Below are 56,438 nucleotides of genomic sequence, written 5' to 3' on the forward strand. Positions count from 1 at the left end.
GAAATGACCGCCCGGCGGCAGATCGAAATCACCGCCGCCGAATTTCTTGACGGCCTGTGTCATGAATTCCTGAAAGGCCGGCCCGCAGAGCGTGCCGCCATAGCCGCGCCCGCCCATCATCGGGCGGGGATTATCGTAGCCGATGTAGCACCCCGCCACGATGTTGGAGGTGAAGCCGACGAACCAGGCGTCGCGCGCATCATTGGTCGTGCCGGTCTTGCCGGCGGTCGGCACCGGCAGGTTGACCACGCCCGAAGCCGTCCCGCGCTGCACCACACCCTGCATCATCGAGGTCAGCTGATAGGCGGTGATGGCGTTCATCACCCGTTGTCGGTTGCTGACGATGATCGGGCTTTCCCCGCGCGGCAGGTTGCCATCGTAGCAATCCGCGCAGATCCGGTCGTCGTGGCGATAGACGGTGCGGCCATTGCGATCCTGCACCCGGTCGACCAGCGTCGGTTCGACCCTTTCGCCGCCATTGGCGAACATCGCATAGGCCGAGACCATCTTGAACAACGTCGTTTCCTCGGAACCGAGCGCATTGGCGAGATAGGGCCCCATGTCGTCATAGACCCCGAAGCGTTCGGCATATTCCGCAACCACGTCCATGCCGACCTCACGCGCCAGGCGGATGGTCATCAGGTTCCGGGATTGTTCGATCCCGGTCCGCAGGGGCGTCGGTCCGTAATATTTGTTGGAAGAGTTCTTGGGTCGCCAGACACCATCCGGTGTGTCGATCTCGATCGGGGCATCGACGACGATGGTGGCGGGGGTATAGCCGCTGTCGAGGGCCGAGGCATAGACGAAGGGCTTGAAGGACGACCCCGGCTGGCGCTGTGCCTGCGTGGCGCGGTTGAAGACCGAATGCTGGTAGGAAAAACCGCCCTGCATGGCGATCACGCGGCCGTTGTTGACGTCCATCGCCATGAAGGCGCCTTCGACTTCGGGTACCTGGCGGACCGACCAGTTCAGGAAGGCCCCGTCGCTGTCGCCGGTCACTTCGCGCACCAGTATCACGTCGCCCTTGGTGAAATTGTCGTGAAAATCGCCCCGCAGCCACTGGATATCGGCGCGCGGCACGCTGTTGCCGCGGACGTCGTCACTGGTCACGCCTTCGATCCCGAGGGTCAGACTTTGATCCGCGACGCCAAGCACGACCGCCGGCACCCATTTGTGTTCAAGGGTGATGTCGCGCGGCACGGGCGCGCTTCGCAGGGCCTCGCGCCAGGCGGTTTCGTCATCGAGGGTTTCGGCCGGCAGGGTCACGCCGGTACCACGCCAGCTGCCGAGGTTGCGGTCGAACCATTCCAGGCGGTGGCGCAGAGCTGTCGCGGCAAGCGCCTGCATTTCGGGGTCGATGGTCGCCCGGATCGCATAGCCACCGGTAAAGAATTCCTCCTCGCCGAAATCATGCGACAGCTGTCGGCGGATCTCGTCGGTGAAATAGTCGCGCGGCGGCAGGGTCTGGCGGAAGGCAGGGAAATCGCCACCCTGCACCGACCGGATCGGCTCGGCAAAGGCAACGTTGTATTCGTCGTCGCTCAAGTAACCGTTCTGGTGCATTTCCTGCAGGACGTAATTGCGCCGCTCGAGCAAGCGGTCGTATTCGCGCACCGGATGGTAATCGGACGGCGCCTTGGGCATCGAAGCCAGGATCGCGGCCTCGGCGGCGTCGATCTGATCCAGCGGCTTGTTGAAATAAGTCTGGGCGGCGGCGGCGACACCATAGGAGTTTTGCCCAAGGAAGATCTCGTTCAGGTAAATCTCGAGGATCTTGTCCTTGGACATGGAATCGACCAGGCGCGAGGCCAGGATGACTTCCTTCACCTTGCGCTCGATCTTGCGGTCGCCGGACAGGAACATGTTCTTGGCGACCTGTTGCGGGATCGTCGAAGCGCCGCGCAGGGTCTGCCCCCGCGTCCGGACCGCCTCGACCACGGCCGCGCCGATGCCGCGCACGTCATAGCCGGCGTGGGTGTAGAAATTCTTGTCCTCGGCCGAGATGAAGGCGTGTTTCACCAGTTCCGGGATTTCATCCGCAGGGGCGTAGAGCCGGCGTTCGCGGGCGAATTCGTCGATGATCCGCCCTTCGGAGGAATAGATCCGGCTGATCATCTCGGGGCGATAGCTTTGCAGCGCATCGTGGCTGGGCAGGTCCTGACCGTAGATCCAGAAGATCGCGCCGATGGACAGGGCAATGACCGCCAGCGCGAGGGTCAGGAAGGTGAAGATACCGCCGAAGATGGCTAGAACGAATCTGATCACGGATGAGGGGCCTCTCTCGTTGAGCGGAACATATAGAGTGCCTGTGCGGAGCGGTCAAAACACAAGCGGGTTGGATCCAACCGATCCGCTGCAATCGGCCTAACGCCGCCGCAGCCCTGCCAGAACGCGGTCCTGAGACTGCCAGGTCAGCACAGCATCGCGGACCGCAGCGGCCATCCGGGCGCGAAAGGCCGGATCGGTCAGGTTGCGCCGATCGCGCGGACTGGACAGAAAGCCGGTCTCGATGAGCACACTGGGAATATCGGGGGCCTTCAGCACCGAATAGCCCGCTGCGCGACGGGGCCGCGTATTCAGCGGCAATCCTTGGCTGCGCATCTGGCCGACGATGGCATCGGCCAGCGCCTCGCTGCGCGGCTGCGTCTCCATCCGGGCAAGGTCCATCAGCACGTCGGCCACCACATCGTCACTATGGCTGAGGTCGATGCCCGACAGCAGGTCGCCGCGCCGGTGCCGCTCTGCCAGCTTGCGCGACGCTTCGTCCGAAGCGCTCGGCGACAGGGTGTGGACCGTGGCGCCCCAGGCGCGCCCCTCGGCCAGCGCGTCCGCGTGAAGCGAGATGAACAGGTCGGCGCCCTGGGCATGGGCCATCTCGACACGGGTTTCGAGGGGAATGAACTGATCACCATTGCGGGTCAGAAGCACGTCAAAGCCTGCCCCCATCAAGGCTGTACGCACCTCGGTGGCGAAGGTCATCATGAGGTGGGATTCCGTTACCCCGTCATATTCGGCCCCCGGATCCAGCCCGCCGTGGCCCGGATCCAGAAGGACGCGCAAGTGCGCTCCGGCTTCGGGGGCCGGCAGGGTCAGCGCAGGACGCAACCGCGCCCAGTCCGGGTCAGGCCCTGCCCCGGTCCCGGCGTCGAAGGCACTGGCGTCGCTCGCCACGAAACGGGCAAGCAGCCGCCCCTTGCCGCCATCGGTCGTCATCCCTGCGCGGTCCAGCACCATGGGCGCGCCAAGTTCCAGAACCATGCGGGACCACCCCGGCTGTACCGGCCCCATCTGCACCGCCGTGACGGATTTGGATTGCAGCAACCGCTTGCCCGGCGTGAGAGGCAGATCGGCTCCGCCAAAATCGAAGATGATCCGCATCGGATCGTTCAGGCTAAAGATGCGATAGGGCACCGGGACGGTCAGGCGCAGATCGACCTCCAGAGCACCGCGCCGGTCACGAATGCGGCTTTGCCCGGCCTCCAGCGTCGCTTGCGCCAAGGCCCCCGGTCCGACCGCCCCCTGCCCCGACAGCAGCGCAACCGCCAGCATCCCGGCCCGCAGGATCATCCCCAGACTTTTCACGACCCGCCCACCTCTGCCTCGCGCCGCCCCGGTTTCGCCCGAAGCTTCCTTGGGCCGATCATACCAGCTTTGCCGGCACAATCGAGAGGCCCCGCCAATCACAGCTTTGTCCTTTGGGATATTGCTGGTAAATTCCTGATAATTCGTCAGCGAAAAGGCCCTGCCATGACCGAAAACCCCCGCCGCATCGTCTCCTCCCGCCACCTTGCCGAGGGCGAAGGCTGGGAAGCCTCCGAATTCGAATACGGTCTGATCATCGCCTACAACGCCTTCACCCGCTGGATGCAGCGCTGCATGGCTGCGGCAGGGATGCCGGAACTTTCGGCGCTCGAGATCCTGGTGCTGCACAACACCAACAGCCGTGACCGGGAAAAGCGTCTGTCCGACATCGCATTTCTGCTGAACATCGAGGACACGCACCTGGTGAACTACGCCCTGCGCAAACTGCTGAAACTGCAGCTTCTGGAAAGTGAAAAGCGCGGCAAGGAAGTCTTCTATCGCACTTCGACCGAAGGGCGTGATCTGTGCCAGACCTACCGCCGCATCCGCGAGCAATGTCTGTTGGGCGCCATGCCCACCGCTTCGGCCGACGGTGAGGAATTGCGCCGGATCGCCGCCTCCCTGCGCGCACTGTCAGGCCAGTACGATCAGGCAAGTCGGGCGGCGGCCTCTCTCTGAATCGGGGCTTCGCCCCCGCCGCTGCGCGGCTCCCCCAGAGTATTTCGGGCCAGATGATAAAGAGCGTCCCGAGGCTCTTTCATCTGGCTGAAAATACTCCGGGGGGCGCCATGAGCCGCGCCAGCGGATCGTGGCGTGGGGGCAGAGCCCCCTCAATTCCCCATCGCCTCCGGTAGCATAGTCACGATACCGGGGAACAGGGTAATCAAGACGACGCCGAGCAACAGAAGCCCGAAGAACGGCAGCGCGGCCTTGGCGACTTGCAGGATATCAGTTCCCGTCAGGCCCTGGATGACGAACAGGTTGAAACCGACCGGCGGGGTGATCTGGCTCATTTCCACGACCAGAACCAGGTATATGCCGAACCAGAGCGGATCGATCCCCACGGCTTCGACCATTGGCAGGATGATCGAGGTTGTCAGCACGACCACCGAAATTCCGTCCAGGAAACACCCCAGGACAATGAAAAACAGTGTCAGTACCGCCAACAGCGCCACCGGCGACAGGCCCATGGTCCCGATCCAGGACGCAAGGTTGCGCGGGATGCCGGTGAAGCCCATGGAGATGGCAAGAAAGGCCGCGCCCAACAGGATGAAGGCGATCATCGCCGAGGTTTTCGTCGCCGACATCAGCGCCGCGAAGAAGTCCTTCCAGTGAAAGCCGCCCGAGGCAAAGGCAAGGATCGTGGCCAGAAGCACCCCGACCGCCGCCGCATCCGTAGGCGAGGCGACCCCGGTATAGATTGATCCGATCACCCCGAGGATCAGCACCAACACCGGCAACAGGCGACGCGAGGCGCGCAATTTTTCCCGAAGGGTATAGCTTTGGCCGTCGTCTGGGATGTCAGCCGGGGACAGCAGCGCCCGCAACCCGACGTAGCCCGCGAAAAGCCCCACCAGCATCAGCCCCGGCAGGATGCCCGCGACGAAGAGGCGAGCGATGCTTTGTTCGGTGGCAACACCGTAGACGATCAGGATGATCGAGGGCGGGATCAGCAAACCAAGCGTCGCGGACCCTGCCAGAGTGCCGAGGATCAGTTGCTGCGGGTAACCCCGCGCTGTCAGTTCCGGCACCGACATCCGTCCAATCGTGGCCGCTGTCGCCGCAGAAGAGCCCGAGACCGCCGCGAAGATCGCGCACCCCAGCACGTTCACATGCAGCAACCGTCCCGGTACCCGGCCAAGCCATGGCGCGAGGCCGGAAAACATGTCCCCCGCCAGGCGGGACCGCAACAGGATCTCTCCCATCAGGATGAACAGCGGCAAGGCGGCCAGCGACCAGCTGTGGGAATGCCCCCATAGGGTCGTCGCCAGCACCAACCCCTGCGGCGCATTGGCAAAGCAGACCAGCGCCACCAGCGACAGAGCGATCAGCGCCATGGCGACCCAGAGACCAGCGGCCAGAAGCGCCAGCAGCACCACCAGCAGAATCGAGAAGATCAGTGGATCGGACATCAGGCTTCATCCCCGTCGACGATCACCGGGCGCCCCGCCGCAAGGCTCTCCACCAGGGTCTGGGCCAGCGCCAGCGTCAGCAGCACCAGCCCCGCATCCATGGCCAGCTGCGGGATCCACAGCGGCACCGCCACGATGCCGGTGGACATGTCGCCGTAGCGGAGGCTTTCCTGCGTCAGGCTGATCACGAAATAACTGGCGTAGGCGGCGATGCCGGTGGCGATCATCAGCACCGCGATCTCGAACGCCCAGGCCAGCCGTTGCGGCAGGCGTGAAATCACAAGGTTCACCCGGATATGTGCGCCCTGGCGCAGCGCATAGGGCAGCGCCAGAAAGCTAGCCGTTGCCAGGAAGAACCCCGAGAAATCCGCATAGGACGGGATGGTGAAGGACAGGCCCGGCCCGCCAAGCCGCGCCAGGATGTTCAGGCCCACCTGGGCCGAAACCAGCAGGCAGATGGCCAGGATGGCCCCGGCGGCGCAGATGCCGCCCGCCAGGTAGAGGGTATCGAGACAGCGCCGGATCATCCTGGCCCCTTTCACGGATCAGGGCCCTGCGGCAATTGCCGCAGGGCCGATGGTGGTCAATCGGCGGAATAGCTGTCCAGGATTGCCTTGCCTTCATCCGAAGCCGAGGCGCTCCAGTCTTCCATCATCGTGGCGCCAAAGCCCTTGAGGCCCTCCATCAACTCGGGCGTCGGGGTGACGATGGCCATGTCGTGCTCGGCCATGACGGCTTTCTTCTCATCCGCTTCGGCAGCGGACATGTCCCAGCCGCGGGTCTCGGCAGCGGCGGCGGCCTCCATCACGGCGGCCTGCACGTCTTCGGGCAGCGCGTCGAACATGCGCTTGTTCACCACGACGATGTTCTTGGGCAGCCAGCCATCGACGGCCGTGTAGGTATTGACGTAATCCCAGGCCGAGGAATTGGCCCCGGTCGAAGGCGAGGTCATCATCGCCTCCACCTGACCGGTGGAAAAGGCCTGAGCGATATCGGGGGCTTCGACCTGCACCGGCGCGGCCTTGGCGAGGGTGGCCAGTTGTTCCAGCGCGGCGTTATAGGCCCGGAAACGCAGCCCCGACAGATCGTCGACAGTCGCGATTTCGCCGTTGGTATAAAGACCCTGCGCCGGCCATGGGACCGAGAACAGCGGCATCAGGTCCTGTTCGGCCATCAACTCCGTGATGACGGGCTTCTGCGCCTCCCAAAGGGTCATTGCCTCCTCGTAGGAGGTCGCAAGGAAGGGCTGGCTGTCGATGCCGAAGGCCGCGTCTTCGTTGGACAGGCGCGACAGAAGGAATTCCCCGATCGGCACCTGGCGCGACCGCACGGCGTTCTTGATTTCCGCATGCGGGAACAGAGAGCCCGCGGAATGCACCTCGATCTCGAGCGCGCCGTCCGTGGCGGTGGCGACGTCCGATGCGAATTCTCGGATGTTCACTGTGTGAAAGGTCGTATCGCCATAGGGAACCGGCATGTTCCAGGTCTCGGCAAGGGCGGGCGCAGCCAGGGTCATCCCGGCGGCAAGGGCGGCAGCATAGCGGATCATCTGAACCTCCTGTTGAAGTTTGGTGGCAGTGCTGAAAGGGCGGGCTCTTGTTCGGCCCACTCCCGTGGATCAACACCATTATGTTGACAATTTGTCGACGTTTTGCCACTCAGGTCAAGGAAAACCTGTCACCGTGAATGAAAGAGAGCAAAAATTGCGCCATCCGCAGGCAGATCGCTTTCCGGAGCTTTGCCCCTTCGGGATGGACGGCTTTCTTGTGCGCTTCGCCCTTGGTTTCAGCGAACAGGCCAACCGCGCGGCGCGCGATTTCGGCGCCGAGGCGGCGCGCCTGCCGGGCGTCTGCGAGGTGGTTCCAGCGCTGGCCTCGGTTCAGATTCGCCTGGATCTGGCGCAGGTCGACCGGGCACAGGGCGCCGCGGCGCTGCGCGGCCTGATCCGGGAACGCGACTGGCTGGACCGAGCCGAAGTGCGCGCGCAACGTTGCTGGCATCTGCCGATCAGCTTTGACGGGGACGACGCGCCGGGCCTTGCGCAGGCCGCTGCGAAAACGGGCCTTGGCGAAGCGGCGGCTGTCGCGCAGATCCTCGACGCCCGGCCCCGCATCCTTGCCATCGGGTTCGCCCCGGGCCAACCCTATCTGGGCCTGCTTCCCCGACCTTGGGATTTCCCCCGGCGGGACTCGCTGGCCGATGTGCCCGCCGGGGCACTGACAGTCGCCATCCGCCAGTTGGTGCTGTTCGCCAACCCCTCGCCGACAGGGTGGTTGCAGATCGCCCGCACCGCCTTTCGCCCGTTTCAGCCTGAAGCGGACGACCCCATGCCCCTGCGCCCAGGCGACATGATACGGTTTCACCGCATCTCGGCCGCCGAACGCCTGACGCTGGCCGAGTCCGGTGACATGGGCGGTGCCCGGCTGGAGTATCTGACATGAGCGGGCAGTTTTGCATCGACATCGCCGGACCCGGCCTGACGATACAGGATTGCGGCAGGCCGGGGCTGGCTGCGCAGGGTTTGTCGCGCGGCGGCGCGCTTGATCGGCTGGCGCTGTTCGAAGCAGCCGCGCTGCTGCGCAGTCCGGTTCCATTGGCAGCCCTCGAGATGCCCGGCCTCGGGGGCAGTTTCCGGGTCACCGAACCGACGATGATCGCCCTGACCGGTGCCCTCATGCGGGCCAGCCTGAATGGGCGTCCACTGACCTGGAACGCCGCCCACCCCATCGCGCCCGGCGATCAGTTGAAGATCGGCCCGGTCGAGGCGGGCACGACCGGCTACCTGACCCCGGCGGGCGGTTTTGCCACGCAGCAGATGCTGGGCAGCCGCGCCACCCATCTGGCCGTCAGGATCGGCGGTCTGCTTGGGAATGGGACGGAATTGCCGCTGGCCGCCGATCCCACACCGGGCCGCTCTGCCCGCCTGATCCGGACCGAAGACCGCCTGTCCGGCGGCGTCATTCGGGTGATTGAAGGCCCGCAGACCGATCTGTTCTCGGCCCAACAACGCGATGCCTTTGCGAGCGCAAGTTTCGCGCGCGGCCCGCGCAGCAACCGGCAGGCGATGCAATTGACCACCGATGCGGCGCCCGACTGGTTTCTTGGTGCCGGCGATCTGGCGTCCGAACCCATTCAGGCCGGGGACCTTCAGATCACCGGCGATGGCACCCCCTACCTGCTGCTGGCGGAATGCCAGACCATCGGCGGCTATCCCCGCATCGGGTCGGTCCACCCGGCGGACATGGGGCGCATGGTGCAGGCCGGACAGGACGCCTCGCTGCGCTTTCGTTTCATCGACTGGGACAGCGCCGAAGCCGCACTGCACCCCAAAGACAGCCTGATCGACACCTTGCTGCCGCGTGTGTCACCCTTGCTTCGCGACCCGCGAGACATCCCCGACCTGCTGGCCTACCAGTTGATCAGCGGTGTGACGGCAGGCGACGATCTGGACAGATAGGGCCCTGACCGCAAGGCCTTCCGTGACCGCCAAAGCGCGCCACATTTGCACGCTTCGCCCCCGCAGCCTCCCACCCCGAAGCAGGCAAAGGTCCGTCGATTTGTCAGGACCGCCCTGAGAGCAGCGGGAACCGCCCCCTGCCGGCGCGCGTTTGATCTGCAACCACGACCAGGCCCCATCCGGGGCTGGCAGACAACGAAAGGAGGCCTTCAATGCTGCTTTGGGCTCTTGTTTTCCTCGTTGTCGCGCTTATCGCCGGAGTATTCGGCTTTGCCGGGATCGCGGCGGCATCGGCGGGGATCGCTCAGGTCCTCTTTGTCCTCTTCGCAGGGCTGGCCGTCGCCGCATTCCTGATACACCACATGAAGCATCGCCGCCGCCGGCGCGACCGCGGCAGCACCCGAACGAAACGATCCACATGACGAAAAGGCCCCGCCTGGATTGGGCGGGGCCTTTGCATGGCGTGATCCCGTATGGTGCCGAAACAAGTGAGCGGGCCACAGGGTGACAGGATAATGGGTCGGCGGTCGGCATGTCCGGGTCGCGGCAATCAGATGCTCGGCAACGGGACGGGCGCGGTCGCGCCACGACGGCGCAGCGCCCGCACCCGGGTTCAGCTTTTCAGTGTCTCGGTCGAGGCAAAGAACATCGCCTGACTGACCGCGGAACGCACCTGGTCTTCGCGGTAAGGCTTGGAGATCAGGAAGGCCGGCTCGGGACGGTCCCCGGTCAACAGACGCTCGGGGAAGGCGGTGATGAAGATCACCGGCATTTCGCCGAACTCCTTCAGAAGTTCGTTCACCGCGTCGATACCGCTGGAATTGTCGGCCAGTTGGATGTCGGCAAGGATCAGATCAGGCTGTTCTGCCCGGCCCAGCTTGACGGCCTCGGTGTGCGTGCGCGCAACACCGGTGATGCGGTGGCCCATCTCGGCGACCAGCGCCTCGAGGTCCATGGCGATGATCGCCTCGTCTTCGATGATCAGGACCCGGCCGGACACCGCGTCTTCCATTTCCTGACGCGCGGTGGCCAGAAGTGTTTCGATCTCGCCGGTATCCGTCCCCATGATCGCGGCGACCTCGGTCGTGTTGAAATCTTCGATCGAGTGCAACAAAAGCGCCTCGCGGGTGTTGGGACTGAGACGCGCCATGTATTCCTGAGCGCGCGCCTCGTGACCCGAAGCCTCGATGGCGACCGGAGCCCCGGAACTGGCCCAGATCGTATGGAAGACCTTGAACAATGCCGCCTTGTCGCCAACCTTGCCATCAAAGACCGTCCGGTCCTGAAGGATGGCCTCGAGAGTCGCAGCCGCATAGGCATCGCCCGAGCTTTGCGAGCCCGTCAGGGCGCGTGCATATCTGCGCAGATATGGGAGGTGGGCCCCGATGAGGGCCGATAGATCCGTGGTGCCGGTAGAGACTGACATTTTATCCCCTGATTTTCGTTTTTCTCGGAACCTAACGCTGCGGGCTTGCGTTAGGTTCCGCTAGCAGCAAGAATTTCTCCGGAGTTTGAAAGGGAATATTAAATTGGGTCACTCGAAATCACAAACGAGCGGCGGGATCGATGAAAATCTGAAGAAGGTCTTCCAGTCAACTCTCGAGGAAGACATCCCGGATCGGTTCAAGAACCTGCTGGAGCAGCTTCGGACGCAGGAGTCCGACACCTCTGGGCAGGAGGAACGCAAATGAGCACGTCTCCCCGGGACGAACTGGTTGATCACCTGCCGGCGCTGCGCGCCTTCGCATTGGGTCTGACACGGAACGGCGCCACCGCCGACGATCTTGTTCAGGATGCCATCGTCAAGGCATGGACCAATATCGACAAGTTTCAGCCAGGCACGAACCTGCGCGCCTGGCTCTTCACGATCCTGCGGAACACATACTACAGCAGCCTGCGCAAGACGCGCCGGGAAGTCGCTGACAGCGACGGCATCTTCGCCGCCTCATTGTCCGAAAAGCCGGCCCATGACGGCCGCCTTCAGATGGCCGACTTCCGCCGTGCCTTCGACAAGCTGCCCGATGAGCAACGCGAAGCCCTGGTGCTGGTCGGGGCCCTTGGTGCCTCCTACGAAGAAGCCGCCGCGACCTGTGGTGTCGCTGTCGGCACCATCAAGAGCCGCGCCAACCGTGGCCGCGCGAAACTTGCCGAACTTCTGCATCTGAACGAGAACGAAGCGATGGAACTGACCGACCCCGCCACCATGGCCGTCGTGACGTCCAAACCGCTGACGGCCCGCTGACGGCGACCCATTTGAATGCCCCAAACCGCTGAAACGCCCTGGAGACGGAGCCTGAGTTTCAGGATCTCCGGAATCCTTTCACTTGCCCTTGTCCCCATCGGCTTTGTTGCCATCTATCAGACCAGCCAGGTCAGCACCCAGGCAGAGGAAGTGACCCGTCTGTCGCTTCTGGCCCTGACCCAGCAGGGTGTCGAAAAGGAACGCAGCATCCTGCAGCAGGCCTATGGCGCCGCTGCGGGCCTGGCGCATTCCGTCCAGGTGAACGGGCACGAACAGCCCTATTGCCGCCAGATGATGCAGGACTATGCGGCCGACAAGCCCGAGATCAGCCTGGCGGCCTTCATCCCCGTCGACGGCCAGGTGCAATGCGCCTCGACCGGAGTCGGCTCGGATATCTCGGACCGGCCCAACCACCTGCAGATCATCGAGGACAAGAGCCCATCCGTGCTGGTCAGCCGGCAGGGGTCGATCAGCGATACCTCGGTCCTGATCGTATCGCATCCGGTCTTCGAGGATGGCGTCTATACCGGCTACGTGGTCATTTCCGTGCCCCATTCGGTGCTGGATCTGGACAAGCTGCCGAAGGTGGATGCCGCCCCCGATCAGCTGATCACCTTCAACAGCGATGGCGAATTGCTGACCTCTTCCGTCGGCCCCGCCGATGCCGAAGGCGTGCTGCCTATCCGCGCCACCCTGGAAGATATTTCGCGGATGGCGCCGGTGGTGTTTTCCGGGCAAAGCCGGCTTGGCAATGACCGGCTGTATGTCGTCGTGCCGATCGTGAACCAGGAGGTCTTTGCGCTTGGCGTCTGGCCCTCGGTGTCCAACATGACCGAAGCGGTCAAGGCCCCGGTGATCCTGTTCCCGGTGCTGATGTGGATCGCCTCTGTCGTGGTCGGCTTCATCGCCATCGACCGCATGGCGGGCCGCCATATCCGCCAGCTCGGCCGGCGCATGCGCCGCTTTGAACGGGTCCGCACATTCGAGGACGACCGTTCCATGTCGCGCGCCTCGGACGAGTTGACCAACATGGAAGAGGATTTCATCCTCATGGCCGAAACCATCCTGCATGACCAGGCAGAGCTGGAAAACGCCGTGCGCCAACGCAACGTGCTGCTGAAGGAAGTCCACCACCGTGTGAAGAACAACCTTCAGCTCATCTCCTCGATCATGAACATGAACATCCGCAAGGCCCATTCGCCGGAAACCAAGGCGATTCTGGCGCGGTTGCAGGACCGCGTGCTGGCGATGGCGGCGATCCACCGCAATCTGCATCAGGTCGAACAGCAAGGGCAGGTCAATGTCGGCAATCTGGTGCGCGAAGTCGCGAATCAGACCCTGCAGGCCAGTGCCTCGGGCGGGAACCGGATCCGGGTGAAGATCGACGTGGAGGACGTGATCCTCTATCCCGATCAGGCGGTGCCGCTGTCGCTTCTGGCCTCGGAATTGATGGCCAATGCGGCGAAATACACCGGCAACGATTCCGGCGAACCCTGGCTTACGCTGACGCTTGTGCAGGAAGGTGGGCGCGCGCGGCTGACGATGGTCAATTCCAAGGGCTCTCATGTACGTCCCGAATACGAGGACGACAGCACCGGGTTGGGCAGCCAGCTGATCCGCGCCTTCGCCACCCAGCTTGGCTCTACCGTCGAGATGACCGAGACCGAGACCGAATACCGCGCCTCGGTCGACTTCGAGGTTCTGACCTTCCAGCCGGAACCGCTGGACTACTGACACGGATCACGGGGCGACGGCAGGTGCCGCGCCCCGTGGGAACGGAGACGCCCGATCATGGACAGGACATCGCCGAACGCCCGCCCGCCCCGCCTGCCGCAGAGGCGCGACAATGACGGAAACACCCGCCTTCTGGGTGTCGAGGTCGAATTCGGCGGTCTGACCGAAGACGAGGCGGCGGCGCTGCTGGCGGACCTTTTCGATGCCGAGATCGAGCGCGATGGCACCGACCTGACCGTGTCGGACACGCCCTTCGGACGCTGCAAGATCTACATCGATACCGCCTACCGCAAACAGGTCGACAGCGATTTCGGCCGCGCCGCGCTGGACCTCGCGCGCAACCTCGTGCCGGTGGAACTAGTCACCTCGCCCTTTGACCCTGCGGACCTCGCGCGGTTGGATGCGCTGCTGGTCACCTTCGAGGACAACGGCGCCTTCGGCACGAACCGCGGCATCCTGCTGGGCTACGGCGTCCATCTGAATGTCCAGATCGCCAGCCCCGAGGTCGGGCACCTGTGGTCGGTGCTGACCGCCTTTGCGCTGACCGAACCGCTGATCCGGCGCGCCTATCCGATCGACATCTCGCGCCGTCTGCTGCCCTTCGTCGACCGCTACCCTCGCAGCCTGCGCGACGCGCTGGCCAAGGGGCCGCCCGCCGACACGCGCCAACTGACCAAGATCTACCTCGACCATGCGGCTTCGAGGAACCATGCGCTGGACATGCTGCCGATCCTTGCCCATCTCGATCCCCAGCTGATCCGTCGCCAGTTCGGCGACGGCAGCGCGATATCGGCCCGGCCGGCGTGGCATTTCCGGATGCCCGATTGCAGGATCGAGGACCCGAGCTGGAGCCTCGGCGCAGAATGGGCGAACTGGGTGGCCATCGAAGCGCTTGCAGAAGATCGTGCCACCCTGGACCGCCTCTGCGCGGCCTGGATCGACCACCGCCGCGACCTGACCTCGACCGGGACGGACTGGGCCGAAACCGTTTCCGGCGTGCTGCGCGCCAGCGATCACGCGCGGCTGGCAGGCGGCTGGCGGCGCTGGAGCTCGTGACCTTGGCGCGCAGCGAATCCCGGCGTGGCCGCCCGGTCATCGGCGTCACCGTTTCGCGCCATTCCGGCTGGCGGATCTACCCCTTGTTCTGGCTCAACCTGCGGCTGGCAGGCGCGCGCACCCTTCGCTGGGACACCCGCGCCGAGGTCGATCTGGATGCCGTCGACGGCCTTGTCATCGGCGGCGGAGACGACATTGCCCCGGCGCTTTACGGGACCGAAATCGTGACCCGCGTGACCCTGGACCCGGACCGGGACCAGCTTGAGAAATCCCTGATCGAACAGGCGCTTGATCGGGGAATGCCGGTGCTGGGCGTCTGTCGCGGGGCGCAAATGCTGAACGTGGTCTCGGGCGGGACGCTGCATCAGGACGCCTTTGACGTCTACGAGTCGCGCAAGTACCGCACGATCCTGCCGCGCCGCCGGATTGCGGTTGACGAAGGCACCCATCTGGCACGTATCGCCGGCATGTCGCCCATGCGGGTCAATGCGCTGCACAGTCAGGCCGTGGACCGGCTGGGCGACGGCCTGCGCGTCGCCGCCCGCGACGAGGCCGGCATGGTCCAGGCGGTCGAACGGATCGAGGATCCCTTTGCGCTTGGCGTGCAATGGCACCCCGAACACATCCCCTATGCCCGCCGCCAGCGCCGCCTGTTTCGCGCCCTCGCCTCGGCCGCCCGCGCCCGTGCAGAGGGTCGCGGCCAGGGCCATGAGGTCACCGAAGAGATGGCGGCAGAAACCTTTTTCTAATTTTTTTCGCCGGTGCGGAACTTTTCCGCCGGACCCGCCGTTACTGATATGACCGGTGCAACTGTCCCCATAGTCCCGCACCGGACAAACGGTTCCTGCCTCTCCCTGTCGGCGAACCTTGTGCGTCGGAAAAGTATCCCCCTTTTCCGACGCACCTACCCCTTTCCATGACGCCCTGCCATTGCCTGATCCGCAGGCACTTTCCCCGTTCGCCCCTCTGCGACGTTGGCCTTTCCGCTCTGCGCCCGGTTGACCCGGCCTTGCCCTGCCGGGCAAATGGGCGGCGCATACCGCACCCGCCGCCCAGAAAGACCGCCATGCCAATAACTTCCACCCCGCCGCAGGATCCCACCATCCCCCCGGAGCATCTTGCCCAGTGGCTGCCCGTCGCCTCGGCCGGCGACCTGGCCCTGCGGCATGTCTTTCACGGTCAGCTCTGGGGGCAGGAGCTGGCGCTTTGGCGGGCCGATGACGGCACGGTCAACGTCTGGGAAAACCGTTGTCTGCATCGGGGGGTGCGCCTGTCGGTCGGGTTGAACGAAGGGCGCGAATTGCGCTGCATCTACCACGGCTGGCGCTATGCCAACCGCACGGCGGGCTGCACCTATATCCCCGCCCATCCCGCCGATGCCCCGGCGCGCACGATCTGCAACCGCACCTACGAGGCGCGCGAAGCCCATGGGCTTATCTGGTCCGCGGTGGCTCCGCAGCCCGGCACGGTGTGGCCGGATCTGCCCGCCGACCTGACCGCCCTGCGCCCCCTGCCCGTCACCGCCCCGCTGGACCTGTGCCGGGAATTCGCCGCCGACCTCGCCGAAGATCCCACGCCCCTGTCGCCCTTCTGTCTGCGCTTTGGGTCCCGGGCACTCTGGCTGTTCCTGCAACCCTCGGACGCGGGCAAGACCATCCTGCGCGGTCTGATCCCCGGCCCTGTGGGGCGCGATGTCCTGCGTTATTGGAGCCACCGTTTCGAAACCCTGCGCCGGCGGATCGAGGCACAGGCGGCCCACCAGCCTGCCCCCGCCCCCTATGCACCGGTCTATGCGCCGGTCGATCCCGAACTGGCCGCCATGCCCGCGCGCAGCCGTCAGGGGCCAAAGACAGAATTGCGCGCGCGCATCGCCGAACACCGGCAAACCGCCGAAGGGATCTGCGCCCTGCGACTGGAACCCCTGGAGCCGCGCATCCCCCTGCCGACGCCGCAGCCCGGCGCCCATATCGACATTGCCCTGCCCAACGGGCTGACCCGGCAATATTCGCTGACCAACGGGCCGGGAGAGACCGGGTTCTACGAGATCGGCGTGAAACTGGAACCGGCATCGCGCGGTGGCTCTGCGGCGGTGCATGGCGACCTGCGGCAGGGCGATACGGTTGCCCTTTCGGCGCCGCGCAACAATTTTCCCCTGCGCCGGGATGCGGTGCAGACGATCCTGCTGGCCGGGGGCATCGGGATCACGCCGATGCTGGCCATGGCGCAGGCCCTTGCGGCGCAGGGACTGGACTATTGCTTGCATGCCTTTGCCCGCTCGGCCGCCCATCTGCCATTTGCTGAACGCCGCGACAGGCTTGGCGATGCCTTCCAGCCGCATCTGGGACTTGATCCGCAGGCAGTGGCCGCCCAACTGGAACAGATCCTCGCCGCGCCCGGCTTTGCCCGGCATGTCTATGTCTGCGGCCCCGGCGCGATGCTGGATGCCGCCCGCCGGATCGCCGCCGATCGGGGCTGGCCCGAGGCCAATGTCCACTTCGAATATTTCAGCAATACCAAAACCTTGGACGACAGCAGCCGTTTCGAGATCGCGCTGGCCCGCTCGGCCATGACATTGCAGGTGCCGGCGGGGACAAGCATCCTCGAGGTGCTGCGTGCCAATGGCGTCGACATGCCATCCTCCTGCGAACAGGGCGCCTGTGGGACCTGCCTTGCCGGGGTGCTGGACGGGGCGCCGGATCATCAGGATGTCTACCTGTCGCAGGCCGAAAAGGCCGCGGGCGACCGGATCATGACCTGCGTGTCGCGCGCCCGCTCCGGGCGGCTGGTTCTGGACCTGTGAGGCCGAAGATGAAGCTTTATTCCTACGAACTTTCGGCCGAATGCTACAAGGTGCGCTTCTTTCTCAGCGTGCTGGGGCTGACCTGCGACGTGATCGGCGTCGACGAATATCCCGGGCAGGAGCAGCAGGGCGAGGCCTTCCGCGCCATCGCGCCGCTGGGGCGGCTGCCCGTTCTGGCGACCGGGGACGGGGTGATCGAGGACGCGCAGGCGATCCTGACCTATCTGGCCCTGCGCCATGACCCGACGGGGATATGGTACCCCGTGGACGATCCGCTGCGGGTGGCCCTGTGCGGTCAATGGATGGGTTTTGGAGCGGCGCTGGATGCAAGCGCGGGACAGGCCCGCCGCGCCCTTGGCATGTTCGCGCCCCTTGATGTCGCCGCCGCGCAGGGTGCCGCGCGCGGCTTGTTGCGCCAGTTGGACGAACACCTGTGGTTCGCCGAACAGGACGGGGAGGCCTGGCTGGTGCCGGGGGAGGCGCCCAGCATTGCGGATCTTGCCTGTTTCCCCGCCATTGCCCTGGCCGAGGAAGGCGGCGTGATGCTGACCGACTACCCGGCGCTGCGGCGCTGGCTGGACCGGGTCAAGCGTATCCCCGGTTTCATCACCATGTCCGGTATCTTCGGCACCAGCCCGGCGCCCGAGGGTTAAAGCCCCTGCAGGTCGCAGAACGCGGGCCCCCGAAGGCGCCCGCGTCCGATTTGCGTCTGGGAATGTGCTAGCCGTGCCCCCTCCAGGGCACCATGACCCGCTCGGCAAAGCGCATCAGGATGTCGATGCCGAAACCGATAAGGCCGATCAGCACGATGCCCATGAGCACCGTGTCGGTCTGCTGGAATTTCGAGGCGGCAATGATCATCATGCCCGCGCCCTTCTGCGCCGCGACCAGTTCGGCCGCGACGACCGTGCCCCAGCAGACGCCCATGGCGACCCGCGCGCCGGTAAAGACCTCGGGCAGGGAATTGGGCAGGATCACGTAGCGCAGGATCTGGCGCCGGTTCGCCCCCAGCGAATAGGCCGCATGCACCTTGGCCAGGTTCACGCCCGACACGCCGGCCCGCGCCGCGATGGTCATGACCCAGAGCGCGGCGAGGAACAGCAGGACGATCTTGCCGGTTTCCCAGATACCGAACCAGATGATCACCAGCGGGATCAGGGCCAGCGGCGGCACCGGGCGCATGAATTCGACGATTGGGTCGAACCAGCCGCGCACCCAGCCCGACAGCCCCATGGCATAGCCAAGCGGTATGCCCACCAGCGAGCCAAGGAGGAAGCCCGCGAAGACCCGCCAGATCGACCAGCCGAGGTGCGACAGCAGCGGCGTGTTCTGGAAGCCGTTCTGCAGGATGTCCACGAACCGGGTTACCACCGCTTCGGGTGGGGGCATCCAGATCGGCTCCATCTGCAGGCCCTTCGCGGGCTGGAAGTTCAGCGATCCGCGATTGGTCATCGTCACCGCGCCATCGGGCACCTTTACGGTATCGCCGGGCTGGATCGGCTGGCCTTCCACGGCCGTGATCACCGCATCTTCGCCGTCGTTGCGCTGCGCCGAGATCAGGACCGACCGCCAGGCCGCCGTCACCGCGCTGTCGTTCTGCACGAAGCCGGTGGCAGGTGCGACCTGCGGGTCCTCGGCCTTGGCCCCGGCTTCGGTCACCAGCACGCTGACCTGCCCCTGCCCGGTCTCGCCGCCCGGACTTTCAGCCGTATAGCTGAATTCTGTTTCCCCCATGAAGGGGCCGGGCACATGGATCGGCACCCATTTCGACCCCGTGAAAGCCCCCCAGATCAGGAAGATCACCAGAACCGAGATGACCGAGGCCGCCCGGTCGGGGCGCACCGCCGCCTCATCCCCGAAGGTCACCGTCTTGAGCGATGTGAAATCCGCCGAAGGTGTCATCATCCGGCGGATCGCCCCGACGACATAGGCCGCCAGGGCCACCAGAACGACATAGCTGCCAAGCAGGACGAGGCTGGTCATGTTTCCGCTCCGCCCATGATTTCCTCTTCCATTTCCCAGATCATCGACAGGATCTCGTCACGTGTTTCGGCAAATCCGGCGCTTTTCTTGACCTCGCGCAGGTCTGCACCCACGGCCCGTTCGGCAAAGGGCAGCCGGTATTCCTTGTGAATGCGGCCCGGTCGCGGTGCCATGACCAGCAGGCGTTCACCCAGCAACAGGGCCTCTTCGACGGAATGGGTGATCAGGATCACGGTCTTGCCCGTGTCCTTCCACAGCTTCAGTATCAGCCCCTGCATCTTTTCCCGCGTCAGCGCATCCAGCGCGCCGAGCGGTTCATCCATCAGGATCAGCTCCGGTTCATTGGCAAGGCAGCGCGCCAGCGCGACCCGCTGCTGCATCCCGCCCGAAAGCTCATAGACCGCCTTTTCCTTGAAATCGCGCAGGCCCACGGTGTTGAGCAGGTTTTCCACGATGGTATTGCGCTCGACCTCGGGCATCCCCTTCATGCGGGGGCCGAATTCGACGTTGCGCCGGACGTTCATCCATTCGAACAGCGCGCCCTTCTGGAAGACCATGCCGCGTTCCGGACCGGGCCCCGAGATCGCCTTGCCGTTCATCAGCACTTGCCCCGAGGTCGGCGCCAGAAAGCCGGCGAGGATGTTCAGCAGCGTGGACTTGCCGCAGCCCGAAGGGCCGAGCACGGAAAGGATCTCTCCCTTCTCGAGGGAGAGCGAGACATCCTGCAGCGCCTGGACGTGTTTGCCGTTCGCAAGATCGAACCGCATCGAAAGATTGTCTATCTGAAGCCCATCCATGGCGGCCTGCCCCTTCGTTCAGTCTGTCTCGTGATGCCGAACGCCCCTGTCGGGGCAGTGCACCGTCGAACGCCCCGACAGGGGCGATGCATCGTCCAACGCCCCCCTGGGGGCGATGCACCGTCGGGACGCCCTTTGGGGGCGATGCAACCGGCACCGCCCCGCCCTGTCGTCGCGGCCGGGCCTTAGCCCTGCACATCATCCGCGATGGCCGCGAGCGGGCCGGTGTTGACCGAACCTTCGTAGCTGTCGAGCGCGGCGTCGATGCTGCCGGAGGTGGCAAAGACATCCGCCACGCCCTTCATGAACGTCGCCGCGTTGGCGCCCAGCCACTTGTCGGACAGTTGTTCTTCGACCGTGGGGAAGGTGAAGGTCTCGATGGCCGCTGTGGTGGCCGCCAGATCCATGCCCGATTCCCTGGCGATGGCCGCCAGCATCTCGTCTCCGCCCTCACCCGAGGCCCATTTGGCATTGGCATCCGCCGTGACCTTCAGGAAGGCCGACACCAGGTCCTCGTTCTCGGCGATGAAATCGGTCGGGGCCGAGGTCACGTCGAAGACCAGGATACCGAGATCTTCCTTCTCGGCGCCGGTCAGCAGAACGTTGCCGTGCTCCTTCATCCGGCTCAGACCGCCGCCATAGCCGCAGGCGAAATCGACCGCGCCCTGGGCCAGGGCCGCCGCGCCATCGACCGGCGCCATGTCGACGATCTTGAGACTGTTGAGCGGCACGCCGAAGTGATCCATCTGGCGCAGGAAGCCGTAATGCGCCGAGGTGCCGATGGGCACGGCGACGGTCTTGCCTTCCAGGTCGGCGGCGGTGGTCTTGTCGATCTCGAGCGCGGTGGCGACGACGCAATTGTCGTTCTCGGAATAGCTGACAGCCACGTCGATCACCTGCAGCGCCTGCCCGGCAGAGGCGGCGACGACGAAGGGCGGGACACCCTGGCTGACGGACATCTGCACATCGCCCGAAGCCATGGCCGCCGACATCGCCGTGCCGGTTTCAAAGCTGACCCAGGTGACGGTTTCGCCAAGCGCCTCGTCGTAGAGACCGTCGGCCTTGGCCGCGAGGAAGGGCATCGGCCATTCCAGGAAGTAGCCGACGGTGATATCGGCCTGCGCGCCCTGGGCACCAAGCAGCATCGCGGTCCCGGCCAGCAGCGGGGTAAGGGATCTTTTCATGTCACTCTCCTAGTTGGATCTTGTTGGAACGGCCCCGGCTCTTGCGGCCGGGATCTGGTCTCTTCGTCTTGTTTCCGGGCAATTTCCTGGCTGTCGCCGCCTGTGGGGCACGCGACCGGGCTGAAGCAGGCAAACTGCCGTCTCTATGGAAAAGCTAAGATCAGCCAAACGATCCTGACAACTCACCCGGTATTCTGGACCTATCCGTCGTGATCTTCTGGCCCTAAACCTGCCGCGCCTTTAGGCAGAGCGGCTCCGCCCGGCCGTTTGCCCGCCCGCCCAAGGGCGCAGGCCGGCTTCCACGCCTGCACCCGGTCGCCCCGGAGGCGACGATGGGATAAGACCAGTCCTGACGACGCATGGAGCCACAGGACCCCGAAATGGCGATACCGGCCGAAACCTTCTTCCTGTCCGGTGAACAGGAAACCACCCTGCAACAGCAGATCCAGCAGATCGTATCGGAGGCGATCCTGTCGGGGCGGTGTCTGGCGGGGGAAAAGATGCCCTCCACCCGGCATCTGGCCGAACATCTGGGCGTGGCGCGGATCACGGTGACCAACGCCTATACGGAGCTGGTGGCCAGCGAATACCTGACCTCGCGGGGGCGATCGGGCTTCTTCGTGGCCGAGACCGCGCCGCAAAGGCCGATCCTGGCGATCACCGAACGTCGCAGCAGCGCCCAGATCGACTGGGCCCGCAAGATCAGCCAGAAGGTGTCGGATGCGCTGCCCATCGTGCGGCCCGCGAACTGGCGTGACTACAAGTTTCCCTTCATCTACGGGCAAAGCGATGCGCGGCTCTTTGATCACCGAAACTGGCGGGCCTGCGCGCTGAAAGCGGTGGGGCGCAAGGATTTCGACACGCTGGCCACCGATCACTATGAACGCGACGACCCGATGCTGTTGGAATTCATCCTGCGCCAGATCCTGCCCCGGCGCGGCATCACTGCGCGACCCGAAGAGATACTGATCACAATGGGCGCGCAGAATGCCCTGTGGATGACTGCCCAGCTGCTGCTGACCCAGCGCCGCAAAGCGGTGATGGAGAACCCCTGCTACCCCGGCCTGCGCCATATCCTGCGCCAGTCGCGCTGCACGCTGGACCTGGTCGATGTCGATCAGGACGGCCTGCCCCCCGAAAGAATCCCGCAGGATGCCGACGTGGTCTATACCACCCCGTCGCACCATTGCCCGTCCAATGCCACCATGCCGCTGGCCCGCCGCCGCGCCCTGCTTGACCGGGCCGAGCGGGACGATTTCATCATCGTCGAGGACGACTACGAATTCGAGATGTCCTTCCTGAAATCCCCGTCCCCGGCACTGAAGTCGCTGGATCGCTCGGGGTCGGTCGTCTACATGGGCTCGTTTTCCAAATCGATCTTTCCCGGTCTGCGCCTTGGCTTCATCGTCGCACCGGAACCTTTCATATCAGAGGCCCGCGCCCTGCGGTCCATGGTGCTGCGCCACCCGCCCAGCCATATGCAGCGCACCACGGCCTATTTCCTGTCGCTGGGGCATTTCGATGCGCAGATCACCCGGATGGCGCGCAGCTATCGCGCCCGGCGCGCACTGATGGAACAAAGCCTGCGTCAGCACGGGCTGACCCCGGCCGCGCCTGAAACCTTTGGCGGGTCGTCCTTCTGGATGAAGGCGCCCGATCTGGTGGATACCTCGAAACTGGCGATGGACCTGCGCCAGCACAGCGTGCTGATCGAACCGGGCGAGGCGTTCTTCGCCGCCGGCGACGAAAGCCGCAGCTACTACCGGCTGGCCTATTCCTCCATCGCCTCGGCGCGGATCGAGGAAGGCGTGGCGCTGATCGCCCGCGTCATGGAAGACCACCTTGGCGCCCCCCTGCCCGACCGCGAATGACCGGCCTGCCATTTTCGCCATTGACCCCGGACCGCACCGCCGCCACACTTGGCCCACGTCAGGGGAATCCCGCCCAGGGGATTGAGAGGCTGACAGGTGGTGCCCCGCGCACCTCCGGTGAAGCGACCCTTTGAACCTGACCCAGTTGATGCTGGCGTAGGAAGACCGAAGGGCATTTCCGCATCCCGGATCAGGGGCGGTCCTTTCGGGCCGCAGGGCCCGTTGCGTCGCAGGCGCAGGGGTCCATGGCCCCTTTCTGCTACCCGTTTCACTTGGGTCTTTTCGCAAGGAGAGACCGAAATGAACAAACCTGTCCCCACGATCACCACCGGGCCCCTGCCCGCCTCGCAGAAGATCCATGTCCATGGGCCGACCCACGACATCCGCGTCCCCCTGCGCGAGATTTCCGTGACCGGCGAGGCGCCGCTGCGCGTCTACGACAGCTCCGGCCCCTATACCGATCCGCGTATCGGCATCGACATTGCCATGGGCCTGCCGGATGTCCGGGGCGGCTGGTTACAGAGCCGGGGCGAGGTCGAGGCCTACGAAGGCCGGACCATCACCGCCGCCGACAACGGCTTTGCCGAAGGCGACCGGCTGACCCCAGCCTTTCCGCGCCAACCCGTGCCGATGCGGGCCACCGGGGATCGCGCCGTGACCCAATTGGCCTATGCCCGCGCCGGGATCATCACGCCCGAAATGGAATTCGTCGCCATCCGCGAAAACGAAGGCCGCCTGTCCGGCGAAGCGCAGGACGGCGATCCGATGGGCGCAGATCTGCCCGATCTGGTGACCCCGGAATTCGTGCGCCGCGAGATCGCCGAGGGCCGCGCCATCATTCCCGCCAACATCAACCACCGTGAACTGGAGCCGATGATCATCGGGCGCAACTTCAAGGTGAAGATCAACGCCAATATCGGCAACTCCGCCGTGACCTCCTCGATGGAGGAAGAGGTGGAAAAGATGGTCTGGGCGATCCGCTGGGGCGCCGACACGGTGATGGACCTGTCGACGGGGCGCAATATCCACAATATCCGCGACTGGATCATCCGCAACGCGCCGGTGCCCATCGGCACGGTGCCGCTGTATCAGGCGCTGGAAAAGGTCAATGGCATCGCCGAGGACCTGACCTGGGAGGTCTATCGCGACACGCTGATCGAACAGGCCGAACAGGGGGTGGATTACTTTACCATCCACGCCGGGGTGCGCCTGCACATGATCCCGATGACCGTGAAACGCGTCACCGGCATCGTGTCGCGCGGCGGCTCGATCATGGCCAAGTGGTGCCTTCATCATCACCGCGAAAGCTTTCTCTACGAACATTTCGAGGAGATCTGCGAAATCTGCCGCCGCTACGATGTGTCCTTCAGCCTCGGCGACGGTCTGCGCCCCGGCTCGATTGCCGATGCCAATGACGAGGCGCAGTTTGCCGAGCTCGAGACACTGGGCGAGCTGACCAAGATCGCCTGGGCCCGCGATTGCCAGGTCATGATCGAAGGGCCGGGCCATGTGCCCATGCACAAGATCAAGGCCAACATGGACAAGCAGCTGGAACATTGCCACGAGGCGCCGTTCTACACGCTTGGTCCGCTTACCACCGATATCGCGCCGGGCTATGACCATATCACCAGCGCCATCGGTGCGGCGATGATCGGTTGGTTCGGCACCGCGATGCTGTGCTATGTGACGCCCAAGGAACACCTTGGCCTGCCCGACCGCGATGACGTGAAGACCGGGGTCATCACCTACAAGCTGGCCGCCCATGCCGCCGACCTGGCCAAGGGGCACCCCGGTGCGCAGCTGCGTGACGATGCGCTTAGCCGCGCCCGGTTCGAGTTCCGCTGGGAGGATCAGTTCAACCTTGGCCTCGATCCCGATACCGCGCGCGAAATGCATGACGAGACCCTGCCGAAAGAGGCCCACAAGGTCGCGCATTTCTGTTCCATGTGCGGGCCAAAGTTCTGCTCCATGCGGATCTCCCACGACATCCGCGCCGCCGCCGAAAAGCAGGACGGCATGGCGCGCATGGCCGAGAAGTTTCGCGATGGCGGTGATCTTTACATGCCCGCCGAGGACGTACAGGAACCGGCGGAATGATCTCGGTTCTCGGGGCCGGGGTGGCGGGGCTATGTGCCGCCACCGCCCTGGCCGAGGCGGGGCTGGCGGTCGAGGTGATCGAACCGAAGGACGCGCCCCCTGCAGCGTCCCGCTTGGCTGGCGGGATGCTTGCGCCCTTCTGCGAAGGCGAAAGCGCGCCCGAGCAGATCGTTGTCCGGGGTCAGGAAGCGGTCGCCTGGTGGGCGGCGCGGGTGCCCGGCCTGCAAAGGCGCGGCACTCTGGTCATCGCCCCCCCCCGTGACCGGGCCGAGCTGGACCGTTTCGCCCGCGCCACGCGCGGCCATGCCACGGTGCAGCCCGGCGATCTGGAACCGGATCTGGCGGGCCGCTTTGCCACTGGCCTGTTCTTCGAAACCGAGGCGCATATGGACCCGGTGGGGGCGCTGGCGGCTCTGCGCCGCCGCCTGACCGGGCGCGACGTGCCCTTTCACGTCGAGGCCCCGCGTGGCCGGATCGTGGATTGTCGCGGCATCGCAGCGCGGGACCGCCTGCCCGACCTGCGCGCCCTGCGGGGCGAGATGCTGGAACTGCATGCCCCCGAGGTCACGCTGAGCCGCACGATCCGCCTGCTGCATCCGCGGTTTCCCTGCTACGTGGTGCCGCGTGGCGACCACCGCTTCATGGTGGGGGCGACGATGCTGGAAAGCGCGCGCGCCGGCCCTGTCACCGCCCGCGCGGTGATGGAGCTTCTGTCGGCCGCCTGGACCATCCACCCCGGTTTCGCCGAAGCCAGCCTGATCGCCACCGGCGCGGGCCTGCGCCCGGCCTTTCCCGACAATATCCCCGCCCTGCGCCGCGACGGCGACCGCGTCCATCTGAACGGCCTCTATCGTCACGGCTTTCTCATGGCGCCGGTGCTGGCCGGGGATCTCGTACACCTTCTGACAAGGGAGCTATCCCATGCGCATTGACCTCAACGGCGCCCCGGTCCTGACCGAGGCCGCCACGCTTGCCGCCCTTATCGACGAGAAGGGGCTGGAGGCCGCCGCCGTGGCCACCGCCCTCGACGGGGCCTTCGTACCGCGTGACCTGCGCGACAGCACGGCGCTGACGCCCGGCGCTCGGGTGGAAATCCTGTCTCCGATGCAGGGGGGCTAGGCGATGTTCTATGGTACGGAACTGCAAAACCGTCTGATGCTGGGCACGGCGCAATATCCGTCGCCCCGCATCCTGCGCGACGCCATCGCCGCCTCGGGGGCAGAGGTGATCACCGTCTCGCTGCGCCGCGAAGGTACGGAGGGCGCGGCTTTTCGTGACATCCTGCGCGACAGCGGCTGCCGCCTGCTGCCCAATACCGCCGGCTGCCATTCGGTGCGCGATGCGGTGACCACGGCGCAGATGGCGCGCGAGGTGTTCGACACCCCCTGGATCAAGCTGGAGGTGATCGGGCATGCCGACAGCCTGCAACCCGATCCCTTCGCGCTGGTCGAGGCCGCGCGCATCCTTTGCGCCGAGGGGTTCGAGGTCTTTCCCTATACGACCGAGGACCTGATCGTCGGGGAAAAACTGATCGAGGCCGGCTGCCGTGTGCTGATGCCCTGGGGCGCGCCCATCGGATCGGGACAGGGGCTGCGCAACCTCGACGGGCTGCGGGCCATGCGGGCCCATTTCGCAGACGTGCCCCTGGTCATCGACGCCGGAATCGGTGCCCCCTCGCAGGCCATGGCGGCGATGGAGGCGGGCTTTGACGCGGTGCTGCTGAACACCGCCGTTGCCCAGGCCACTGACCCCGTCGCCATGGCCCGCGCCTTTGGCCAGGCGGTCGGCGCAGGACGGGCGGCCCATGACGCGGGGCTGATGCCGAGGCGGGACATGGCCCGTGCCTCCACGCCGATCTTCGGCATGGCGGAGCTGATGTGATGCTTGATCCCTTCTACCTCATCACCGGCCATGTCGGGCGTCTGGAACTGCTGGTGCCCCATGGCGTCCGCCTTGTACAATTGCGCCTCAAGGATCAGCCGGATCGTGAAATCCGCCGCCAGATCGCCCGCGCCCGCGACATCTGTGCCGTGCATCGCACACAACTGGTGGTCAATGACCATTGGCAGGCTGCACTGGATCTGCGCTGCAATTTCGTCCACCTCGGGCAGGAGGACATGCAGACCGCCGATTTCACCGCCCTCGCCCGCGCCGGTATCCGCATCGGCCTGTCGACCCATGACGAGGCAGAGCTGGACCGCGCCCTGTCCCATGATCCGGCCTATGTCGCCCTTGGCCCGATCTACGAAACCCGGCTGAAAAAGATGAAATGGGCGCCTCAGGGACTGGACAAGCTGCGCCGCTGGAAGGGGCTTGCCGGAAAGACCCCGCTGGTGGGGATCGGCGGGCTGACCCCCGACCGGCTGCCCGCGCTGTTCGAGGCCGGGGCCGACAGTGCCGCCGTGGTGACGGACATCCAGATGGCGACGGACCCCGAGGCGCGCTGCCGCGAATGGATCGCCGCGACGCGAGTGATGGCATGACGCGATACGACCGCCAGATGCGTCTGCCGGAAATCGGCGCAGCAGGGCAGGCCCGGCTGGCGCGGGCGCGGGTCTGCGTCATCGGGGCCGGTGGGCTGGCGGCGACGCTGCTGCCGCTGCTGGCCGGCGCCGGGGTCGGGCAGATCCGGGTCATCGACCCCGACCGGGTCGAGGCGCATAACCTGCACCGCCAGACCCTGTTTCGCATGGCCGACATCGGCCGCCCCAAGGCGCTTGTCGCGGTCACGACGCTGGCCGACCTCAACCCCGATTGCCGGTTGACCCCGGTGGTCGCGGCGCTTGGGGCGCGCGCCGCACGGGACGAAGCCGCTTGGGCCGACGTGGTGCTGGACGCGGCTGACAATTTCGCCGTGACCTATGCGCTGTCGGACGCCTGCCTTGCCGGGAATACCCCGCTGATCGCCGCTTCGGTGCAGGGGCGCGCGGGTCATGTGGGCGGCTTTTGCGGCCCCGCGCCCAGCTATAGGGCGCTGTTCCCCGACCTGCCCGAGCGGCTGCAAAGCTGTGCCTCGGGCGGCGTGATGGGCCCGGCGGTGGCAAGCCTTGCCGCCTTGCAGGCGCAGATGTGCCTGTCGGTCCTGCTGGGTCATGCGCCATCGCCGCTCGGTCAGTTGCTGACGCTGGATCTGGCCGAATGGCGCCCGGGCGGCTTTCGCTTTGACGGCGCGCCCGAACCCGCGCCCATGCCCGCGATCCTGGACGCAGAGGACATCCGCCCCGAGGATCGCATCATCGAGTTGCGCAGCGCGCAGGAAAGCCCGGACCTGCCGCATCCCCGCGCCGAAAGACTGGACACGGCGGCGATTGGCACCCTTGCAGCGGCCCCCGGTGGGCGGCTGGTCTTTGCCTGTGCCACGGGGGTGCGGGCCTGGCGGGCGGCCCGGTCAGCGGCGGCGGATGGCGCGCAAACCGCGATCCTTCTGACCCCGCCAAAGGGCGTGTCATGAGCCCCGCCGTCCTGTTCATCGGCGGTATGGATTCCAGCGGAGGGGCCGGGCTGATGCGCGATTGCGCCACCGCGCAGGCCCTTGGCGCGACGGCCCGCAGCGCGGTGACGGCGGTGACGGCCCAAAGCGACCGGGCGGTCAGCGCCCTGCATCCGGTGCCGGAGGACATCGTCGCGGCCCAGATCGCCGCCGCCGCCGATACGGGCGCAGACCCCGTGGCAGCCATCAAGGTCGGCATGCTGGGCAGCGCCGGGATCACCCGCGCCGTGGCCAGGACCCTGGCCCGGCATCTGCCCGATGTCCCGCTGGTGCTGGACCCGGTGCTTTGCGCCTCGTCCGGGCGGGCGCTGATCGACGCCGAAGGGATCGCAGCCATGCTGCCTCTGCTGGTGCCCCGCGCGACCCTGCTGACCCCGAACCTGCCGGAACTGCGCGCCCTCTGCGCACCGCTTGGCCTGCCAGGCGAGACGGGCGAGGCCGAGATCTGCGCCGCGCTTCTGGACCTTGGCTGCGGCGCTGTCCTGGTGAAGGGCGGGCATGCCCCGCAGGGCCCGACAAGCGAGGACCGGCTTTATCAACGCGGATACGACCTGCATCGGCTCTCCTCGGCGCGGTACCCAGTGGCCTTGCGCGGCACGGGTTGCCAGCTTGCCAGCGCGGTGGCGGTGCACCTGGCCGGCGGACGGGCCCTGCCCGCAGCTGTCGCCAAGGCAAAGGAGATGCTGGACCAGCGGTTCAGGGCCGCCGCCACACGGGGGGACGGCGACCCCTGCGCGCCTCAGGTGGCAGTGCCTTCGAGGGCCGCAACCGCATCTTCGCCGGCCGGCTGATGCGCCGGGCAATCCGGATCCGTCACGGCGCGCCAGATGGCGCTGACGACATCCTCGGGGCGGGTCGGACTGACGGCGCCGGCCATGGCCCCAAAGGTCCTTTGCGCGAAGTCGGCATAGCTGTCGGGCACCAACCCCTGCATGAGCGGCCGCGCGTTTTCCGCGAACCGGGTCGACGAGCGCCCGGGCAGCACCAGCCTTACCGAGACCCCGAACTGGGCCATCTCGAGCGCCAGGCAATCGCTGTAGGCCGCGACAGCCGCCTTGCTGGCGGTATAGATTGCCAGCAAGGGCAGCGGTGTGATCGTCACGCTGGACGTCACGTTGACGATGGTGCCTGCCCCGGCCTCGCGGAACTGCGGCAGCAGGGCGCGGGTCAGAGCCATGGTGCCGAACGTATTGGTCTCGAAGATCTGGCGCATGGTCTCGGGCGGCGTTGCCTCGACCGCGCCCATCAGGCCGATGCCGGCGTTGTTCACCAGCGCGTCCACCTGCCCGACCCCATCGACAAGGCGGGCGATGCTGTCGGGATCGGTCACGTCCAGCGGCGGCACGGTCAGCCGGTCGGAGGCGGGCAGCAGATCCGCGCGCGGGCTGCGCATCGTGGCGATGACCCGCCAGTCCCGTTCAAGGAAATGTCGGGCAGTTTCAAGGCCGAACCCCGAGGAGCAGCCGGTAATCAAAACGGTCTTCATGGCAGTACCTTTCCTGTCCGCCCCGCGTCCGGCGCGGGGCTGCTGTTGCACTTGTCCGGATATGGACAGGACGGCGCGGACTTTCTATCATCAGAAATCCCGATAACATTACCAAAGGTCCAGACATGACCGATCCCCTGGCCGAGGTCGTCACCCTGCTGCAACCCCGCGCGCCCAGGGCCAAGGTCATGTCCGCCGCCGGGCCCTGGCGGGTGGAGCGTGACACCGGGGGAACGGTGTTCCATGCGCTGGTACTGGCCGGAAGCGCGCGCCTGGCCGTGGATGCACGCCCCCCGGTCATCCTGCGGGACGGAGATTTCGTCCTGGTACCCGCCGCCCGGCGGTTCATCATGGAAAGCCTCGATCCCGTCGCGCCACCGGGGGTCTTTACCCGGCCCGTGCTTCAGCCTGATGGCGGCATCCGCAGCGGCGATCAGGAGGGCCCGGCCAATGTGCAGATGCTGATCGGCCATTGCACCTTTGGCGCACCGGATGCCGCCTTGCTGGTTTCATTGCTGCCAGAGCTGATCCGGATCTCCGGTCAAGAGCGGCTGACCGCGCTGGTCAGGCTGGTCTCGGACGAATGCCGGGCAAGGCGTCCCGCCCGCGAGGTGATCCTCGAACGGCTGCTGGAAGTGTTGTTCATCGAGGCCCTGCGCAGTTCCGGCGGCACCCAGGCCTCGCCGGGGTTGTTGCGCGGGCTGGCTGATGACCGGATCGCCCCGGCTTTGCGCGCCCTGCATGAAGACCCCGCCCATGGCTGGACCGTGATCGACCTGGCCCGCAAGGCCGCACTGTCGCGGTCGGCCTTTTTTGCGCGCTTCACCGAGGGCGTCGGCATGCCGCCCATGGAATACCTGCTGTCCTGGCGGATGAGCCTGGCGCGCGACATGCTGCGCCGGGGCGCGGGCCCTATGGAAACGGTGGCAAGGCGCATCGGCTATGGGTCGGCCAGCGCCTTCAGCACCGCCTTCACCCGCCATGTCGGGACCCCGCCGGCCCGCTTTGCCCGCGTTGCCGGAGCGGCCGGGTCTGGCGGGGCGGACGGCGACGCCGACACGACCGGATGACCGCGGCGCCCCTGCCCCGCCTTTCGTCAAAGGTCGCGGGTCAGGCGCAGGGCGTCATAAATCGCCGCATGGGTATTGCGTGCCGCCACCGCATCCCCCAACCGAAACAGCCGGAACCGGCCTTCGGGGTTGGGGGCCAGTGCCTGATCGCCGCCGGTTGCCAGCGCCTCGTAATCCACAGCGCCAAGGTTGCGCGACAGGGGCTTCAGCGTGAAATACAGATCCTCTAGCGGCAAGGTCCCGTGGTTCACCACCACCTGATCGACCAGCCGTTCGCGGCTGAAATCGCCGTAATCCGAACCGAGCGTACAGCTAAGCTGATTGCCCTGCCGCCGCACCGATTTCAGCCGCCAGCTGACGGTGAACCGCGTGTCTCGGGCCTGCAGGCTGCGCATGTAGGGGACAAGGTTCATGGCCATGACCTCGGGGGCGAAGGACCGGTCGGGGGTGACGATCTCCACCCGCGCCCCACTGGCCGAGATCACATCGGCGGCCTGCAAACCGGCATTATCGCCCGCATCGTCATAGACCAGAACCTCGCGCCCCGGTCGCACATCCCCCGACAGGATGTCCCAGGTCGAGACGACAAGATCGTTGCCCGCGTCCAGCACCTCGGTATCGGGCAGGCCGCCGGTGGCGATCAGCACCTCGTCGGGGTCCGTGTCCAGCACATCCGCCGCCTCGGCATAGGTGTTGAAACGGAAGGTGACGCCGCGCTTTTCGCATTGCTCCATCCGCCAGGCGATGATCGAAGCCATTTCGCGGCGCCGTTCCTGCAGCGCGGTCAGGCGGATCTGGCCGCCGGGCTGGTCCGCGGCCTCGAAGACGGTAACCACATGGCCGCGCTCGGCGGCGACGCGGGCGGCCTCCATCCCGGCGGGGCCGGCGCCGATCACGGTGATGCGCTTGGGCTTCGGGGCCGGGGCGATCAGATGCGGCTGTTCCAGCTCGCGCCCGGTCGAGGGGTTGTGCAGGCAGAGCGCCATGCCCCCCTGATAGATCCGGTCGAGGCAGTAGTTGGCACCAACGCAGGGGCGGATGTCGTCTTCGCGCCCCTCGATCACCTTGCGCACCAGATGGGGGTCCGCGATATGGGCGCGGGTCATGCCCACCATGTCCAGCTTGCCGCTGGCGATGGCATGGCGCGCGGTCGCCACGTCCGGGATCTTGGCGGCGTGGAAGGTGGGGAATTGCGTCGCCGCGCGGATCTCTCCGGCGAAATCAAGGTGCGGCGCATTGCGCATTCCCTGGATCGGGATCACGTCGGTCAGCCCGGCATCGGTGTCGATATGCCCCTTCACCACGTTCAGGAAGTCGACCAGCCCGCTGTCCTTCAGCGCGTGCGAAATCGCCATCCCGTCGGCACGAGTCAGCCCGCCCGGAAGGTCCTCGTCCCCGGTATAGCGCACCCCGAGGATGAACTTTTCGCCACAGCGTTCGCGGATCGCGCCCAGCACGTCGAAGGTAAAGCGCAGACGGTTGGCGAGGTCGCCGCCATAGGGCCCGTCGAGGCTGTTGGTCAGGGGTGACCAGAACTGATCCATCAGGTGGCCATAGGCCTGGATCTCGACCCCATCCAGACCGGCGGCCTGCATGCGTTCGGCGGCCTGGGCGTAATCTTCAATGATCCGGGCGATGTCCCAGTCTTCCATCCGCTTGGGAAAGGCGCGGTGTGATGCCTCGCGTTCGTGGCTGGGCGAAACCACCGGCAGCCAGTCCGCCTTGTCCCAGCGGGTGCGGCGGCCAAGGTGGGTCAGCTGGATCATCACCGCGCAGCCTTCGTCGTGGCAGGCGTCGGTCAGCTTGCGCATATGACCAACGACCTCGTCCTTCCAGGCGAGGATGTTGTTGAACACCGGCGGGCTGTCCCGCGCGACCGATGCCGACCCTGCCGTCATCGTCAGCGCCACCCCGGCGCGGGCCCGTTCCACGTGATAGGCGCGATACCGGTCCTTGGGCATCCCGTCTTCGGGATAGGCCGGCTCGTGACTGGTGATCATGATGCGGTTTCTCAGCGTCAGGTGTTTCAGCTGATAGGGTTGCAGAAGCGGATCGTTGGACATGGCGGTGGCCCTTCCCTGTGGCTGCCCGGCTGAGGTCTGACGGGAGGATTCCAAGACTGTACAGACATGTCAAGAAAAAGGTCAGTGTCGTAACAGGCCGGGGCATATGCCTGAGGAACGTTGCAAGTCTATGGGAAGGTTTTGTTTTTCATGCCTTGCACCCAGGTTTCACGCCGCGACCATGCCTCCGCTTGGTGGGACCATTTCCGTCAAAACCGCCAAAACTGGACAGCGCTGCACATTTCATGGACAATCCACCCGAATGACCACAGCGCCGAAAGACCAGATGACCGAGGACACCCTTCCCGAACGTGGCTGGCGCGGCTCGCCGGATCTGTGGCTGGATGCGGCCCATGACCTGCTGATCGAAAAGGGCGTCGATGCGGTCAAGATCATGCCGCTGGCCCAGGCGCTCGGCCTGTCGCGTACCAGTTTCTACTGGTTCTTCAAGGACCGCCGTGCGCTGCTCGCCGCGCTGCTGGACCGCTGGGAGGGCGCCACCACCCACCACCTGGTCGCCGCCACGCAGGATTACGCCGCCACCGAAACCGAGGCGATGCTGAACGTCATCAGCACCTTCCTGTCCGACAACAGTTTCGACACCCGGCTGGAGCTTGCCGTGCGATCCTGGGCCCAACAGGACACTGTCGTTCTAGACCGGGTGCAGCAGGCCGATACCGCCCGGCTGACGGCGCTCGGCCAGCTTCTGACCCACTGGGGCCATGCCCCGGCGGATGCCGATATCCGCGCCCGCACGATCTATCTGGTGCAGATCGGCTATATCTCGATGCGGGTCGCCGAACCGATCGAGGACCGGCTTGCACGTTTTCCGAATTATGTCGAGATCTACACAGGCCAGCGTCCGCCGGAGGCCGAGATGCAGCGCTTCAAGGCGCGGATCGGCTATCGACCTTCGACGCCCTGACGCCCGGGCCTTCGATTCCGGGCCTTCAATCCCGGGCCTTCAATTCCGGGCCTTCAATTCCGGGCGATGCAGGGGGCAAAGAACAGGTCCCCCCGCCAGGCGCCCCGGATCGTGCGCAGGCAGACGACCCCCCAGACCACCGCCAGCAGACCGACCAGCAGGCTGCCCATCAGGTTGGCGGCCCCGCCGATCACGCTGACATCAAAGACCGCCCCCAGCTTGTAGGTCGCGACCGCATAGACCCCGATCGGAAAGGTATATCCCCACCAGCCCAGGTTGAACGGCAGGCCCTCGCGCAGGTAGCGCTGCGTGATCAGCGCCGCCATCAGGAACCACCACAGGCCATAGCCCCACATCAACAGCCCGCCGATGGCACCGATCCCGGCCGCCGTCGCGCCCAGATGGCCCAGGCCCTGCGCCTGCAGGATCGCCGGCGCGGCCTGTCCCAATGTCATCAGCCCAAGCGCCCCGGTCCCGATCGGCCCCAGCGCCAGCCAGCTTGTCGAGGCCATGGAGGCGTGGGGCAGCTTGTGGATGGCCAGCCGCAGCACCAGCACGACGATGACGCTCATCGCGATCGGCACCGACAGGGCCCAGAGCACATAGGACAGGCTGAGCACGATCATCTGCATGTCCGCCGTCGCCATATGCGGGGCCAGCATTCCGCCCGAGACCGCCGCCACCTCGGCCGCGACCATGGGCAGAAGCCAGACCGCCGTCATCTGCTCGACGCTGTGGCTTTGCCGGGTGAACATCATGTAGGGGATCGCGATCCCGCAAGCTGCCGCCATTCCCGCATCGATCCACCAAAGCGTCTGGGCGATGGTCACCGCCGTCTGGCCCAGATGCGCGGTGCCATAGATCAGAAAGCCGTTCAGGATCGTGGCCAGCCCCATGGGGATGCAGCCAAGAAACATCGAGACGACGGAATGGTCGAAGATCCGCCGCGCCTCGTCGAAGTAGACCAGCCAGCGCGCCGCATAGAGCAGGGCGAACAGCGTGAAAAGACAGATGTTGGCCATCCACAGCGCCGCGCCCAGGGCGTGAAAGGGCGTCGCCGAAAGGGCAATGGACAGGATGCCCGTTCCCATGGTGGCAGCGAACCAATTGGGGGTGAACTGGCGCACGACCTCTCTGGGGTGCTGCAACTGGTGGAAAGGGCGGCGCGGATGGGCGCTGGCTCGCATGTCCTGAAATGTCATGATCTATCTCCTTGCCGCAGGGATAGCTGGGCTTGATCAAACGCTCAAACGGATTAAAATGATCATATCAATCGGAATAGGCGAACAATGACTCTGGAACAGTTGCGCATCTTCATCGCCGTCGCCGAACGGGAACATGTGACCGAAGCCGCGCGCGCCCTGAACCTGACCCAGTCGGCCACCAGCGCGGCCATTGCGGCGCTGGAGGAACGCCACGACATCCGCCTGTTCGACCGGGTCGGACGCGGCATCGCCCTGACCGCCCTCGGGCGTGATTTCCTGCCCGAAGCGCGGGCGGTCCTGGCCCGCGCCGAGGACGCCGCCGCCTTCCTTGCGACCTCGACCGGGTTGCAGCGCGGGGCCTTGCGGCTGGTCGCCAGCCAGACGGTCGCGAACTATTGGCTGCCCCCGGTCATGCAGGGCTTTCACGCCGCCTACCCCGGCATTGACCTCAATCTGCGCATCCTCAACACCCATGACGCCGGAGAGGCCGTCGCCATGGGTGCCGCCGACCTTGGCTTTGTCGAGGACGAGGTCACCTCGCCCGCCTTCACCCTGCTGCCTGCGGCGGACGATCAGCTTGTCGTGGTTTCGGCCGCCCCGGTCGCGGATCTGGCGGCGGCCAACTGGGTGCTGCGCGAACCCGGCTCCGGCACGCGGGCGATCCTTGCGCAGGCGCTGAAGGCCGCCGGGATCACGCCACGGGTCTATATGGAGCTGCCCTCGAACGAAGCAGTCCGCGCGGCGGTCGAAGCGGGCAGCGGGGTTTCGGCCCTGTCGCGGGTTGTCGTGGAAACCTCGCTCGCGGCGGGGCGATTGGTGGAGATCGCCTTTCCCATCCCGCCACGGCGGTTTCACGCCCTGCGTCCTGCACAGCGCCATGTCAGCCGCGCGACACAGGCCTTTCTGGATCACGCGCTTGGGTAATCCGGGTGCGGCCCGAGGACATTTGGACGACGCAATCCCCTGCCAACCAGAGGTGCCGCCGCGCTGAAAGACCCGGCCCGAACAGGAATGACAAGAAAGGCCAGCAAACCGGGGCTTCCACATGACGTAACGTCCGATTAAAATCCCTGCAAGTTTGCACACAAGAGAGGCTTTCCCATGTCCCGACGTCTTGAACTGGTCGGAGGAGCCGCGCTTGCCGTGACCCTGGCCCTGCCCGCATTCGCCCAGGAGGCCCACGACGGCCCGCCCCCGATGTCCGAAGAAGACCAGGCCATCAGTGCCGCCCTTCAGACCCGCATGGGCGACACCAGTACCTTGATGGAAACCGTACCCATCCCCGAAAGCGCAGCCGAGTGCGGCGATACGCCGGGCTACGAGCGGATGCTCTGCCTGATCGACCTGCTGAAGGCCGATGTGTCTGACGAGAACCTGGAACGCCTGCAGCTTGGATATTCCCGCACCGAAGCGGAATACTGGAGCAACCTGCCCGCCGGGGCCTTCCCCAAGCGGCCCGGCGTCCTGCTGGGCGAGTTGAACACCAAGCAGCGCGGTCTGGTCAAGGCGATCATGATGGAAGCCACCAGCCATGAGGTCGACGAAGGTTTCGACGAGATGGTGCAGACGCTGAACGCGGATGATTACATCAACACCGTCAGCACCGACTACAAGGCCGGCTATTCGTCGTTCAACACCAAGTTCGCCTTCCTCGGAACGCCCGGCGACTCCGGTGTCTGGGAGCTTTACTACGGCGGACACCACATGGGTTTTGCCAATACCTATGTCGATGGCGTGCTGGCCGGGGCCACGCCGTCCTTCCGGGGTGTCGAACCCTTCCCCTATTTCGAGATGAATGGCCGGGTGAACCACCCACTGACCCAGGAACGCGATGCCTTCGCCACGCTGCTTAGCACGCTTTCGGACGATCAGCGCACCACCGCCACACTGGAAGGCACCTATCGCGACATCCTGGCCGGACCGCAGGCCGATGATGCCGTGCCCGACAGCGTGGAGGGGCTGGCGGTTTCCGAACTGGACAAGGACCAGCAGGCGCTGCTGCTGACCGCGATCAGGACCTATGTCGGGGACATCACGGAACCCGAGGCCTCGGCCTACATGGCGAAATACACCGCCGAACTGCCCGAGACCTATCTGGGCTATAGCGGCACTGAGCAGATAAGCGCCGAGGACGACTACGTCCGGGTGCATGGTCCCTCGCTCTGGATCGAGTTCTCGCTGCAGTCGAACAAATCGACCGAAAAGGTCGGCAACCATCCCCATTCGGTCTGGCGTGACCTGACCAACGATTACGGAGGTCAGACCGAATGACCTGGCGACTTTCGACACGCGCCGCCCTGCTCGCCCTGGCACTGCAGGTCGGTGCGGGCGGGGCCGCTTTGGCGCATCCCCTGCCCGGTAGCGAGCTTTTGTTGCAACAACAGACGGCGGACAGCCTGCACCTGACGATCCGCTTTCCGCTGGAAGACCTGCTTGTCGCCGCCCCCGACCTTGCGGCCCTTGAAAAGGTCGCGCCCGAAGCCCCCCTTTCGCAGGAAATGATCGATGGTTTGGCCGCATATCTTGGGCAGCACCTTTCGGTGACCGAAGGGGATGCCCCCCTGCCCCGGGCCCTGACCGGGGCGCATCTGCAAGCCACGCATCAGGATCACCTCGGGGATTTCACAGAGGTCGTCACCGAATGGGAATTTGCAAATGCCGGGACCGATCCGGCCTCGGTCGTCCTGCAATATGACGCGGTGATGCACGAGGTGCGCAATCACCGTGCCAATGTGCAGTGGCTGGCCGAGGGCGCAACGCCGCGTGTGATAGAAAACTTCGGTTTTCGGCGCGCCCGGCGCGGTATCCGGCTGACCCTGCAAGAGACCGGGCAGGACTGAGCGATACAAGCCGGGGTGCCCGACATGCCCCGCCTTTAGCCCGCCGGCGGGGCCGTCGAACGGCGCAGCCCCAACGCCACGCTGGTCGTGACGCGCTGCACCGGGACTGCCGGATCGGCCAGCCGCGCCGACAGCAGGTCGACCGCGATGCGCGCCAGCGCCGTGCGATCCGACAACATGCTGGACAGCGGCGGCGTGGAATAACTGCCGACCGCCAGCCCGTCGAAGCCCATGACCGACAGATCCTCTGGCACCGAAAGTCCCTGCGACTGCGCCGCCTGGATGACGCCGAGGGCCACCATGTCGTTCAGGCAGAAGACGGCCGTGGGGCGCGGCTTGCGGTCCTTCAGGACCTTGGCCACGATGGACCGGGCCGCGATCGAGATGTTTTCCGGCGCCCCGAGGTCGATCAGGTGGCGGTCGGGATGAAAGGCGATGCCTTCTTCTTCCAGCGCGTTGCGGAAGCCGTCGATCCGGCGCCGGATGGATTCGCGCCAGGGGTGGGTGACGTGGATGATTTCGCGGTGCCCCAGATCCAGCAGATGCCGGGTCGCCTGCCAGGCCCCGAAATGGTAATCCGGCGAGACGCTGCTCAGCCGCATGCTGCGGTCCATGCCGTTGACGATCACCGCCGGCACATTCCGCGCTACCACGGCGTCGATGATGTTGGGCTGGTCGACCCCGACCAGCAACGCCGGCCCGTCCAGCCCGTCCAGCGCGCCGGGGCGGGACATTTCCTCGACCCGGTGGAAGACCTGCAATTGCAGGTCCAGCCCGGCCCGCGCCGCCAGCAGGTTCATCCCCGACAGGATCTCGCCGTAAAAGGAATCGTGGGTGACATATTGTTCCAGCGTCAGAAGCGACACCGGCGCCAGCGCCCCGGCCCGCCCCGAACGACCGCGATAGCCGCTTTCCTCGATCACCTTCAGGACATGTTCCCGCGTGGCCGAACTGACGCCGGGGCGATTGTTCAGAACCTTCGACACGGCCGCGACCGACACCTGCGCACGGCGGGCGATGTCCTTCAGGGTAGGCTCTGATTTCATCTCGGCTGTCATGGCTCGGCCTCCGCCCCTCAGACGCGGTCAGGATCGCGCGACGACAAGAAAGTTTCGGCCTGCATACGAAACTTTGCCCGCCCTATCGAGAGGTATTCGCACACCCCGATGGCCGGACGCCGGGACGTCACCAGAAAAAGTCACGATGCCCCCGCGCGCGCATCAGGGCCTCCATGAAGTAGTAATCCCCATATGGCAGCATCGCATCCTCGCGCCCGGCCGGCACATGGGCCGCGCCATGGGCCAGCAGACCTTCGGCGCCCGGGGTTCGGGTCAGGTCGCAATGATCCAGAAGATCCTGCAACAACCGGTGCCCGAAGGCGCGCAGACGCGTGGCGTCTTCGCCCGTTGCGGCATCGGCCAGCAGCAGCACACCGGCGGCCGTCACGGCCACGGCGGAACTGTCGACCGGGTGGCCCGCATCGCGCGGCAAGGCGTAATCCCAGGGCGCCAGACCGGTCGGGCCGATCAGCGCCTCGGCCTTGCGCGCCAGGCGCAGGGCGGCGTCGAAGGCCGCAGGGTTGCCCGTCAGCCGGTGACAGTTTGCAAACCCGTGGATCAGCCACGCCTGCCCGCGCGCCCAGCAGGATGCATCGGCATGGCCCTGATGGGTTTCGCCCCGAAGGGGTTCGCCGCTGGCCGGGTCGAACAGGAAGCAATGGAAGGTCGTGTCGTCCTCGCGCACCAGATACTTGCGCGATGTTTCCTCGTGCAGATCGGCGACCTCGCGGAAATCCTCGACGCCGGTTTCCCGGTGCGCCCAATGCAGCAGGGCAAGGTTCTGGATCGTGTCGGCGATCATGCGGCCATTGGCGAAACGGGACCGCGTGCGATCCTCGGGGCCGGTCGGGTTCCAGGCCTGAATATAATGCCCCTCTTCGCGGAACCGCGCCACCAGGGCGCGCGCCGCCTCGATCCCCATGGCGCGTGCCGTGGGATCCCCGGTCAGCTTCCAGTCGGCGACGGAATGCAGCGAAAAGACAAAGCCCAGGTCGTGATCCCGCGCCCGCCGATTGTCGAGCACCTCGCGGAATTGCGGCCGGCGCATCTGTGCCGCGCGGGCAAAGGTGGCATCGCCGCTGAGTTGATAGCACAGCCACAATTGACCAGAGAAGAAGCCCATGACCCAATCGGGCCCATCGCAATAGGCCCAGCGGTTCCCGCCCAGGCCGATGCGCGGATTGCGCAGCCCTGCGGTCGACAGACCGGCGCGCACCCGATGCAGGCACCGGTCCAGCGCATCCTGGAAACCTTGCGTCGATGAAACCGCAGCCGACGGGTCGTCAAGCGCGTCGTCACCTGCGAAATAGGATGTCTTCTGATTTTCGATCATGGTGCCTCCTGGCTTCATGTTTCGCGTATTGCGAAATTTTCGTCAACTACAAAAAGTTTCTTGACCGCATTTGATCCGAAACGTACGGTCCCCTCGACTCGAACAGGGAATTGCCCGCTTAACTAGCTGCATTAAAGCTGGAATTGGGCAGCATGACTTACGGACCGGGTCAGGAAACGCCACGAGCGAAACTGCGAAAGTTTCGTCTTGATGGCGTCGACACTGTCAGGAGGAGGACACCATGACATATCACTTCACGTTCCGCGGGCTTGCCAGGCCTCTGGCCGGGGTCTGCGCTGCCGCGACCCTGCTGATCGGCGCGACCGGGGCCAGCGCGGCCACCTATCGGTTCGCCACCAATGTCTCGGATGACAGCACCGCAGGCCAGCTGATTCAGGAATTCGCGGATTCGGTCGCGGAAAAGACCGAAGGGCGCGTCACCTTCAAGCTGTTCAACAACGGCGTGCTTGGCGATCAGCCGCAGTATTTCCAGCAGATCCAGAAAGGCGTGATCGACGCCGGGCTGCTGAATTCGGGCACGTTGGAAAACGTCCTGCCGACCGTCGGGGTGCTGAACCTGCCCTATATCGTGCGCGACACAGCCGAATACGAAATGGTCATGACCTCGCCAGAGGTGCAGGAAGAACTGTTCAAGGACGCCGCGGAAAAGAACTTCGCCCCGCTCGGCTTCATCGCCTCGGGCTTCCGGTCGATCTACACGACCGAACCCGCCGAAAGCATGGCCGACCTGAAGGGCCGCAAGCTGCGCTCCATCGCCAGCCCGACCTATACCGAGATGCTGCGCCTATTCGGGGCCGTGCCCACCCCGCTGTCCTTCGGCGAACTTTATGCCGGTCTGCAGCAGGGCGTCGTTGACGGCGCCGAAGGTGGCCTTGGCGGTCTTTATGTCGCGAAGTTCGGCGAAGTGGCGAAGTACGCCCTGAAGACGAACCAGACCCGGCTGAGCGATTTCGTGGTCACCTCGACCAAGTTCCGCGAAAAGGTCGGCGCCGAGGATCTGGAGATCGTCGAAGCCGCGTTTGAGGAGGTCAGCCTGAAATCCATCGCCTTCGCCGACAACGTCGAAGCCGAACAGCTGCAAAAAGCTGTCGACGAGATGGGCGTCACGGTGGTCGATGTCGACATCGCCCCCTTCATCGCGGCGGTCGAGCCGATGTATACGGAAGCCCAGAGCGATCCCGACAAGAAGTCGCTGATCGAGACCATCTTCGCAATCGAAGACCGGTCCTTCTGATCCCTGCGGTCCGGTATGACGGCGCCCCGACGGGCGCCGTCCCCACCTGACCCGATGTCGCCGGAGGAGCAGACATGACCGAGACCGTACTCAATCCGGCGCAGGCCGGATATCTCGACCGTTTCAGCCGCGGCATCGGTAAGATCATCACGCTGGTGCTGGCCCTGCTGCTGGCCGCCATGGTGGTGGCGATCGCCTGGCAGGTCCTGGCCCGCTATGTCCTGAATGCCCCCAGCATGTATTCCGAGGAATTCCTGCGCTTCAGCCTGGTCTGGCTGGGGTTCATCGCGGCGGGCTACGCCTTTGCGACCCGCAGCCACCTGAACCTGCCGTTGCTGATCGAAATGCTGCCGACGCGCGGCCAGACCTTCATGGCCTTCTTCAATGCGCTTCTGACCCTGACCTTCGGCGTCGTGCTGGTCTACGGGGGCTGGTCCAGCATGACATCGAGCGGCGGCATGATGACCCCGATGCTGCAGATCCCGACAGCAGTCCTGCAATCGGTGGTCGCCATCAGCGGCGTCATGATCGCGGCGACGCAAGCCTCCTACATCCTCTCCCGTCTGCGCGCCGCCCCCGCGATCTGGCCCATCCTCGTCACGGCAATTCTGGTCCTGGCCGTGATCGGCTCCGGCATCGCCCTGCTCTGGCAATCGGCATGGATGATGAACGCCGTCTCGGACAACCTCGAGGTCGTCTCGGCGCTGGTCCTCTTCATCACCTTCCTGATCTTCCTGCTGATGGGCAGCCCGATTGCCATCGGGCTGGCCTTTGCCGGCATCCTGACGCTAGGGCTGCAACTCGACCTTGCCTCGGCCTTCAGCACCGTGGGCGAGACGATGTTCAACGGGCTCGACAGCTTTGGCTTCCTGGCGTTGCCCTTCTTCATCCTGGCCGGGAACATCATGAACGCCACCGGACTTGCGCGGCGCCTGATCGACTTTGCCATGCTGGTCGGTGGGCGTATTCCGGGCAGCCTCTGGCAGGCCAATGTGCTGGCCAACATGCTGTTCGGCACCCTGTCGGGTTCCGGTATCGCGGCGGCGACGGCCATCGGCGGCATCATCAACCCGGTGGCGCGTGAAAAGAACTACGACATGGCCATGACCACGGCCGTCAACGCGGCCTCGGCCCCCACGGGCATGCTGATCCCGCCTTCGGGCGCGCTGATCGTCTATTCGCTGATCACCGGCGGCAGTGCCTCGATCATCGCCCTGTTCATGGCCGGTTACATGCCCGGTCTGATCATGGGCGGCGCGGTGATGTTCGTCGCCTGGCGCTATGCCCGGCGCCACGGTTACAAGCCCGAGGTGACTTCGGTCGCCCTCGGCGACGCCATGCGGGTCTTCCTGCGGGCGGCGCCCAGCCTGCTGCTGGTGGTCATCGTCATCTCCGGCATTCTCGGCGGCGCCTTCACAGCCATCGAAGGCTCCGGCATTGCGGTGGTCTATTCGCTGGTGCTGGCGCTGGTCTATGGCGGGCTTAACCTGTCCAAGCTTTTCGACATCCTGGTGCAAACCGCCATCGTCTCCGGCATCATCCTGTTCCTGATCTCCTGCTCGACGATGATGAGCTGGTCGATGACCTTTGCCTCGATCCCCGACACGGTGGGGCAGCTGCTGACCTCGATCAGTGAAAACAAGTACGTCATCCTGCTGATGATCAATGTGGTGCTGCTGGTCGTCGGGGTTTTCATGGACATGTCGCCCGCGATGCTGATCTTCACGCCGATCTTCTATCCGGTGGTGACGGCGCTCGGGGTCGATCCGGTGCATTTCGGGGTGATCCTGGTCTACAACCTTTCGCTCGGGGTGGTGACGCCGCCGGTGGGCACGGTGCTGTTCGTTTCCTGCTCGATCAGCGGTGAAAAGATCGGTGACGTGCTGCGTCCCTTCCTGCCGATCTTCGCGCTGCAACTGGCCGGGCTGATTGTCGTGACCTTCATCCCCGCCGTGACCATGTTCATCCCGCGGCTGTTCGGCCTGTGACAGGTCCAGCGACCGGCACGGCCGTGCTCTGGGACGAGGGCGGTGGCCTGCATGGCACCAACCCGCTGGCCGGTCAGCGGTTTGAAACCCGCGCCGATCTGGTTCAGGCCCTTGCCCGGCTGGTCGCGCCCCTTGCCCCCTACCGGTCTGCGGGCGGCGCACGTCTGCGCCTGTCGCCCGCCGCGGCTTGCTTCGACGGTGCGGCGGCGGACCTGGAAGGGTTCGCCCGCCCGCTCTGGGGGCTGGCGGCGGCGGCCGCCGGGGGGGACGCCCTGCCCGACTGGCCGGTTCTGCGCGCCGGTCTGAGCAACGGCACCGATCCCGCACATCCCGAATACTGGGGCGATCCCGGCGACCTTGATCAGCGGCTGGTGGATCTGGCGGCGGTCGGTTTTGCGCTGCTCACAGCGCGGGCCGATCTCTGGGATCCCCTGCCCCCGGTCGCGCGGGCAAATGTCACCCGGTATCTGCAACGCGCCACACAGGGCCGCGCCTCGGCCAACAACTGGATGTTCTTCCGGTTGCTGATCGACGCCGGTCTGCGCGCCGTGGGCACGCCGGTGCCTGCCAATGCCGGTCAGGCTGAACGCGACGGGTTGGAGGCCCTTTACCTTGGCGAGGGCTGGTATCGCGACGGGCCGGGCCGGCGGGTCGATCACTACACCGGCTTCGCCTTTCACACCTATGGGCTGCTGCTGCATCACCTGGCGCCGGAAACGGACCGGGGCGCGCACCTGGACCGCGCCCGCCTTTTCGCGCCGCAATTTGCCGCCTGGTTCGATGCCTCCGGGCGTGGCCTCGCCTATGGGCGCTCGATGACCTACCGCTTTGCCATGGCGGCTTTCCTTGGCGCCTATGCGCTGGCCGACCCGGACCCGGTGCTGCCCTGGGGCGTGCTGAAGGGGCTGGTGCTGCGACACCTGAGGTGGTGGTCCGGCCTTCCCATCGCGGACCGGGACGGTGTGCTGCCTGTCGGCTATGCCTATCCCAACCCCGCGATGGCTGAAGATTACAATTCACCCAATTCCTCTTACTGGGCGCTGAAGGCGTTTCTTGTTCTGGCGATGCCCGACGATCACCCCTTCTGGCGAGCCGAGGAATTGCCGCTGCCCGCGCCGGCGACCACGGAAAAGCAAGCCGCGCCGGGCCTGCTGATCGCCAGCACCGGCGGCCAGAAGGTCGCGCTGGCGAGTGGACAGGAATCCACCAATTTCCGCCACGGGGCCGAGAAGTACGCGAAATTCGCCTATTCCACCCGCTTTGCCTTTGCAGTGGAAACCCGCGAGGCGGGGCTGAACACGGCCTCCCTTGACGGGATGCTGGGGGTGCAGGCCGAAGGGCGGCCCTGGCGGATACGCGATGGGGTGGTCGAGGCCCGTATCGGGGACCGGGCGATCGCCAGCCGCTGGCAGGCCTATGACGATGTGACCGTCGAGACCTGGTTGCTGCATGACGGCGACGGGCATCTGCGCCTGCACCGGATCGACAGCGCGGTACCGATGGATACGGTCGAGGGCGGCTTTGCAGTGACGCGGCGCGATGGCACCCGCGACCTGCAACGGCACGAGGCGGGGTTCGCTGACGTCACCTCGACCGCGACCAGCCTGATCAGGGGGCTGGACGGGGCGGGCCGCAGAGGCCGCGTCCATGGTCCCGCCGCCAATACCCATCTGCTGTTCCCCCGTGCCTGGGTGCCCCAGCTGGTCGGGCGAATCCCGGCCGGCCAGACCCTGCTGGTCAGCTATTGCGCCGCCGGCGATGCGCCCTGCGACAGGCCGGACGCGATCCCGGCACCCGACGACCTGTTCCCCCTCTGGGAGGACATGCAGCCCATCGGCGCGCTGAGCGGCGCGCCCTTCCTCTGACCTGCCCGCCGTTTCGGAGCTTTCATGACCCTTTCCCTGCCCCCCCTCACCGGCACGACCACCCCCTCGGGCTTCTGGCTGGACGATCCGCAGCACCGCAGCTGGCTGAAGCAGGACGCGCAGCGCCAGCTTGATTTCTTTCGCCCCAGCCTTGGCGCGGAGGGCTGGCTGGAACAGCTCGACACCGCCGGCCACCCCCGCCCCGGCGTCCCGCAGGAACTTCACGCGGTCTCGCGGCTGGTGCATTCCTATGCACTTGGCAAGCAGTTCGGCGACAGCGGGTCGGAGGCGATCATCGACGCCGGTATGCAGGCGCTCTGGACCCGGCATCGCGACCCGCTGCACGGCGGTTACCTTTGGGCGGTTGACCGCGGCGGTATCACCGATGACGTAAAGCTTGCCTATGGGCAGGTCTTCGTGCTGCTCGCCGCCGCCTCGGCAAAACAGGCCGGACACCCCGAGGCCGATCGCCTGCTGGCCGATGCCTGGGAGGTGCTCGACAGCCGCTACTGGGACGATCAGGCGGGGCTGTTCCGGGACGAATATGCCCGTGACTGGACGCCGTTTTCGACCTATCGCGGCATGAATGCCAACATGCATGCGATCGAGGCCATGCTGACCGCCTATGAGGCGACGGACCAGTCCTTCTTCCTTGAGCGAGCGGGCCGGATCCTCGAGTTCTTCAGCGCCCGCATCGCCCCGGCGCATGGCTGGCGCCTGCCGGAGCACTACACCGAAACCTGGGCGGTCGATTCGGAATATGCCGGCAACCCGATGTTCCGCCCCGCCGGGACGACACCCGGCCATTCGCTGGAGCTTGGCCGGCTGCTGATCCAGCACTGGGACCTTTCCGGCCGGCAGGACGACAGCGCCCCGGTCCGGGCGCGCCAGCTGATCGAACAGGCCCTTGCGGATGCCTGGCGGGACGACGGCGGGTTCGTCTACACCCTTGATGCCGCCGGCCGCCACGCGATCCGGGACCGCTACTGGTGGCCGGTCAGCGAAGGCATCGGCGCGATGGCCACCCTGATCAAGCTGGAGCGCAAACCCGGGGACGAGCTTTGGTATCGCCGCCTCTGGGACTACGCCGCGACGCGATTTGTCGATGCAGAGCGCGGTGGCTGGTACCCGGAAATCGACGAAAGCGACCAGCCCTGCGAAACCCAGTTTCAGGGCAAGCCCGACATCTATCATTCGCTTCAGGCCGCGTTGTTCCCGCTGGTGCCGCGCCTGTCGCGGATCGCCTCGGGCCTCGCGCCCCAGACCTGACCTATCGCGGTGCGGCCGCGGACGCCCCGGCGCCCGGCCCCATCACCCTGCTGCTGAAAGGAACAGACATGCCCCTTACCCTGTCCATCCTCGACAAGACCGGCGTCGAACGCGCCCGCGCCGAAGGCCCGAGCGAGGTCGTTCTTGTCGCCGACCTCGACTATGCGCCCGGTGACACCATCCTGCTGACCGGCGCGCAGCCCGGCAGCCACCTGATGCTGGCCCTCGATCAGGGCATGGCGCCCGCGCTGGTCTATTTTGTCGGGCCAGAGCTGCGCTATCCGGTGCCCTTCGGGGATGATCGCATCCCCTACCCGCCCGGCCTGTTCAGGGATGCGCGCCACCGCCTCTGGGTGCGCGAAGCCCGCGCGGCCGAGGTCGGCCAGCGGCGAAACCTGGCACTGAACCCCTGGGATGCGGCCAGTGTCAGCGGTGTCTTCCCCCATGGCACCGCCAATGTGGAAACCCGCGGCGAAGCAGTCTTTGCGGCGCGCAATGCGCTGGACGGAGAGGCCGCCAATCACGACCATGGCGTCTGGCCCTTTACCAGCTGGGGCATCAATCAGGATCCGGAGGCCGCCCTGACACTGGACTTCGGGCGTGAGGTGGTTCTGGACGAAATCGGCCTGCGCCTGCGTGCCGATTTCCCCCATGACGCCTGGTGGCAGGCCGCCAGCCTGGTGTTTTCCGACGGCAGCGAGGTCACGCTGGACCTGAAGAAGACCGCCGAGACACAGTATTTCGCCCTCCCGCCGCACAAGGTTACCTGGCTGCGGCTCGAACGGCTGATAAAGGCCGATGATCCCTCGCCCTTCCCCGCCCTGACCCAGATCGAAGCCTGGGGCGTCTGACCCTCCCCGACGCCCCGCCAGAGCGATGCTGTGGTGGTCGCGACAGCAGCGGATGAATTCCCACGCGCTGGTGGAATCCACGGCCCGGAAGCCCTGACGACGGACACGCACTCGGTTCAGCGGATATGGCAATGCCCCGCGCCCTGATTGCAGCGGCGCGAGGCACATCGGTCAGATCAGCACACCCGCAATCGCGGATGCGGACAGCAGGTTGTCACGCTCAGTTCCGCGCAGGCGGCGCGGCGGCTTTCAGGGCACTGTCGAGATCCGCTTCGCTGACGGCATAGCCCGCGCCGCCGAGGCAGCTTGCGATCTTGGCCGCATCCGGGCGCGACGGCCGCTGACCGGCTTCGGAGGGGGCATCCATGCAATTGGTCAGCGCCTCTGTGGGCACGCCCACTTCTGACGCCAGGGCGCTGAAATCCGGTTGCGGCGGCTGGGGGCGTTGCTGCTGCGCGTTGGCGCCGCTCACGGAGACAAGGCAGGCCATGAGGGCGGCGGGAATGGCTTGGTAGATCTTCATCTTCACTAGTCCTGACTAAGGTTAGGCAATCCACGCCCCGCATTTCCTGCAGAGCGTTCAAATGCCTAAACGGGGCCCGGCCAAAGTTCTGTCGCAGAAAAATCCGGCCGTCCTTTGCGGTTGCGTGCCACCCGGAACGTCTCGGCAATATGGGTGACGGACCTGCCCTCCCCGCCCCGACAGGGCGCGAGAGGCGCGATCAGATGCGCCCCGAAAAAAAGTTCGACGGAATCTCGCAAGCCATACGTAGTATGGAAAGCAGGACCCGAACCCATTCTGATCAAGGAGCGCCCGACCATGGCCCTAGCCAGCCGAGCCGCCGTATCTATACTTGCCGGCCTCGCAGCCGTCCCCGCGACAGCCCACGACGATCCGATCCATGCAATCGAAGGCTTCTTTTCCGAGGCCAATATCGTCTCCGGCCCCGAGATCGTGGAGTGTACCCTGTCAGGGGGTACCGAGACGTCCTGTTTCTCGATCACGGTCAAACCCGAGCCCACGGGCTACACCCCCGGCCCCTGGTGCCCCACCAATATCGCGGACGGCGCGGACAAGGGCGGGATCTGGTTCGTGGATGGCGGCATCGCGGATGTGGACGGGGATTTCATCACCCGGCTGGCCGAGCTTTACGGCGATACCGAATGGAAGCTTTACGACGATGACACCGGCGAGGTCCGTTACACCGGCACGCTGGCCGCCTGCGAGGCTGCCGCACGTCCCGACGTGGACCCCGATTACAACAATTACTGCGTCCAGTGCCTGCCGGAATACGTCGCCGAAGACACCGCGGTCACCTATGTGATCCCGATGACCCCGGCGCTGATGGACAGCCCCGCCCAGACCACCCGCGCGGGGTCCGGCCTGGCCTGGAACGGCATCCGGCTGGACGGCCCTGCGCCGGTGGATGCCATCCTTGGCGCCCATACCATCGCCCCCTTTGATGATTGCGGCGGCCATGTGAACACTCATGTCGGCTATCACTACCACGCGGTCACGACCTGCCTCGATGACGCCCCCGGCGCCACGACCGAAGTTGCCGCGAAGGACAGACAGATCGGCATCGCCATGGACGGGCTGCCGATCATGGCACATCGCGACGACCTGGTGGATCAGCTGGACCAGTGCAACGGCATGACCCCCGACGGCGGCAGCTATCGCTACTATGCGGGGGAGCCCGGCTCCAATGCGATCCTCGGCTGCCATGTGGCCGAGGTAGGCTGCACGCTTGAGGACGCCGGGGGAACCTGTGATGCGACCATGACCCATGCCGGCCCGCCCCCCGGAGCCGGTCAGGACGGTCCCCCTCCGCCGCCGATGAACGACTGACCAACGCGCGCTGCCCCCGACCCGGGGGCGGCCGCATCATCCTGACGGCCAGCGTCCGGGTGGTTCGCCGCCGGTAGGCAGGTCCCGGCCCTGACGGATGTTTCCCCATCCGCCGGGCCTTTTCGACACCGTTCCCCACACCGCCAAGATACGTATTTTTCATGTCCCTGACCTGCCGCCGGGTCAGCCCGGACCCGTCACCGCCGATGCCGCGCATCGACGGAAGGGCGCCGGGGTCGAACCAAAGCAGGCTTTCCCGCCTCCATGGCCCGGCCCCCCGCGTCATACCCGGCAGGCGCTGCGGGCGCAGTATCGGGAAAACAGATGGCAGACTTCAGAAATTTTCAATTTTTCTGTTGGGCTCTCTCCTTCAAAGATTGCGGTACACCCAAGGAGGAGCCCTATGAAACTGTCATTCTTCACGATGCCGATCCATCCCGTGGGCAAGCCCTATGCCAAAAGTCTGGCAGAGGACCGGGAAGCCTTCCTGCTGGCCGACAAACTGGGATACGCCGAAGCCTATTGTGGAGAGCACACCACCGACCAGGCCGAGATCATCACGTCCTGCGTCGCCTTCCTGGCCAGCCTTGCCTATGAGACCAAGAACATCCGTCTTGGCACCGGCACCGTGAACATGCCCAATTCCCACCCGGCGCGGATCGCGGCCGAGGTGGCGATGCTCGACCACATGCTGGAAGGGCGGCTGAACTTCGGCATCTCTCCCGGTGGGTTGATGTCGGATGCCGAGGTCTTCGGCAGCATCGACAAGGACCGCAATGCGATGTTCGTCGAATCCATCAACATGGTTCTCGACATCTGGGCCGGCGAGGCCCCCTACAACCTCAAGGGCGAATTCTGGGAAGTCTCGACCGAGCGCACCATGATGCGTGACATCGGTCAGGGCGATATCATGAAGCCCTACCAGGACCCGCATCCCCCCATCATCGGCACCGCCGTCGCGCCCTTTTCCAAGGGGGTCACGGCCATGGCGGAACGTGGCTGGCAACCGATCTCGGCCAACTTCCTGCTGCCGAAATGGGCCGCGACCCATTGGCCGAAATTCGTCGAGGGCTGCGAGAACGCCGGGATCACGCCGGATTACGCCGACTGGCGCGTGGCCAAGAACATCTGCGTTGCCGACGACATGGAAACCGCCCGCGCCTATGCCCGCGATCCTGGCAGCCCCTATGTGCTTTATTACAGCCAGTTGCTGACGAAACTGCGCTCCGGTGGGCGTCTGAACCTCTTCAAGGAGGATCAGAACATGGCGGATGATGACGTCACACTGGATTACGTGCTGGATCGTCTGGTGATCCACGGCGATCCGCAATCGGTCGCCGACAAGATCCTTGCCCTGCGCGAAGAGACAGGGCCCTTCAAGCACCTCGTCTACGCCGGGCATGACTGGACCGACTATGATCTGGGCCGCAAGAGCATGATCCTGATGGGTGAAAAGGTCCTGCCGATCCTGACCGAAGCCACCAAGTCCGAACCCCTGCACGCCGCTGCGTGACCTGGGGCCGCCGGGGGCACGCCCCCGGCCATGAAAACAGAAAAACGGGGCGCCATTCAGAATGGCGCCCCGTTTCCTATGTGCAGTGGCTGGCGTCTGGTACCCGGCTGCTGCCCCCGGGGAATTAATTCTTCCCGACATGGGCCGCTCAGGCCGCTGCCCCTCCCCGCCTCGGGCCCTTGGGCCTGAAACAGCCTATCCGCACCCCGGCACCCGTCGAAGGGCACCGGGGCGCGGGTTTCTTCTACATCAGGTTATAGGGCAACCAGGTGCTCAGCGCCGGGAAGACCAGCACCAGGATCGCCACCACGAGGATCAGGATCCAGAAGGGCACCGAGCCGCGGAAGATGTCGCCAAGCGTGATGTCGTCTCCCGGGGCCGCCGCCTTGACGGTAAAGACCAATATCCCGAAGGGCGGCGTCAATAGCCCCGCCTCGATGATCAGGATGCCGAAGATCGCGAAGGCCAGCGGATCGATCCCCAGGGTCGTCGCGATCGGAGAGAAGATCGGCACCGTCAGCAGGATGATCGAGGTCGAGTCGATGAACATCCCCAGCACGATCCAGACGGAAAAGATGATCGCCACGATGACGGCCGGGTTTTCGCTGATCGACAGAAGCATGTCCCCGATCAGTTGGGTCGCGCCACCCATGGCCAGGAACCGCGAATACATCGAGGCGGTGATCAGCAGGATCATGATCGGGGCCGTGGTGCGCCCGGCGTTGTAGATCGCCTCGATCACGTCCTTGCGCGTCATGCCCTTGGCCAGCCCCAGAAGGAAGGCCCCCATGGTGCCGAACCCCGCAGCCTCGGTCGGGGTCAGGAACCCGCCCCAGATGCCGCCGATCACGACGGCGATCAGACCCAGAATCGCCAGACCACCATTCATCTGCCGCCGCAGGGCCTTTTGGTCCGCTTCGCCGTGGATGGGCGCCGGTTGCAGCGGGGCCTTGTCGGGGTTGCGGATCGCATAGATCACGCAATAGCCGCAGAACCCGATGGCCAGCAGCAGGCCCGGCACCAGTCCGGCGACAAACAGCGCGCCGATGGATTGCTCTGTCAGCACGGCCCAGACGATCATCAGGATCGACGGCGGGATCAGCATCCCCAGACAGGCGCTGCCTGCCACGGTCCCCAGCGAGAACCGCTTGGAATAGCCAAGCGCGACCATCTCGGGATAGGCGATGCGCGAAAAGGTCGCCGCCGCCGCGATGGAAACGCCGGTGATCGCCGCGAAGATCGCATTGCCCGCGACGGTCGCCACGCCAAGACAGCCGGGCAACCGGCGGAAGGCGCGGTTGCACAGCCCGTAAAGATCATTGGCCGAGCCTGAACGGCTGACGAAATCCCCCATGAGAACGAACAGCGGGATGATGATGAAGACATCCTTGCGCAGGGCCTCATAGGCGGTGGTGCTGAGGATCGACAGGCCGATGTCGAAACTGCCCAGCATCCAGAAGACGCCAAAGAAGCTGACCGCGCCAAGGGCCACGGCCAGATGCACCCCCAGGAAGACCAGCAGCATCAACAGGCCCAGAACGGCGAAAATGGTAAGTGTCATGTCAGGTCCGCACTGTTGAGAGGTTTCCGGGGCGCAGGATCAGACGACCCCGGCCCTCTGAGATCGGCGATCATCATCGACACATAAGCCAGCGCCGCGAAGGCGCTGCTGCCGACAAGCAGGAAGCGGACAGGCCATGTGTAGATCCGCATGGCGCCTTCGCCTTCGTACTCTCCCAGCCGAATCGCGGTGAAGGCTGCCGGCAGCGACGCATAGGCAATCGCGGCGAACAGCAGCGCGCCAAGCGCCCAGGCAAAGACCCGCATCACCAGCGCAGCCCGCGGCCCCAGCGCATCCAGAAGCAACGTCGTGCGCAGCATCGAGCCGGAATAGATCGCCAGCGGAAGTTGGAGGAACGTCACCGCAATGACGGAGTTCTGAAGAATTTCCTTAGTTCCGGCAATGGGATGCAGGAAAAGCGTCCGCCCCAGCACATCCGCTATGATCAACACGGCCAGAAGGAAAACCCACCCAGCCGAGAGTATATGCGCCCATCGCGCTAGTGTTACCTGAATTTTCATCACCCCTCCTCGGTGCCCTATGGCTTTGGTTGGGCCAGCCTAGGTCCCGTGCAGCCCGCGCACAAGATTTCTGTTTATCGGTTGATAATTTAATGCAACAGTCGGGAACAGCTCAGCGTTTCGGAGGACCTGCCTGCGTCGCCCGGAACAACCAGCCGGCACTATCTCATAAAGGGGAGGAGATATTGAGATGACCAGAAACACAGGCCTGACGGCAACGTTCACGGGGGTTGCACTTGGGGTCACATTGCTGGCCTCTGCGGCCCATGCGGACCGGTTCACGTTCCGCATCGGATCGGGCCACCCGAAGGGGCCAGCGCCCTATGTGACCACCATGTCGGATTTCTTCGTCGCCGAAGTGAAACGGCGCGCGGCAGAAGAGACCGATCATTCGGTCAACTTCATCGAATCCTACGGCGGCGGTATCGCCGGCGTGTCCGAAACACTGGAAGCGGTGCAGACCGGCCTGCTTGATTTCGGCGGCTATTGCGTCTGTTTCGAGCCGTCGAACCTTTATCTGCACAACTTCCCGTATTTCGAACCCTTCGGCCCGCAATCGTCCTCCGAAGCGATCGCGGCGGTGCGGGTCGTCTACGACCAGAACCCCTGGCTGTCGGATGTCTTCGAAGAAGAATTCGACCAGCAATTGCTCGGCCTCGGCGCCTGGGACAATTATCACCTTGGCACCACCAAGGAATGGAAGACCATCGCGGACCTCAAGGGCGTGAAGATCGGTGGCGCAGGCCCGAACCTGCCCTGGCTGGAATATGCCGGCGCAGTGCCCGTGCAATCGAGCCTGCCCGAAGGCTACATGGCGATGAAGACCGGCGTCTATGACGGCTGGCTGATGACGCCCGCAGGCTACAACGGCTTCAAGTACTATGAACCCGCGCCCTACTATACGCTGATCGGGTATGGGGCGATGCCGGTCGTGGTCATGACCGCGAACAAGGCCAAGATGGCGGATCTGCCGGACGATCTGCGCACGATCATCGAAGAGGTCGGGCGCGCATGGGAAGATCGCAACGGCGTGGCCATGGATGAAAGCCAGGCGGCCGGTCTTGCGGCGCTGAAGGAAAACGGCGCGATCATCACCGAACTGCCCGCGGACGTGCGTGCTGAATGGGCCCAAAGCCTTGCCGAACTGCCCCGCAAGAGCGCCATGGAAGCGGACGAACGCGGCATGCCCGGCACCAAGGTCATGCAGGACTTCATCGATGCGGCAAGCGCTGCCGGTTATGAATGGCCGGTGGAGTACGACCTCAACTGATCGGGCGGCGCTGATTTGGCTGACACGATCGGGCGAAGCGCGGGGGGTATCGGGTTTCCTGATACCTCCCGCGCGTAGATGTAATTTCAAACTTCGACCCTCCTGCCCTTAGCCTTGGGGGCAGGAGGAAGTTCAGATGCCTCCGCCTTTGGGAGGAGGCCATCATGAAACTGGGATACCTGTTCGTCCCGCCACGGGGATCGCGCACCCGCGGCCCCTTGAGCCAGGACACCGGGCGGGCCCTGGTGGCGCAATCGCTCGGGTTTGCGGAATTCTACGCGGCGCCCGCGCAGGCCGCCGGTGCAACGGGCGACCTGTCCGGCGCCGAAACGCTGCCCTTGTTGCAAATCCTGCCCACCCCGGTCTCTGCGCCGATCCCGAAACTTGCCCTGGTCGATTGCGCCCGCAGCGGCGAACTGGTGCGACCGACAGGCCCGCTGACGGCGCCGCAGGCGCGTGACGACGTGGTACTGGGCCAGTCGCTTGCCGGGCACCTGCCCTTTTCCGTCAGCTGGGTGGGGGCCGACATGCTGTCTCGCCACTGGTCGACCCATGTCACCGCCTGCACCTATGCCGCGCGCAAGGCCTGCCCGGCGGACTGGCGCGTCGCGCGCACGGTCCTGATCGACAAAGACGCCGGATTGGCCGAGGCTATGGTAAAGGCCCCCGACAGCCCTTGCCGCGCCTATTATGCCGCCCTGCTTGGCCCAAAGGCCGACGATGCCACCATAGAGGCGCTGATCGACACCTGTGTCCTGTTCGGCGACCCGAACACTGTGACGCGCAAACTCGACCACCTCCGCCAACTTTCCGCAGATTTCGGCACGCTGGTGATGATCGACCACGGCTGGGCGGATGCGGCGCGGGCAAGGACCTCCATGGCGCTTCTTGCAGAGGCCGCACACAAGCACTTCGGCACGCCCACCCAACCGGCAGTCCGGCTTGCTTCGGCCTGAACAGGACAATCGGCGCGGGTGGCGCCCTCGTAACTTATCAGGCGATAAGTTGATGGACTGAGGCCGGGAAATACTGTCTGTTGGGGCGGGTACAACGCAACTGACGGATCTCTCGTGGCCACAATGAAGCAAAGCAAGCCCTCGGATGCCACGGCACCTGTGCGCAAGCGCTTGTCGCCCGAAGTGCGGCGCAGCGAAATCGTGCGGGCCGCGATCACGCTGTTCTCGGAAAGCGGCTTTGACGGCAGCACCCGCGACGTGGCGCGCCGCGCCGGTATCACGCAGCCGCTGCTGTATCGCTATTTCCCCAACAAGCAGAGCCTGATCGAAGCGGTCTACAGCGAGGTCTTTCTGGAAACATGGGACGCCCGCTGGGACGCGATGCTGCAGGATCGCACCCGCCCCGTCCGCGACCGGTTCCAGAGCTTTTACGAGGCCTATACCGAAACCGTGTTTCAACCGGTCTGGTTGCGCCTGTGGTATTTCGCCCTGCTGCGCGACGCCGAGGTCCATGATTGGTACCGCGAAGTCGTTCAGGAACAGATCCTGAAGCCGCTGGTGCGCGAACGCCGCATGGAACTGGACCAGGGCCAGGATTTCGCCGTCACCGCGCAGGAGCTTGAGGTGCCCTGGCTGCTGCACGGCGGGTTGCTGAACTACGGATTGCGCCAGCAGGTTGCAGGCCGGCTGGACACCGAAAGCCGCACCCGCGTGATCGGCGAGGCGCTGGACATGTTCATGCTGCACTCCGCCGACCGGCCCCCCCGCCCGGCGGAGTGACCGTCGGCGCGGCGCTTACGCCCGGGGCTGGGCCAGGTCGCTGTCGGACAGATGCGCCACGGTTTCGCCCGTCGCGGCAAAGGTGCGGGTGACCGCGCCAGAGGCATAGATGAACATCATCAGGACCGGTTCCGAGCCGACGTTATGGAAGCAATGCACCGTGCCCTCGGGGATGAAGGCGACCTCCATCGGACCGACGGGATGGCGCGCGCCGTCGAATTCCGCTTCGGCCTGCCCTTCCAGTATGATGATCTGTTCGTCGCAATTGTGACTGTGCATCTGGACCGAGCGCCCGACAGGCAGCGTCGTGGTGCCGGTGGTGACATCCGCCTCACAGCGCCCTTTCGAGCAGAAC

General features: G+C 65.4%; 52 protein-coding genes (2 of these 52 only partly in view). 34 read left to right on the forward strand and 18 right to left on the reverse strand.

Going from position 1 to position 56,438, the window contains the following annotated elements; translation table 11 throughout:
* A protein-coding gene (locus PSAL_RS08255) for a penicillin-binding protein 1A (RefSeq protein WP_119838948.1) crosses the window boundary here: on the reverse strand, nucleotides 1-2,265 show its 5' portion. The gene continues 264 nt to the left of window position 1, outside the view; only the first 2,265 of its 2,529 coding nucleotides appear in the window; the start codon lies at nucleotides 2,263-2,265; its stop codon lies off the left edge, out of view.
* Nucleotides 2,266-2,364: 99 nt separating this feature from the next.
* Entirely contained in the window at nucleotides 2,365-3,582 is a 1,218-nt protein-coding gene (locus PSAL_RS08260; RefSeq protein ID WP_231388657.1) for an N-acetylmuramoyl-L-alanine amidase, read from the reverse strand.
* A gap of 165 nt (nucleotides 3,583-3,747) precedes the next feature.
* On the opposite strand from PSAL_RS08260, the gene PSAL_RS08265 reads away from it, so the two are divergent.
* The gene (locus tag PSAL_RS08265; protein ID WP_119838949.1) at nucleotides 3,748-4,260 is read left to right on the forward strand and encodes a winged helix DNA-binding protein; all 513 of its coding nucleotides are present in this window, start codon (nucleotides 3,748-3,750) and stop codon (nucleotides 4,258-4,260) included.
* A 152-nt stretch (nucleotides 4,261-4,412) separates the two neighbouring features.
* Here PSAL_RS08265 and PSAL_RS08270 read toward each other — a convergent pair whose 3' ends face one another.
* From PSAL_RS08270 to PSAL_RS08280, 3 genes are read right to left on the reverse strand one after another with little or no spacing between them, the layout of a single operon-like run.
* Nucleotides 4,413-5,714 carry a TRAP transporter large permease gene (locus PSAL_RS08270; protein WP_119838950.1) on the reverse strand — a complete coding sequence of 434 codons (1,302 nt, stop codon included), beginning with the start codon at nucleotides 5,712-5,714 and terminating at the stop codon, nucleotides 4,413-4,415.
* Complete coding sequence (locus PSAL_RS08275) at nucleotides 5,714-6,241, reverse strand: TRAP transporter small permease (protein WP_119838951.1); 528 nt, start codon at nucleotides 6,239-6,241, stop codon at nucleotides 5,714-5,716. Before PSAL_RS08275 ends, PSAL_RS08270 begins: the two co-directional genes overlap by 1 nt.
* A 56-nt stretch (nucleotides 6,242-6,297) precedes the next feature.
* Complete coding sequence (locus PSAL_RS08280; protein ID WP_119838952.1) at nucleotides 6,298-7,263, reverse strand: TRAP transporter substrate-binding protein; 966 nt, start codon at nucleotides 7,261-7,263, stop codon at nucleotides 6,298-6,300.
* A gap of 154 nt (nucleotides 7,264-7,417) precedes the next feature.
* Between PSAL_RS08280 and PSAL_RS08285 the strand changes: the two genes are divergently transcribed.
* The 3 genes from PSAL_RS08285 to PSAL_RS08295 all read left to right on the forward strand — a co-directional run bounded on the left by PSAL_RS08285 (nucleotide 7,418) and on the right by PSAL_RS08295 (nucleotide 9,593).
* Nucleotides 7,418-8,155 (forward strand): 5-oxoprolinase subunit B family protein, encoded by a 738-nt coding sequence (locus PSAL_RS08285; RefSeq protein WP_119838953.1) that lies wholly within the window; start codon nucleotides 7,418-7,420, stop codon nucleotides 8,153-8,155.
* The gene (locus PSAL_RS08290) at nucleotides 8,152-9,171 is read left to right on the forward strand and encodes a 5-oxoprolinase subunit C family protein (protein ID WP_119838954.1); all 1,020 of its coding nucleotides are present in this window, start codon (nucleotides 8,152-8,154) and stop codon (nucleotides 9,169-9,171) included. The genes PSAL_RS08285 and PSAL_RS08290 overlap by 4 nt, the downstream gene beginning before the upstream one ends.
* A 212-nt stretch (nucleotides 9,172-9,383) precedes the next feature.
* Nucleotides 9,384-9,593: a DUF1328 domain-containing protein gene (locus PSAL_RS08295; RefSeq protein ID WP_119838955.1), complete on the forward strand. Its 210-nt coding sequence runs from the start codon at nucleotides 9,384-9,386 to the stop codon at nucleotides 9,591-9,593.
* A gap of 191 nt (nucleotides 9,594-9,784) precedes the next feature.
* Here the strand turns inward: PSAL_RS08295 and PSAL_RS08300 are convergent, their stop codons facing one another.
* Complete coding sequence (locus tag PSAL_RS08300; protein WP_119838956.1) at nucleotides 9,785-10,597, reverse strand: response regulator; 813 nt, start codon at nucleotides 10,595-10,597, stop codon at nucleotides 9,785-9,787.
* 103 nt (nucleotides 10,598-10,700) lie between these two features.
* On the opposite strand from PSAL_RS08300, the gene PSAL_RS08305 reads away from it, so the two are divergent.
* From PSAL_RS08305 to PSAL_RS08330, 7 genes are all read left to right on the forward strand, one after another.
* Nucleotides 10,701-10,862: a NepR family anti-sigma factor gene (locus PSAL_RS08305; protein WP_196222779.1), complete on the forward strand. Its 162-nt coding sequence runs from the start codon at nucleotides 10,701-10,703 to the stop codon at nucleotides 10,860-10,862.
* Nucleotides 10,859-11,413, forward strand: a complete 555-nt coding sequence (locus PSAL_RS08310) for an RNA polymerase sigma factor (RefSeq protein WP_119838957.1) — start codon at nucleotides 10,859-10,861, stop codon at nucleotides 11,411-11,413. The genes PSAL_RS08305 and PSAL_RS08310 overlap by 4 nt, the downstream gene beginning before the upstream one ends.
* 15 nt (nucleotides 11,414-11,428) lie before the next feature.
* Nucleotides 11,429-13,147 (forward strand): sensor histidine kinase, encoded by a 1,719-nt coding sequence (locus PSAL_RS08315; RefSeq protein ID WP_119838958.1) that lies wholly within the window; start codon nucleotides 11,429-11,431, stop codon nucleotides 13,145-13,147.
* 57 nt (nucleotides 13,148-13,204) lie between these two features.
* Entirely contained in the window at nucleotides 13,205-14,203 is a 999-nt protein-coding gene (locus tag PSAL_RS19245; protein ID WP_119838959.1) for an amidoligase family protein, read from the forward strand.
* 2 nt (nucleotides 14,204-14,205) lie between these two features.
* Nucleotides 14,206-14,952: a gamma-glutamyl-gamma-aminobutyrate hydrolase family protein gene (locus PSAL_RS08320; protein ID WP_231388658.1), complete on the forward strand. Its 747-nt coding sequence runs from the start codon at nucleotides 14,206-14,208 to the stop codon at nucleotides 14,950-14,952.
* 317 nt (nucleotides 14,953-15,269) lie between these two features.
* Nucleotides 15,270-17,003, forward strand: coding sequence for a Rieske 2Fe-2S domain-containing protein (locus tag PSAL_RS08325; protein ID WP_119838961.1), 1,734 nt, complete (start codon nucleotides 15,270-15,272; stop codon nucleotides 17,001-17,003).
* Between the two features lie 8 nt (nucleotides 17,004-17,011).
* Nucleotides 17,012-17,656 (forward strand): glutathione S-transferase family protein, encoded by a 645-nt coding sequence (locus PSAL_RS08330; protein ID WP_119838962.1) that lies wholly within the window; start codon nucleotides 17,012-17,014, stop codon nucleotides 17,654-17,656.
* 67 nt (nucleotides 17,657-17,723) lie between these two features.
* On the opposite strand, the gene PSAL_RS08335 is transcribed toward PSAL_RS08330, so the two are convergent.
* The 3 genes from PSAL_RS08335 to PSAL_RS08345 all read right to left on the reverse strand — a co-directional run bounded on the left by PSAL_RS08335 (nucleotide 17,724) and on the right by PSAL_RS08345 (nucleotide 20,967).
* Nucleotides 17,724-18,986 (reverse strand): ABC transporter permease, encoded by a 1,263-nt coding sequence (locus PSAL_RS08335; RefSeq protein ID WP_119838963.1) that lies wholly within the window; start codon nucleotides 18,984-18,986, stop codon nucleotides 17,724-17,726.
* The gene (locus PSAL_RS08340) at nucleotides 18,983-19,783 is read right to left on the reverse strand and encodes a taurine ABC transporter ATP-binding protein (protein WP_119838964.1); all 801 of its coding nucleotides are present in this window, start codon (nucleotides 19,781-19,783) and stop codon (nucleotides 18,983-18,985) included. The genes PSAL_RS08335 and PSAL_RS08340 overlap by 4 nt, the downstream gene beginning before the upstream one ends.
* 185 nt (nucleotides 19,784-19,968) lie before the next feature.
* Nucleotides 19,969-20,967, reverse strand: coding sequence for a taurine ABC transporter substrate-binding protein (locus PSAL_RS08345; protein ID WP_119838965.1), 999 nt, complete (start codon nucleotides 20,965-20,967; stop codon nucleotides 19,969-19,971).
* A 380-nt stretch (nucleotides 20,968-21,347) separates the two neighbouring features.
* Between PSAL_RS08345 and pdxR the strand changes: the two genes are divergently transcribed.
* The 8 genes from pdxR to thiD all read left to right on the forward strand — a co-directional run bounded on the left by pdxR (nucleotide 21,348) and on the right by thiD (nucleotide 29,216).
* Complete coding sequence (pdxR, locus tag PSAL_RS08350; RefSeq protein ID WP_119838966.1) at nucleotides 21,348-22,838, forward strand: MocR-like pyridoxine biosynthesis transcription factor PdxR; 1,491 nt, start codon at nucleotides 21,348-21,350, stop codon at nucleotides 22,836-22,838.
* A gap of 300 nt (nucleotides 22,839-23,138) precedes the next feature.
* Complete coding sequence (thiC, locus tag PSAL_RS08355; protein ID WP_119838967.1) at nucleotides 23,139-24,935, forward strand: phosphomethylpyrimidine synthase ThiC; 1,797 nt, start codon at nucleotides 23,139-23,141, stop codon at nucleotides 24,933-24,935.
* Nucleotides 24,932-25,867 carry an FAD-dependent oxidoreductase gene (locus PSAL_RS08360; protein ID WP_119838968.1) on the forward strand — a complete coding sequence of 312 codons (936 nt, stop codon included), beginning with the start codon at nucleotides 24,932-24,934 and terminating at the stop codon, nucleotides 25,865-25,867. The genes thiC and PSAL_RS08360 overlap by 4 nt, the downstream gene beginning before the upstream one ends.
* On the forward strand, nucleotides 25,857-26,054 hold the full coding sequence (gene thiS, locus PSAL_RS08365) for a sulfur carrier protein ThiS (protein ID WP_119838969.1): 198 nt from the start codon (nucleotides 25,857-25,859) through the stop codon (nucleotides 26,052-26,054). Before PSAL_RS08360 ends, thiS begins: the two co-directional genes overlap by 11 nt.
* A 3-nt stretch (nucleotides 26,055-26,057) precedes the next feature.
* Complete coding sequence (locus PSAL_RS08370; protein WP_119838970.1) at nucleotides 26,058-26,816, forward strand: thiazole synthase; 759 nt, start codon at nucleotides 26,058-26,060, stop codon at nucleotides 26,814-26,816.
* A complete protein-coding gene (locus PSAL_RS08375; protein ID WP_119838971.1) occupies nucleotides 26,816-27,418 on the forward strand; it encodes a thiamine phosphate synthase in 603 nt (200 codons plus the stop codon). Before PSAL_RS08370 ends, PSAL_RS08375 begins: the two co-directional genes overlap by 1 nt.
* Entirely contained in the window at nucleotides 27,388-28,386 is a 999-nt protein-coding gene (locus PSAL_RS08380; RefSeq protein ID WP_231388659.1) for a HesA/MoeB/ThiF family protein, read from the forward strand. The genes PSAL_RS08375 and PSAL_RS08380 overlap by 31 nt, the downstream gene beginning before the upstream one ends.
* A complete protein-coding gene (thiD, locus tag PSAL_RS08385) occupies nucleotides 28,383-29,216 on the forward strand; it encodes a bifunctional hydroxymethylpyrimidine kinase/phosphomethylpyrimidine kinase (protein ID WP_119838972.1) in 834 nt (277 codons plus the stop codon). Before PSAL_RS08380 ends, thiD begins: the two co-directional genes overlap by 4 nt.
* Here the strand turns inward: thiD and PSAL_RS08390 are convergent.
* Nucleotides 29,165-29,911 carry an SDR family oxidoreductase gene (locus PSAL_RS08390; protein WP_119838973.1) on the reverse strand — a complete coding sequence of 249 codons (747 nt, stop codon included), beginning with the start codon at nucleotides 29,909-29,911 and terminating at the stop codon, nucleotides 29,165-29,167. The genes thiD and PSAL_RS08390 overlap by 52 nt on opposite strands.
* A 125-nt stretch (nucleotides 29,912-30,036) precedes the next feature.
* Between PSAL_RS08390 and PSAL_RS08395 the strand changes: the two genes are divergently transcribed.
* A complete protein-coding gene (locus PSAL_RS08395; RefSeq protein ID WP_119838974.1) occupies nucleotides 30,037-30,981 on the forward strand; it encodes an AraC family transcriptional regulator in 945 nt (314 codons plus the stop codon).
* A 26-nt stretch (nucleotides 30,982-31,007) separates the two neighbouring features.
* Here the strand turns inward: PSAL_RS08395 and hpbA are convergent, their stop codons facing one another.
* Nucleotides 31,008-33,044 carry an N-methyl-L-proline N-demethylase HpbA gene (gene hpbA, locus PSAL_RS08400; protein ID WP_119838975.1) on the reverse strand — a complete coding sequence of 679 codons (2,037 nt, stop codon included), beginning with the start codon at nucleotides 33,042-33,044 and terminating at the stop codon, nucleotides 31,008-31,010.
* Between the two features lie 262 nt (nucleotides 33,045-33,306).
* On the opposite strand from hpbA, the gene PSAL_RS08405 reads away from it, so the two are divergent.
* Entirely contained in the window at nucleotides 33,307-33,969 is a 663-nt protein-coding gene (locus tag PSAL_RS08405) for a TetR/AcrR family transcriptional regulator (RefSeq protein ID WP_231388660.1), read from the forward strand.
* 53 nt (nucleotides 33,970-34,022) lie between these two features.
* Here PSAL_RS08405 and PSAL_RS08410 read toward each other — a convergent pair whose 3' ends face one another.
* Nucleotides 34,023-35,171, reverse strand: coding sequence for a TDT family transporter (locus PSAL_RS08410; protein WP_119838977.1), 1,149 nt, complete (start codon nucleotides 35,169-35,171; stop codon nucleotides 34,023-34,025).
* An 87-nt stretch (nucleotides 35,172-35,258) separates the two neighbouring features.
* Between PSAL_RS08410 and PSAL_RS08415 the strand changes: the two genes are divergently transcribed.
* From PSAL_RS08415 to PSAL_RS08425, 3 genes are all read left to right on the forward strand, one after another.
* Nucleotides 35,259-36,098, forward strand: a complete 840-nt coding sequence (locus PSAL_RS08415) for a LysR substrate-binding domain-containing protein (protein WP_119838978.1) — start codon at nucleotides 35,259-35,261, stop codon at nucleotides 36,096-36,098.
* 177 nt (nucleotides 36,099-36,275) lie between these two features.
* Nucleotides 36,276-37,445, forward strand: coding sequence for a DUF3500 domain-containing protein (locus PSAL_RS08420; RefSeq protein WP_231388661.1), 1,170 nt, complete (start codon nucleotides 36,276-36,278; stop codon nucleotides 37,443-37,445).
* A complete protein-coding gene (locus tag PSAL_RS08425; RefSeq protein ID WP_119838979.1) occupies nucleotides 37,442-38,014 on the forward strand; it encodes a hypothetical protein in 573 nt (190 codons plus the stop codon). The genes PSAL_RS08420 and PSAL_RS08425 overlap by 4 nt, the downstream gene beginning before the upstream one ends.
* 35 nt (nucleotides 38,015-38,049) lie before the next feature.
* Here the strand turns inward: PSAL_RS08425 and PSAL_RS08430 are convergent, their stop codons facing one another.
* Together PSAL_RS08430 and PSAL_RS08435 are read right to left on the reverse strand one after the other, a co-directional pair.
* Nucleotides 38,050-39,072, reverse strand: coding sequence for a LacI family DNA-binding transcriptional regulator (locus PSAL_RS08430; protein ID WP_119838980.1), 1,023 nt, complete (start codon nucleotides 39,070-39,072; stop codon nucleotides 38,050-38,052).
* A 127-nt stretch (nucleotides 39,073-39,199) separates the two neighbouring features.
* Complete coding sequence (locus PSAL_RS08435; protein WP_196222771.1) at nucleotides 39,200-40,405, reverse strand: glycoside hydrolase family 88 protein; 1,206 nt, start codon at nucleotides 40,403-40,405, stop codon at nucleotides 39,200-39,202.
* A gap of 241 nt (nucleotides 40,406-40,646) precedes the next feature.
* Here PSAL_RS08435 and dctP point away from each other — a divergent pair, with 241 nt between their 5' ends.
* From dctP to PSAL_RS08460, 5 genes are all read left to right on the forward strand, one after another.
* Nucleotides 40,647-41,660, forward strand: coding sequence for a TRAP transporter substrate-binding protein DctP (gene dctP, locus PSAL_RS08440; RefSeq protein ID WP_119838982.1), 1,014 nt, complete (start codon nucleotides 40,647-40,649; stop codon nucleotides 41,658-41,660).
* A gap of 74 nt (nucleotides 41,661-41,734) precedes the next feature.
* Nucleotides 41,735-43,648 (forward strand): TRAP transporter large permease, encoded by a 1,914-nt coding sequence (locus PSAL_RS08445; RefSeq protein ID WP_196941922.1) that lies wholly within the window; start codon nucleotides 41,735-41,737, stop codon nucleotides 43,646-43,648.
* Complete coding sequence (locus PSAL_RS08450) at nucleotides 43,645-45,513, forward strand: DUF2264 domain-containing protein (RefSeq protein WP_119838983.1); 1,869 nt, start codon at nucleotides 43,645-43,647, stop codon at nucleotides 45,511-45,513. The genes PSAL_RS08445 and PSAL_RS08450 overlap by 4 nt, the downstream gene beginning before the upstream one ends.
* A gap of 24 nt (nucleotides 45,514-45,537) precedes the next feature.
* On the forward strand, nucleotides 45,538-46,782 hold the full coding sequence (locus tag PSAL_RS08455; RefSeq protein WP_119838984.1) for an AGE family epimerase/isomerase: 1,245 nt from the start codon (nucleotides 45,538-45,540) through the stop codon (nucleotides 46,780-46,782).
* Between the two features lie 68 nt (nucleotides 46,783-46,850).
* On the forward strand, nucleotides 46,851-47,633 hold the full coding sequence (locus PSAL_RS08460) for a carbohydrate-binding protein (protein ID WP_119838985.1): 783 nt from the start codon (nucleotides 46,851-46,853) through the stop codon (nucleotides 47,631-47,633).
* Nucleotides 47,634-47,853: 220 nt separating this feature from the next.
* Here the strand turns inward: PSAL_RS08460 and PSAL_RS08465 are convergent, their stop codons facing one another.
* Nucleotides 47,854-48,156 carry a hypothetical protein gene (locus PSAL_RS08465; protein WP_119838986.1) on the reverse strand — a complete coding sequence of 101 codons (303 nt, stop codon included), beginning with the start codon at nucleotides 48,154-48,156 and terminating at the stop codon, nucleotides 47,854-47,856.
* 297 nt (nucleotides 48,157-48,453) lie between these two features.
* Between PSAL_RS08465 and PSAL_RS08470 the strand changes: the two genes are divergently transcribed.
* Together PSAL_RS08470 and PSAL_RS08475 are read left to right on the forward strand one after the other, a co-directional pair.
* Nucleotides 48,454-49,482: a YHYH protein gene (locus tag PSAL_RS08470; RefSeq protein ID WP_119838987.1), complete on the forward strand. Its 1,029-nt coding sequence runs from the start codon at nucleotides 48,454-48,456 to the stop codon at nucleotides 49,480-49,482.
* 403 nt (nucleotides 49,483-49,885) lie between these two features.
* Entirely contained in the window at nucleotides 49,886-50,995 is a 1,110-nt protein-coding gene (locus PSAL_RS08475; RefSeq protein ID WP_119838988.1) for an LLM class flavin-dependent oxidoreductase, read from the forward strand.
* A gap of 244 nt (nucleotides 50,996-51,239) precedes the next feature.
* Here the strand turns inward: PSAL_RS08475 and PSAL_RS08480 are convergent, their stop codons facing one another.
* Entirely contained in the window at nucleotides 51,240-52,556 is a 1,317-nt protein-coding gene (locus PSAL_RS08480) for a TRAP transporter large permease (RefSeq protein ID WP_119838989.1), read from the reverse strand.
* Nucleotides 52,553-53,077: a TRAP transporter small permease gene (locus tag PSAL_RS08485; RefSeq protein WP_119838990.1), complete on the reverse strand. Its 525-nt coding sequence runs from the start codon at nucleotides 53,075-53,077 to the stop codon at nucleotides 52,553-52,555. The genes PSAL_RS08480 and PSAL_RS08485 overlap by 4 nt, the downstream gene beginning before the upstream one ends.
* Before the next feature lie 190 nt (nucleotides 53,078-53,267).
* On the opposite strand from PSAL_RS08485, the gene PSAL_RS08490 reads away from it, so the two are divergent.
* From PSAL_RS08490 to PSAL_RS08500, 3 genes are all read left to right on the forward strand, one after another.
* Complete coding sequence (locus PSAL_RS08490) at nucleotides 53,268-54,347, forward strand: C4-dicarboxylate TRAP transporter substrate-binding protein (RefSeq protein WP_119838991.1); 1,080 nt, start codon at nucleotides 53,268-53,270, stop codon at nucleotides 54,345-54,347.
* Nucleotides 54,348-54,511: 164 nt separating this feature from the next.
* Nucleotides 54,512-55,303: a hypothetical protein gene (locus PSAL_RS08495; protein WP_119838992.1), complete on the forward strand. Its 792-nt coding sequence runs from the start codon at nucleotides 54,512-54,514 to the stop codon at nucleotides 55,301-55,303.
* Nucleotides 55,304-55,426: 123 nt separating this feature from the next.
* Nucleotides 55,427-56,083: a TetR/AcrR family transcriptional regulator gene (locus PSAL_RS08500; protein ID WP_119838993.1), complete on the forward strand. Its 657-nt coding sequence runs from the start codon at nucleotides 55,427-55,429 to the stop codon at nucleotides 56,081-56,083.
* Between the two features lie 15 nt (nucleotides 56,084-56,098).
* Here PSAL_RS08500 and PSAL_RS08505 read toward each other — a convergent pair whose 3' ends face one another.
* On the reverse strand, nucleotides 56,099-56,438 hold the 3' portion of the coding sequence (locus PSAL_RS08505) for a cupin domain-containing protein (RefSeq protein ID WP_119838994.1). 83 nt of this gene lie beyond the right edge of the window; 340 of the gene's 423 nt are visible here — the last part of the coding sequence; the start codon falls outside the window, past its right edge; the stop codon is at nucleotides 56,099-56,101.

It is taken from the genome of Pseudooceanicola algae, from assembly GCF_003590145.2.
Taxonomy (GTDB): Bacteria; Pseudomonadota; Alphaproteobacteria; order Rhodobacterales; family Rhodobacteraceae; genus Pseudooceanicola; species Pseudooceanicola algae.

Bases quoted from the DNA above. Each gene is read 5' to 3' on its own strand.
- PSAL_RS08455 (WP_119838984.1), top strand. From the start codon at position 45,538: ATGACCCTTTCCCTGCCCCCCCTCACCGGCACGACCACCCCCTCGGGC.
- PSAL_RS08335 (WP_119838963.1), bottom strand. From the start codon at position 18,986: ATGACCAGCCTCGTCCTGCTTGGCAGCTATGTCGTTCTGGTGGCCCTG.
- PSAL_RS08395 (WP_119838974.1), top strand. From the start codon at position 30,037: ATGACCGATCCCCTGGCCGAGGTCGTCACCCTGCTGCAACCCCGCGCG.
- dctP (WP_119838982.1), top strand. From the start codon at position 40,647: ATGACATATCACTTCACGTTCCGCGGGCTTGCCAGGCCTCTGGCCGGG.
- PSAL_RS08360 (WP_119838968.1), top strand. From the start codon at position 24,932: ATGATCTCGGTTCTCGGGGCCGGGGTGGCGGGGCTATGTGCCGCCACC.
- PSAL_RS08480 (WP_119838989.1), bottom strand. From the start codon at position 52,556: ATGACACTTACCATTTTCGCCGTTCTGGGCCTGTTGATGCTGCTGGTC.
- PSAL_RS08325 (WP_119838961.1), top strand. From the start codon at position 15,270: ATGCCAATAACTTCCACCCCGCCGCAGGATCCCACCATCCCCCCGGAG.
- PSAL_RS08490 (WP_119838991.1), top strand. From the start codon at position 53,268: ATGACCAGAAACACAGGCCTGACGGCAACGTTCACGGGGGTTGCACTT.
- PSAL_RS08475 (WP_119838988.1), top strand. From the start codon at position 49,886: ATGAAACTGTCATTCTTCACGATGCCGATCCATCCCGTGGGCAAGCCC.
- PSAL_RS08265 (WP_119838949.1), top strand. From the start codon at position 3,748: ATGACCGAAAACCCCCGCCGCATCGTCTCCTCCCGCCACCTTGCCGAG.
- thiD (WP_119838972.1), top strand. From the start codon at position 28,383: ATGAGCCCCGCCGTCCTGTTCATCGGCGGTATGGATTCCAGCGGAGGG.
- PSAL_RS08290 (WP_119838954.1), top strand. From the start codon at position 8,152: ATGAGCGGGCAGTTTTGCATCGACATCGCCGGACCCGGCCTGACGATA.
- PSAL_RS08375 (WP_119838971.1), top strand. From the start codon at position 26,816: ATGCTTGATCCCTTCTACCTCATCACCGGCCATGTCGGGCGTCTGGAA.
- PSAL_RS08310 (WP_119838957.1), top strand. From the start codon at position 10,859: ATGAGCACGTCTCCCCGGGACGAACTGGTTGATCACCTGCCGGCGCTG.
- PSAL_RS08500 (WP_119838993.1), top strand. From the start codon at position 55,427: ATGAAGCAAAGCAAGCCCTCGGATGCCACGGCACCTGTGCGCAAGCGC.
- PSAL_RS08415 (WP_119838978.1), top strand. From the start codon at position 35,259: ATGACTCTGGAACAGTTGCGCATCTTCATCGCCGTCGCCGAACGGGAA.
- hpbA (WP_119838975.1), bottom strand. From the start codon at position 33,044: ATGTCCAACGATCCGCTTCTGCAACCCTATCAGCTGAAACACCTGACG.
- PSAL_RS08315 (WP_119838958.1), top strand. From the start codon at position 11,429: ATGCCCCAAACCGCTGAAACGCCCTGGAGACGGAGCCTGAGTTTCAGG.
- PSAL_RS08380 (WP_231388659.1), top strand. From the start codon at position 27,388: ATGGATCGCCGCGACGCGAGTGATGGCATGACGCGATACGACCGCCAG.
- PSAL_RS08345 (WP_119838965.1), bottom strand. From the start codon at position 20,967: ATGAAAAGATCCCTTACCCCGCTGCTGGCCGGGACCGCGATGCTGCTT.
- PSAL_RS08420 (WP_231388661.1), top strand. From the start codon at position 36,276: ATGTCCCGACGTCTTGAACTGGTCGGAGGAGCCGCGCTTGCCGTGACC.
- PSAL_RS08340 (WP_119838964.1), bottom strand. From the start codon at position 19,783: ATGGATGGGCTTCAGATAGACAATCTTTCGATGCGGTTCGATCTTGCG.
- PSAL_RS08460 (WP_119838985.1), top strand. From the start codon at position 46,851: ATGCCCCTTACCCTGTCCATCCTCGACAAGACCGGCGTCGAACGCGCC.
- PSAL_RS08425 (WP_119838979.1), top strand. From the start codon at position 37,442: ATGACCTGGCGACTTTCGACACGCGCCGCCCTGCTCGCCCTGGCACTG.
- pdxR (WP_119838966.1), top strand. From the start codon at position 21,348: ATGGCGATACCGGCCGAAACCTTCTTCCTGTCCGGTGAACAGGAAACC.
- PSAL_RS08445 (WP_196941922.1), top strand. From the start codon at position 41,735: ATGACCGAGACCGTACTCAATCCGGCGCAGGCCGGATATCTCGACCGT.
- PSAL_RS08330 (WP_119838962.1), top strand. From the start codon at position 17,012: ATGAAGCTTTATTCCTACGAACTTTCGGCCGAATGCTACAAGGTGCGC.
- PSAL_RS08465 (WP_119838986.1), bottom strand. From the start codon at position 48,156: ATGAAGATCTACCAAGCCATTCCCGCCGCCCTCATGGCCTGCCTTGTC.
- PSAL_RS08485 (WP_119838990.1), bottom strand. From the start codon at position 53,077: ATGAAAATTCAGGTAACACTAGCGCGATGGGCGCATATACTCTCGGCT.
- PSAL_RS08410 (WP_119838977.1), bottom strand. From the start codon at position 35,171: ATGACATTTCAGGACATGCGAGCCAGCGCCCATCCGCGCCGCCCTTTC.
- PSAL_RS08275 (WP_119838951.1), bottom strand. From the start codon at position 6,241: ATGATCCGGCGCTGTCTCGATACCCTCTACCTGGCGGGCGGCATCTGC.
- PSAL_RS08470 (WP_119838987.1), top strand. From the start codon at position 48,454: ATGGCCCTAGCCAGCCGAGCCGCCGTATCTATACTTGCCGGCCTCGCA.
- PSAL_RS08270 (WP_119838950.1), bottom strand. From the start codon at position 5,714: ATGTCCGATCCACTGATCTTCTCGATTCTGCTGGTGGTGCTGCTGGCG.
- PSAL_RS08295 (WP_119838955.1), top strand. From the start codon at position 9,384: ATGCTGCTTTGGGCTCTTGTTTTCCTCGTTGTCGCGCTTATCGCCGGA.
- PSAL_RS08300 (WP_119838956.1), bottom strand. From the start codon at position 10,597: ATGTCAGTCTCTACCGGCACCACGGATCTATCGGCCCTCATCGGGGCC.
- PSAL_RS08495 (WP_119838992.1), top strand. From the start codon at position 54,512: ATGAAACTGGGATACCTGTTCGTCCCGCCACGGGGATCGCGCACCCGC.
- PSAL_RS19245 (WP_119838959.1), top strand. From the start codon at position 13,205: ATGGACAGGACATCGCCGAACGCCCGCCCGCCCCGCCTGCCGCAGAGG.
- PSAL_RS08435 (WP_196222771.1), bottom strand. From the start codon at position 40,405: ATGATCGAAAATCAGAAGACATCCTATTTCGCAGGTGACGACGCGCTT.
- PSAL_RS08405 (WP_231388660.1), top strand. From the start codon at position 33,307: ATGACCACAGCGCCGAAAGACCAGATGACCGAGGACACCCTTCCCGAA.
- thiC (WP_119838967.1), top strand. From the start codon at position 23,139: ATGAACAAACCTGTCCCCACGATCACCACCGGGCCCCTGCCCGCCTCG.
- PSAL_RS08390 (WP_119838973.1), bottom strand. From the start codon at position 29,911: ATGAAGACCGTTTTGATTACCGGCTGCTCCTCGGGGTTCGGCCTTGAA.
- PSAL_RS08370 (WP_119838970.1), top strand. From the start codon at position 26,058: ATGTTCTATGGTACGGAACTGCAAAACCGTCTGATGCTGGGCACGGCG.
- PSAL_RS08430 (WP_119838980.1), bottom strand. From the start codon at position 39,072: ATGACAGCCGAGATGAAATCAGAGCCTACCCTGAAGGACATCGCCCGC.
- PSAL_RS08280 (WP_119838952.1), bottom strand. From the start codon at position 7,263: ATGATCCGCTATGCTGCCGCCCTTGCCGCCGGGATGACCCTGGCTGCG.
- thiS (WP_119838969.1), top strand. From the start codon at position 25,857: ATGCGCATTGACCTCAACGGCGCCCCGGTCCTGACCGAGGCCGCCACG.